The organism is Amycolatopsis sp. NPDC049159, assembly GCF_040648295.1.
In the GTDB taxonomy this organism is placed as follows: domain Bacteria; phylum Actinomycetota; class Actinomycetes; order Mycobacteriales; family Pseudonocardiaceae; genus Amycolatopsis; species Amycolatopsis pretoriensis_A.
The window spans coordinates 1-55,051 of the sequence record NZ_JBEZDL010000012.1 but is presented as its reverse complement, the minus strand read 5'-3'; the positions used below and the strand labels follow the sequence as shown (position 1 = coordinate 55,051).

Below are 55,051 nucleotides of genomic sequence, written 5' to 3'. Positions count from 1 at the left end.
CGGCAGCAGCGGGCCGCGGTCCATCGACTCGTAGACGCCCATCACCGGCGCCACCGCCGTCAGCGCCACCGCGCCGGCCAGCACCGCGCGGCCGTGGAACTGCCGCACCAGCGTCACCAGCGACAGTGCGAGCAGGCCCGGCAGCAGCACGGTGTTCGCGTCCAGCGTCTCCGGGATCGACGCCCCGCTCAGCCGGTGGGTCACCGACGCCAGCAGGTGGTAGGCGTTCGGGTAGAACACCGGCGCCGCGTCGCCGTACCAGTTCACGTGGCCGGTGCCGAACAGGCCGCCGTCGCCGGTGTCGGCGATGTAGCGGACCGCGTTGCCGTGGTAGACCGCGTCGAACCCCTGCGGCAGCGCGCCCAGCGCGCCCATCCCGAGCAATGCGGCGGACAGGCCGGTGGCGGCCGCGACGAGCAGGCACGCCACGACCGCGAAGTGCCCGCTGCGCGCCCACAGGCCGGGCTCGGGCTCCGGCGGCCGGCGCTGCACCGCCAGCTTCCTGATCCCGAACGCGACCGCGGCGAAAACGACGGTGGAAAGCGCGTAGGTCAACGGGTCGAAGGGCAATCCCAGCGCCGCGGTCCAGGGTCCGGTCAGCCCGCCGATCGCGTAGCTCAGCAAGGGCGCCAGCCCGGCCAGGATCCAGCCGCGCAAACCGACGGCGAGACCGATCACCAGTCCCGGGACGGCGATGACGACAATGGCGGTACTGACGGAAAGCACGCGTGAGAGTAAGCCGCCGAAGATCGGGCGGCGGGCGCGGGGTGAGGCCGCTGATCAGCCAATTTCACGACGTTACTTGGACTGTCGTGATCGCCACTCGATCGGGTTATATTGGCGGAGGTAATTTCCTGATTGACTAACGCGCAGTAAGCGATCTTCGGTTTTTTCGGGTGCACGGGACAACTCGGGGAAAACGCGGAGACGACGTGAGGGGGACGGGTGGTCTACGCGGTCGTGGTGGCGTGGCTTGTCCTCGCCGCGATCGTGGTCCTCTCCTGGACCCGCCTCGACGCCGAGCGCGGCTGGCGCGGCACGGTCCTCGCGCTCACCCTCGGGCTCTCGCTGCTGCACCAGCTGCTGTTCGCGACCGTCACCGAGGACGCGCTGGTGTCCTTCCGGTACGCGCAGAACATCGCCGACGGCAACGGCCCCGTCTTCAACCCCGGCGAACGCGTCGAGGGCTACACGAACTTCTTCTGGCTGGTGCTGATCGCCCTGCCGCGCGCGGCGTTCGGCGCGGACGTCCACACCGCCGCCGTCGTGTTCGGGGTCGTCTCGGCGCTCGGCTGCGTGCTGCTCGCGTACTTCCTGGTCAACCGGATCGTCGCCGCGGCCACGCCGGCGGGCACCGAGCCGCGCGCCGCGCTCGGCGTCGCCGCCGCGGTGCTCACGGCGAGCGCGGGCGGCCTGGCCGTCTACGGGCCGTCCGGCTCCGAGGTCCCGCTGTTCGTGCTGATCGTCCTCGCCGTCGGCTACTCGCTCGCCGCTCGCCGCCCGGTCGTGGCCGGGGTGCTGGTCGCGTTCGCCGTGATGACCAGCCCGGAAGGCCTCGTCGTGGCCGTGCTGGCCGGGCTCTGGCTGGCCGGTGCCGCCGCGAAGAAGCAGCACAGCTGGTGGGCGCCGGCCGGCTACCTGCTCGGCGCGCTGGTGTTCCTCATCCCGCGGCTGGCCTGGCGGATGACGTTCTACCAGCACTACCTGCCCGCGCCGCTGGCCGCGAAGCTCGGTGCCGGGTTCGACGCGACGGTCGGCACCGGCTGGCCGTACCTGTCCGGGTTCGCGCTGGCCCACCAGGGCTTCCTGCTGCTCGGGCTGGTCGCCGCGGTCGCGCTCCTGCTGCGGCGCGGCTCGGCCGGCGAGGCGCGGGCCCTGATCTGGCTCCTGTTCGCGACGGCGCTCGCGCTCGCGGCCGCGGCGGTGCTGATCGGCGGGGACCCCGGCCCGTCGTGGCGGCTGCTCGCCCCGGTGCCACCGCTGCTCGCTGTCGCGTCCGTCGCCACCTACGGCGTGCTCACCGCGGACGTCGAGGCCAGGCCGGCGCCGTCGCCGAAGTCGTGGCCCGTCGCGACCCGGCTGGTCCCGGTGACCGCGTGCGGGCTGGCCGGGATCGCGGTACTTGTGTCCGTGTTCAGCCCCGAAATGCTCGACCGCGTGCGCGACTGGCGCGCGAACGGCACCCAGCTCGCCGAGATCGGCGGCTGGCTCGGCGAGTACCTGCCGCCCGGGTCCGTGGTCAGCGGCGCCGCGCCCGGCGCGCTCGCCGAACACGGCAGCCAGCTGCTCATCATCGACGTCCTCGGCCGCACCGACGACCACATCGCCCGCGAAGGGCGCCACGAAGACGGCGTCTCGACCGACTACGACTACGTCGTCAACGGCCGCCGCCCGACCGTCGCCGTGCCGGTCGACGGCGGCTACGCCGACCGCCAGCACTGCGCCATCGACCCGGTCTACGCGGGTCAGTACCAGGTCGCGACGTTCCGCCGCGTCGGCACGCCGTACTGGGTCGCCGTGTACCCGCGCGCCGAACAGGCGAAGTCCGTGGTCGCCGACCTCGACAAGGGCCCGGACTTCCGCTACGTACCCTGTCCTACGTGAAGCTCGAGGCCCCGGAGCGGCGGCTGCCCGCCGAAGCGCGGCTCGGGGCCGGGGTGTTCGGCGCGTCGCTCGCCCTGTTCGTGCTGCGGTTCCTGGTGCCGAGGCCGATCGCGATGTCCAACAACGGCGACGGCGGCCGCGTGCTCTGCGGCGCCGGGATCACCTGGAAGGGCCTGCCCGAGCCGTTCGTCCACCTCGCCTACCCGCCCGCGCCGGGGACGCCGCCGTGCCGGCCGACGTACCTGCTGACGCAGAGCTGGCTCGCGGAGCTGGCCGTCCGGATCGGCCGGCTGACCGGCCTGCACGGGACGCTGAGCCTGGTCGTGCTGGGCCTGCTGAGCAGCGTCATCGCCGCGGCCGCCGTGACCGCGATCGTGCTCGGCCTGCCCTACGCCCGGCGCGTCCGGCTGTTCGTGGCGGCCGCGCTCCTGCTGGTCGTCGCCGACTCGGCGTTCTTCGGGTACTTCGCCGCGATCCTCGGTGAGGGCGCGGCCTTCCTCGGCCTGCTGCTCGCCGTCGGCGGTCTCCTGCTGACCGCGCGCGAAGGCTGGTGGAGCTACGCGGGCATGGCGGTCACGTTCGCCGGCGGCGTCCTGGCGGTCAACGCCAAGGTGCAGACGCTGATCATCCTGCCGATCCTCGCGCTCGCGGTGCTGCTGGTCCGGCCGGGGACGCTGCGCGGGGCCAAGCGGTGGGCGGCCGCCGTGCTCGTCATCGGCGCCGTCGGCGTCGTGACGCTCTCGGCGCAGCGGAGCGTCGAACCCGCGCTCGCCCCCGACGGCACGTACACCGAGTTCCCCGGGGACGATTCGCGCGAGATCAACATGTTCAACTCGATCTTCCTCAACATCGTCGACGGCGAACACGACACCCAGGCCGACCTGGCCGCGCTCGGCCTGCCGCCGTCGTTCGCGCAGTACGCGGGCAACGGCTGGTGGCACCCGCACCCGGCCCGGATCGACCCGCTCTACCCGCGCTACCGCGAGCTGATGAGCCGGCCGAACGTCCTCGGCTACTTCGCGAGCCACCCGGGCCGGACCCTCGAAGTCCTGAACCGGGCCGCGACCGACCAGCTGACCGCCCGGCCGGACTACCTCGGCAGCTTCGACCAGGACGCCGGCTTCGCGCCGCACGCGCAGGAGCACCGGGTGCCGGTCGTGTCGTGGCTGACCGGCCTGCTCGCCCCGCTCGGGCTGTTCGCGCTGGCGCCGATCTGGCTGTTCGTGCTGCTCCGGGCCTGGTTCCACCGACGAAGTCCGCTCGGTGTGGTGCTGGCTTTCCTGCTCGCCGTGTCGCTGACGCAGTTCGGGACCGCGGCGCTGGGCGACGGAATCGAAGGCGTCAAGCACCAGTCGGTCGCGCTGTTCACGCTCCTGCTGGCCGTGGTACTGGCCGTGTGTCCTTCACCGCTGAACAGCCGCGCGTAACCTACGGTCGCGTAACCTGGCGCGATGGCCGACTTCGTGTACCCGCCCGTGATCGCCGCGGCCCGGACGATGTTCCGCGTGCTCGACAACCGCATCCGGGTCGAGGGCGCGGAGCACATCCCGCGCCGCGGCGGCGCGGTCATCGCGTGCAATCACGTCAGCTACCTGGACTTCATCTTCTGCGGCCTCGGCGCGCGCCCGGCCAAGCGGCTGACGCGGTTCATGGCGAAGAAGGAGATCTTCGACAACAAGATCGCCGGGCCGCTGATGCGCGGGATGCACCACATCTCGGTGGACCGCTCCGCCGGTCTCGCCTCCTACCGCGAGGCGCTCGAAAAGCTGCAGGCCGGCGAGGTCGTCGGCGTCTTCCCGGAGGCGACGATCAGCCGGTCGTTCACCGTCAAGGAGATCAAGTCGGGCGCCGTCCGGATGGCCGCGGCGGCGAACGTCCCGGTCGTCCCGATGGCGCTGTGGGGCACCCAGCGGCTCTGGACGAAGGGCCGCCCCAAGGACCTGACCCGGCGGCACGTGCCGGTCTCGATCCTCATCGGCGAGCCGATGCACCCGGCCAAGGGCGACGACTGGGACGTCGTCACGAAGGAGCTGCGCACCCGGATGAGCGCGCTGCTCGAACGGGCCCAGGCCGACTACCCGGACCAGCCCGCGTCCGACGAGGAACGCTGGTGGCTGCCCGCCCACCTGGGCGGCACGGCACCGACCCCGGCCGAAGCGGCCGAGCTCGACCGCCGCTGACACCGGACCCCCGCCAGACGGGTCAGAACCAGCGCTCGAGCACCTGCGCGACGCCGTCTTCGCCGGCCGGGCCGGTGACCTCGTCGGCCACCGCGAGCACCTGCGGGTGCCCGTTCTCCATCGCGACGCCGTGGCCGGCCCAGCGCAGCATCTCGACGTCGTTCGGCATGTCGCCGAACGCGATCACCCGCTCCGGGTCGACGTCCAGGCGGCGCGCGAGGTCGGCCAGCCCGGTCGCCTTCGTGATGCCGTGCGCCGACAGCTCGACCAGGCCGCCGGACGACGAGTACGTGACGTCGACCTCGCGGTCGAACAGCGCGTTCACCGCGTCGGCCATCTCCTCGGACGCCATCCCGCGGTGGCTGACCAGCAGCTTGATCGCCGGGTGCCCGAGCACCTCGGCCCGCGGCGCGGTCCGGCCCTCACCGTCGCCCCACGGGTTGTGGTAGTCCGGCTCGATCACGAAGTTGCGCATGTCGTGGTCGACGGCGCCGGTGGCGACGCGCTCGCTGGCCAGCCGGCAGCCGGGCAGCGCCTTGTCGAGGGCGTGCGCGATGTCGTGCAGCAGCGTGGGCGCGAGCAGGCCGTGCACCTCGAGGATCTCCTCGCGGCCGCAGTCGTAGAGCACGGCGCCGTTCGCGCACACGGCGTAGCCGGTCAGCTCGAGCGGTTTCGCGACCGGGGCGATCCACCGCGGCGGCCGGCCGCTGGCCAGCACGAACGGCACGCCCGCCTCGATCGCCCGCCGGACGGTCGCGATGGTGCGGGCGCTGAGCGTTTCGGAGGGGCCGAGCAGGGTGCCGTCGACGTCGGACGCGATCAACTGGGGTCTCTCCACCCCGCCATTGTCCCTGACACGTTCGGGTGGGGCCCCGCCCGTCCGTGCGACTGTCGGTGGTTACCGCTAGCCTCCGCCTTCCTCCCCACCACCACCCTCAACGGGGAAGCTTCGCTTCACTGTTACTTTCCGAACTGTGCGAGTAGGCATCGTCATTCTTCCGGAAGATCGTTGGTGGGCCGCCGAGCCGAAGTGGCGCGCGGCCGAGGAGTACGGCTTCGACCACGCGTGGACGTACGACCACCTGGGCTGGCGCAACCTGGTCGACGGCCCGTGGTTCGCCGCGGTCCCGACCCTGACCGCGGCGGCGATGGTGACGTCCCGCATCCGGCTCGGCACGTTCGTGGCGTCGCCGGTCGCCCGGCACCCCGTGCCGTTCACCCGCGAACTGATCACCCTCGACGACGTTTCCGACGGCCGGTTCGTCCTCGGCGTCGGCGCGGGCGTCGACCACCTGCACTACGACGGCGCGGTCCTCGGCGCCCCCGAGCTGACCACGAAGCAGCGTGCGGACCGCTTCACCGAGTTCGTCGAAGCGCTCGACGGGCTGCTCATGACCGACAAGTTCGACTTCGACGGCGAGTACTACCGCGCCCGCGAGGCCCGCAACCTGCCGGGCCCGGTCCAGCGCCCCCGCCTCCCGTTCGTGGTGGCGGCGAACGGCCCGCGCACGATGACGCTGGCGGCGCGCTTCGGCGCCGGCTGGGTGACGACGGGCAAGGGCGGCGCGACGGTCGACGAGTGGTGGGCGGGCATCAAGGAACTCACCGAGCTCTTCGACCGGCGCTTGGACGCGGTGGGCCGCGACCGGGCGAGCATCCAGCGGCACCTGAGCCTGGACTCGTCCCCGGTGTTCTCGCTGAGCAGCGCGGAGGCGTTCCGCGACGCGGTGGGCCGCGCGGGCGAGCTGGGCTTCACCGACGTGATCTCGCACTGGCCGCGCTCGTCGACCCCGTACGAGGGCCGCGAGGCCGTGCTGGAACAGGTGGCGAGCGACGTCCTGCCGGAGCTGCACTAGGCCGTCCGGGTGACTTCCGGGTGATCGGGAAACCGATTGCCGCCCCTCAGGCGTCCTTGTTTGCAGACGTCCGAGATCACCCCGGGGGTTCGGGGGCCCTCGTGGCCGCGGCTGGGGGGCCGCGGCCACGAGGGCGTTCTACTTCACGATCCGGTAGATCACGGCACCCGCGTTCCGGTACACCGGCTGCACGAAGTCGTGGCCGTCCAGGTGCTGCAGGCCCCGGGCGATCGGGGTGTCGCGGCGGATCGTGCCGCTGCCCACCAGTACGTAGTGGATGTTCAGCCGCCGGATCGCCGCGCGCGCTTCGGGGTCGGTGTCGTAGTCCGCGAAGTGCTCGGCCAGGTACACCGCGTCCTTGGGCGCAACACCGGCGTCGTAGTGGCCGGCCACCGGGTGCACGCCGGTCAGCGCGTACATCCAGGCCGTGCCGTCGAGCCGGTCGTTGAGCACCTTCTGGTCGGCGGGGATGCCGAGCGTGCCCAGCTTCTCCATCGCCTCGATCTCGTCCGCGCTCACCGGCGGGACCACCTCGCCGGGCAGGCCGTTGTAGTAGAGCAGCGACACCGTCTTGGCGTTGGCCGCCCGGTAGAACCCGCCGGTCAGCACGCCCATCGCGACGACCAGCAGCACCGCCGACGCCAGCCCGACCCGGCCGGTCAGCCACGGCCGCGCCCGCACCCACGCGCGGCTCCCGGCGGCCTTCGCCAGCCACCGCTGGGCTTCGCTCATGCCGTGCGCCGCGAGCAGGCACAGCGGGATCGCGGCCAGCGCCATCAGCCGGAATCGGTCGTTCCACCAGGGCCGCGACAGGCTGATCACCCAGTCCTCGCCGCCGAAGCAGGCGACGACCACGAACAGCGCGGACAGCCCCAACGTCGAAAGCAGCAGCCAGCGCATCCGCCGCAGTGCGGTCAGCGTCAGGACGCCGATCGCGAGGAACACCGTCAGCCAGATCTGGGGGACCGGCAGCACCTGCTTGAACGTCGCCAGCATGGCCAGCGCCTTCCACACCGGCATGTGCGAGCCCCAGGCGTGGTACGGGTACGACCCCGACGTGAAGCCGATCGCGCCGAGGATCATCGGCGCGGCCAGCAGCCCGGCCGCGACCATCACCGGCAGCATCCGCAGGACGTCGCCGCCGACCACCCGCCAGGCCCGCCGTCCCTCGGCGACGCCGTCGACGCGCCGGCCGCGCAGCGCCCGGTACCAGCGCTGCACCACCAGCGGGAACGCGAACAGGATCGCGCCGAACAACGCGCTCGAGTGCGCGGCGAGCAGGCCGGTCGCGCTCAGCGCCAGCACGGCGCCGGTGTCGACGCCCGGCCGCACGACGAACCGCTGCAGCGCGACCACCGCCAGCGGCGTCAGCACGATGCCGAGCGCGAACGGCAGCAGCCCGCTCGACACCGACTCGTACGCCCCGGTCGTCGCGCCGCCCGCGACCAGCGCCGCGCTGCCGGCGAACACCGCGCGGCCGCCGAGCTGGCGCACCAGCGCGACCATGGCCAGCGCGAACAGCCCGGCGATCGGCATCGTCACGGCGTTGAGCGTGACCGGGATCGACGTCCCGGACAGCTGGTAGACCAGCGCCCCGACCAGGTGGTACGCGTTCGGGTAGAAGGAGCCGTCGGGGTACCAGTTGACGGTTCCCATGCCGGTCAGCGAGCCGTCGCCGGTCTCGGCGATGTAGCGGATGCCGTTCGCGTGGAACACGGTGTCCCAGCGCTGGAACACCGCGGTCGTCCCGCCGCGGCCGGAGACCACGACGGCGATCGAGACGGCGGTCGCGATCGCGACGCAGGCGCCGACGGCCAGGTGCGCGCGGCGCGTCCACGGCACCGGCGGCTCCTCCGCGCCCGGCGTCGACCAGCCGCGCGCGGCGAACAGCCGGCGCAGGCCGAAGAGCACGGCGGCGAGCAGCAGGGTGACGGCGGCGACGCTCGGCGGGCCGTAGGGGACGTGCGCGATGGCGAGCCACGGACCGGCGAGGCCGGTGATGGCGTAGCTGAGCAGCGGCGCGAGCCCGGCCAAGGCCCAGCCGCGCAGGCCGGCGGCCCACCCGACGACCCCGCCGGGGACCGCCAGCACGGCCAGGTAGGTGGCCACCGCGGCGAAGTAACTCCAGAAGTCCTCGGGTGCAGGCACTGCTTTCCAGGTGTGTCGTAGGCCGAAATGTGATAGTCGGGTGCGGGCCGGGTCAGCGACCTGCGTACCCTCGACGCCCGTGAGCGCGCACACGAACCCCGCACAGATTACTGAAGCCGATTTCGCAGGCTACGACCTCGTCGTCGTCGGGTCCGGTTTCTTCGGCCTGACCGTCGCCGAACGGGCCGCGGCCGAGCTGGGCAAGAAGGTCCTCATCCTGGAGCGCCGGAGTCACCTCGGCGGCAACGCCTACTCCGAGGCCGAGCCCGAGACCGGGATCGAGGTGCACAAGTACGGCGCGCACCTGTTCCACACCTCGAACAAGCGCGTCTGGGAGTACGTGAACCGGTTCACCGAGTTCACCAACTACCAGCACCGCGTGTTCGCGCGGGTCAAGGACCAGGTCTACTCGTTCCCGATGAACCTGGCCCTGATCAACCAGTTCTTCGGCAAGTCCCACACGCCGGACGAGGCGCGCGAGCTGATCGCCAAGCAGTCGTCCGAGTTCGAGACCGCCTCCGCGCAGAACCTCGAGGAGAAGGCGATCTCGCTGGTCGGCCGTCCCCTCTACGAGGCCTTCATCCGCGGGTACACCGCGAAGCAGTGGGAGAACGACCCCAAGAACCTGGGCGAGAACATCATCACGCGCCTGCCGGTCCGCTACAACTTCGACAACCGGTACTTCAACGACACCTACGAGGGCCTGCCCGTCAACGGGTACACCGCGTGGCTCGAGAAGATGGCCGAGCACGAGAACATCGAGATCCGGCTGAACGTCGACTACTTCGACGTCCGCGAGCACATCCCGGCCGGCACGCCGACCGTCTACACCGGTCCGCTGGACCGCTACTTCGGCTACTCGGCGGGCCGGTTCACCTGGCGCACCGTCGACTTCGAGTCCGAGGTCGCGGAGACCGGCGACTTCCAGGGCACCTCGGTCGTCAACTACAACGACCAGGAAGTGCCCTACACCCGCATCATCGAGTTCCGCCACTTCCACCCGGAGCGGGACTACCCGAAGGACAAGACGGTCATCTTCCGCGAGTACTCGCGCTTCGCGACCGAGGAAGACGAGCCGTACTACCCGATCAACACGCCGGAGAACCGCGAGAAGCTCGAGGCCTACCGCGAGCTGGCCAAGACCGAGGCGCGCGAGCGCAACGTCCTGTTCGGCGGCCGGCTGGGCACCTACAAGTACCTCGACATGCACATGGCCATCGGCTCGGCGCTGTCGGCGTTCGACAACAAGATCGCCCCGCACCTGACCGACGGCGCGCCGCTCGACGGGTCCCTCGATGCTTGAGAAGGGCGCCCCGACGGGCGAGGTCGCTGTCCTTTCGAAGGCGCAGGGCTTTCTGAAGAGTGACGTTTCGGTGAAAGCCGCGCGCGGCATGTCCCACTTCGGTGAGCACGCCATCGGCTGGTTCAGCATCGGCCTGATCGGTGCCGCGGTCGACAAGGAGCGCCGCAAGGACTGGCTGGTCGCGGCGGCGGGTGTCGTCGGCGCGCACGCCGCGTCCATCGCGGTGAAACGCGTGGTCAGGCGCCCGCGACCGGACCACCCGAGCGTCGAGGTACTGGTCGGCACGCCCAGCAAGCTGAGCTTCCCGTCGTCGCACGCGACGTCCACTACGGCGGCGGCGGTGCTCTACTCCGGATTGACCGGGCGTAACCTGGTGCCCGCCCTGGTACCGCCGATGCTCGCCTCGCGGCTCGTGCTCGGCGTTCACTATCCGACAGACGTTTTGGCCGGTGCAGCTCTCGGGGGGCTCGTCGGTGGTCTGATACGACGGAAGCTGAAGAAGAATCCATGAGCGAAACGACCGAGCAGCGCTCCAGTGAAGAAACGGCCGTGACTCCGGAGGCTCCGGAGACCACCGCGTCCCGCGGCCGGTTCGGCCTGGTCGGCGGCGTCATCAAGACGGCGCGGCCGCGCCAGTGGGTGAAGAACGTCCTGGTCTTCGCGGCCCCGTTCTTCGCGTTCTCGAAGTCGACCGACCGCACCGGTCTGCTGATCGACGCGATCATCGCCTTCGTGGCCTTCTCCCTGACGGCGAGCTCGGTCTACCTGATCAACGACGCCATCGACGTCGAGGCCGACCGCGCCCACCCGACCAAGCGCAACCGGCCGATCGCGGCCGGCCTCGTGCCGGTCCCCGTCGCGTACGGGGCCGCGGTCGTGTTCTTCCTGGCCGGCCTCGGCGTGTCGTTCTTCGCCAGCTGGCAGCTGGCGGTCGTGCTGGCCGTCTACGAGGCGGTCCAGCTCGGCTACTGCTTCGGCCTCAAGCACCAGCCGGTGGTCGACCTGGCCATCGTCGGCTCGGGCTTCCTGATGCGCTCGATCGCCGGTGGTGTGGCGGGCGGCATCGCGCTGTCCCAGTGGTTCCTGCTGGTCACGGCGTTCGGCTCGCTGTTCATGGTCGCGGGCAAGCGCTACGCGGAGATCATGCTGTTCGAGCGCACGGGCGCGAAGATCCGCTCGTCGCTGAAGAAGTATTCGGCCAGCTACCTGCGGTTCGTCTGGGCGACGTCGGCGGCGATCCTGATCATGTCGTACTGCCTGTGGGCGTTCGAGATCCGCCAGACCGAGCACAACTCGGTGTGGGCGCTGATCTCGATGGTCCCGTTCGTGGTGGCGGTGCTGCGGTACGCGGTGGACGTCGACGGCGGCATCGCGGGCGAGCCCGAGGAGATCGCGCTCAAGGACCGCATCCTGCAGGTCCTCGGCGCGACCTGGGTGATCACGCTGTTCCTGGCGTTCTACCTGTGACTTCTCATGGCGGATCGACAGGTTCGTTTCAGCTGACGCACAGCTGACCGGCGCACCCTGAGGTGGTGGGGGCGGGCACTGCGCCCGTCCCCGTGACCACAGGAGCGACGATGAACGACCAGCCGCGCGAGGAGAAGGCCCCGCAGGGAGCCGACCAGCCCACCGTCGAGCAGCCGACGACCCCGGCGGCGGCCGACCAGCCCACGACGACGACCCCGGCCGCACCCGGCGAGCCCCCAGCGGCCGAAGGTGGCACGGCGCAGGTCCCGTCCGCCGCTCCGGCGGCCGATGGCGGCACGGCGCAGGTCCCGTCCGCCGCTCCGGCGGCCGATGGCGGCACGGCGCAGGTCCCGCCTGCCGCTCCGGCGTCCGGCCAGCCCGCGACCCCGGCAGCCGGTGGCGGCACCGCACAGGTCCCGTCCGCCGCTCCGGCGGCCGATGGCGGCACGGCGCAGGTCCCGCCCGCTGCTCCGGCGTCCGGCCAGCCCGCGACCCCGGCGGCCGATGGCGGCACAGCGCCGGCCCAGCCCGCCGCCGCAGCCCCGGCGCCCGGCCCGCAAGCCCCCGCTGCCGAGCAGACCGCGGCCGCCGGCCAGCAGGCTCCGCCCGCCGGATCCGCCCAGCAGGCGCCGCCCACCCCTCAGCTCTCCCAGCCCGGTCCCGGCCAGTCCTACGGCGCCTGGGGCCCGCCCCAGGCCGCTCCGCGCCAGTCCGGTGGCTTCCGGCGGTTCGTCGGGCACCGCGCCACGCAGCTCGTCGCGGTCGGCGTGCTCGGGCTGCTGGTCGGCGGCGGCATCGTCGGCGGGATCGCCGCCGCGAGCCACCACGGCCCCCGCGACGGCCGTCCCGGCATCCACCGCCAGTACAACGGCCCCGGCGGCGGCAACCACGACGGCCGCCCGGGCTTCCGCGGCGGCCAAGGCCAAGGCGGCAACCAGGGCGGCAACCAGGGCGGCAACCAAGGCCAGGGCAGCGGCGACGGCATCTGATCATCGGGGAATGTGGCCTGTGCCACCGGCCTCCCACTCAGATCACGGAAGTATCACGGGCGGGGTACGGTATCCCGGATGCGAAGCGCCTCCGCAGAACTCGCCAAGGCCGCCGGTGCGCTGCCGGCGGCCGTGCCCGTCGCCCGTTCGTGGGCTCTCCCGGTGGGCGCCGCCGCGGCTTCGGCCCTCGTGTTCGCCCTGGTCAGCCACCACCTGATCGATGACACCTACATCACGCTGTCCTACGCGAAGAACCTCGCCTTCCACGCGCACTGGGGCCTGATCGAGCAGGGGACGGCGAACACCGCGACGTCCCCGCTGAACGTCCTGGCCCTCGGCGCGGTCACGTTCGTCGTCCGCGACGCCATCCTCGCCGCCGGGATCGTCTTCGTCGTCGCGCAGGTCCTGCTCGTGCTGGGCCTGCGCCGGCTCGGCGAGCGCACCGGGCTGCCGCCCGCCTTCGCGCCGCTGACCTTCGCGTTGCTGCTGGTCAACCCGCTGCTGCTGTCGTCGATCGGGCTGGAGGTCGCGCTCGGCGCCACCGGCGTCGTCTGGGCTCTCGTCCACGCGGGCGAGCGCCACGCGGGACGGCTGGGCGTCGTGATCGGACTGCTCGCGCTCGTCCGGATCGACCTGCTGCTGATCGCGGCGGTGCTGTTCGCCGCCCGCCGCGACTTCTGGGTGGGCATCTGGCGCACGACGTTCTCGGCGCTCGCCGTGATGCTCCCGTGGTTCGGCTTCAGCTGGCTCGTGCTCGGCTCGGCCGTGCCGGACACGCTCGTCATCAAGATCAGCCAGCAGTCGTGGGGACCGTTCAGCTTCACGAACGGCCCGCTGCTCTACTTGCGCAACTTCCCGGCGGCGGCCGCGCTGTCGTTCCTGCCACTGCTGCTCGCCGCGGCGGCCGGGGCCGGCTGGATCGTCCTGTACCGCCGCGGCTCCCGGACCGCCCGCCGGCTGACGCCGTTCGCCGCGCTCGCCGTCGCGGGAGCGCTGCACTACGTCGCGTACAGCCGGCTGGGCGTTCCGCCGTACCACTGGTACTACGCGCCCAGCATCATCGGCGCGACCGTCTTCCTGGCCGCCGTCGCCTCAGCGGTGCCGGAGCACGTGCGCCGCGGGACGTGGACGGCCGCCGCCGCGGTGGTCGCGGCCGGCGTCGCGGTGTACGCGGTGCCGGGCCTGCCGCGCCAGTTCGCGCCCATCGCCAGCAACCACGCGTCGACGACGGAGTACCGCGAGATCGGCCAGGAGCTCGCGGCGATCGCGCACGGCCGCAAGGTGGAGACCGCGGGCGAGGTGGGCGCGCTGGCCTACGCGTGCGACTGCGAGCTCGTCGACGAGTTCTCCGACCGCGGCGCGGTCGACCCGGCGATCACCGAGACGAAGCGCCGCAGCGGCGAGGTCGGGCGGGCGCTGCTGGAAGCCAACTTCCACAACTTCGACCACAGCGTCGCGCCGATCAGCCCGGACCTGGTCCTGGCCACGACCCGCCGCGCGCCCCCGCCGGCCGCGCTGGCGAGCTGGCGGATCGACTCGCCGTGGGTGGGCAGCCAGAACCTGTACCTGGTGCCCGCCCACGCGGTGGCGCTTACGCGTTCACCGTCCGGTTGACGCCCATCCGCTGCCTCGTGAACTTCACCCCGAGCACCACGGCCACGACGGTCAGCGCGGTCTCGAGGAACGGCACGACGTCCACCGGCAGCGTGAACGCCATCACGACGACGGCGCAGGCCAGCAGGACGCACCCGGCGCCCCACCACAGCGTCGCCGAACGCCACCGCTGCCGGAACGCGGAGGAGCGGCCCCACAGCTGTTCGAGCTCGCCGGCGCGCTCGGGCCGGAAGGTGCAGGCGACCCGGAACAGCAGCGGGCGCCGCCCGACGAGCAGGCTCCCCAGCAGCGCCACGCCGAGTGGCAGCGTGATCCACGCGCTGCGGACGAGCAGCAGCCGGGCGTCACCGGAGAACACCGCCACCGCGCAGTTGATCAGCAGCACGGTCAGCACGAACGCGCTGACCGGGTCGATCCGCCGGTGCCGGGCCAGGACGTACCCGGTGCGCAGCACCGGTGGCACCGCACCGACCAGCAGCGCCCACAACGCGTCGACGCCGAAGGAACGCAGGACGTAGTACAGGGCCATCGGGAGCGCGACGTCGCGGAGGAGCATCGTGAGCCCGGCGCGTTTGCTGTTCGTGGTCGTCATGGTGACAGTCTGTTTCGACGACCACGACGGCACATCGGCGTCCGGACCGGGCCCGGATGGAGTTCCGGGTCAACCCCCGGGTGGACGCGCTAGATCGGGAGCTTGCGGAAGATCGGCCGCGGCACGTGCCGCAGCGCCGACATCACCAGGCGGAACTGCGCCGGCGCCCACACGAGGTCCTTGCCCGCCCGCGCGGCCGAGACGGCGGTCTCCGCCACCTGCTCGGCGGTCTGCGCCAGGGGAGCGTCCTTCAGGCCCTCGGTCATCTTCGTCTTGACGTGGCCCGGCCGGACGACCGTCACCTGCACGCCGGACGGCGCCAGCGCCTCGCCCAGACCCAGGTAGAAGCCGTCGAAACCGGCCTTCGTGGAGCCGTAGACGAAGTTGGACCGCCGGACGCGCTCGCCGGCCACCGACGACAGCGCGATCACCGTGCCGTGGCCCTGCGCCTTGAGCTTCTCCGACAGCGCGACGCCGACCGACACCGCGGCTGTGTAGTTCACGGTCGCCAGCTCGACGGCCTTCGCGTGGTCCTGCCAGACCTCTTCCGGGTCGCCGAGCAGGCCGAACGCCACGACGGCCACGTCGATGTCGCCGCCCTCGAACGCCTTGGCCAGCACGCCCGGGTGCGACGCCGTGTCCTTGGCGTCGAAGTCCACAGTGGACACCTCGGCGCCGCGGTCCTTCAGGCGCTGCGCGGCCGCGTCCAGCCGGGGCGACGGGCGCGCGGCCAGCACGACCCGCAGGGGCTTCTCGGCCAGGTACTTCTCGGCGATCGCCAGCGCGATGTCGGAGGTGCCGCCGAGCAGGAGCAGGGATTGGGGGTTGCCCACCGCGTCGATCACAGTTCGAGCCTCCGGCTCATGTCAGAGGCGAAAACGCCTTCGGGGTCAACGGAAGCGCGGATCTTGCGCCATTCTTCGAGCCGCGGGTACATCTTCGCGAACGTCTCGGGCGTGGTGCGCGAGTCCTTCGCGGTGTACAGCCGCCCGCCCAGCTCCAGGACGTCTTCGTCGAGCTCCTGGCAGAAGCGGCCGAGGCCCTGCTTGATCGGGAAGTCGACGCAGACCATCCAGCCCGGGTGCGGGAACGACAGCGGCGCCGCGTTGCCCTCGCCCATCCGCTTGAAGACGTTGAGGAAGGACACGTGCCCCGACTCGGCGATCTTCCGGACGATCTTGCGCAGCGGCTCGTGCGCGTTCAGCGGCGTCGAGAACTGGTACTGCAGGAAACCCTTGGAGCCGTAGGCGCGGTTCCACTCGCCGAACATGTCCAGCGGGTGGTAGAAGGCCGTGAGGTTCTGGATGACGCCGCGGGCTTCCTTCGGCGTCTTCCGGTAGTACAGCTCGCCGATCCCGCCGAAGGTCAGCTTGTTGGCCAGGCCGTTCGGGAAGATGTCCGGCAGGGTCGCCAGCTGCGGGGCGTCGAACTTGAGCGGGTTCGCGCGCAGCTTGGGGGGCAGTTCGTCCAGTTTGGCCAGCGACCCGCGGCCGAAGGCGGCGCGGCCCAGCTTCGAGCCGGTCGAGATCGTGTCGAACCACGCCGACGAGTACGTGTACTTGTCGTCGGAGCCGTTGCTGACCAGCTCGAGCGTCTCGTCGAGGTTGTTCGTGCGCTCGTTGTCCGCGAGGAAGTACGCGGTCTCCGTCTTGGTCATCCGGATCTTCGCCCGGACGATGATCCCGGTCAGGCCGATGCCGGCGACGGTCGCCCAGAACAGCTCGGCTTCCGGGCCCTCCGGCGTCAGCGTGCGGATCCGGCCGTCGGCGGTGATCAGGTCCATCGACACGACGTGGTTGCCGAAGCTGCCCGCGCTGTGGTGGTTCTTGCCGTGGATGTCGTTGGCGATCGCGCCGCCGATCGTCACCTGGCGGGTGCCCGGGAGCACCGGGACCCACAGACCGTGCGGCAGCGCCTCGCGCATCAGCTGGTCGAGGCTGACACCGGCGTCGAGGTCGACCAGCGCGGTGTCCGGGTCGATCGAGTGGATGCGGTTCAGCGCGGTCATGTCGACGACCAGGCCGCCCGCGTTCTGCGCCGGGTCGCCGTAGGAGCGGCCGAGGCCGCGCGCGATGACACCGCGCTCGCCGGCCCGCGTCACGGCGCGGGCGATGGCTTCGACGTCCGCGGTGCTCAGGACGTCGGCGGTGGTCGGGGCCGTCCGCGCCCAGCCCGTGAGCGTGCGTCGCTGTGTCTCGGGTACGTGGGTCACCCGTTCAGTAAACCAGCGGCGCGAAGCGCCTCCGATGAGGGTGGTGGCGGGGGCATGGATGGAGTAGCCACGCCGAAGGACGCCCGGAACGTGACCCTGAAGTGCTCGCTTCTACACTTTGCGCATCAAGGCACAAGCGCCCGCGCGGGTGACCATGACTCAGGCAACGAGGTAAAGCAGTGGTGGCGACCGATCCGCAAGCCGACATCGCAGCTGCTCAGCCGTCCAGTATCGGACTGCTCGGGCAGCTCATTCGCTTCGCCCTGATCGGTGGCTTCTGCGCCCTGGTCGACCTGGGCACGTACACGCTGCTGACCCAGGTGGCAGGCATGGCCACTTCACCGTGGGTCGACGTCGCCCGCGCTATCTCTTTCATCGTGGGCACGACCACGGCGTTCTTCCTGAACCGGAAGTTCACCTTCTCCGGCGGGCGCCGTGACGGGAAGGCGCAGGTCGGCTCGTTCGTCCTGCTCTACACCGTGACGTTCTTCGTCGCGGTCGGGGTGAACCAGCTGATGCTGCAGGTTCTGCCGGAGTCCGCGTGGCAGCACACACTGTGCTGGGCCGTGTCGCAGGCAACCGCCACGGTGATCAATTTCGTGATGCTCAAGTGGGTCGTCTTCCGCGAGCCGTCGACCGAGGAGAACTGAGGAACTCAATGCCCGGTAAAACAGCCACCCCGGCGCCGACCACCCAAGCCGGCGCGGCCGCCGAGACGCGGTTCACCGAGCACACTCCGCAGGGTCGCCTGACGGCGCAGCGCGGGCTCTACGCCGGCCCCGCGCCGATCGTCAGCAAGGACCTGTACGCCGAGCTCGAGTGGGGCTCGGCCGTGCGGGAACGTGCGGCCATCTCGCTCGAGCCCGCCTCCAAGGTGTCGGGCAACACGTACTTCGGCCGGTTCCCGGCCAGCTACTGGCAGCGCTGGACGGACGTGTCCGAGGTCTCCGTCGAGGCCGTCGTGACCGGCACCGGCCTGCTGTCCATGGGCGCGTCCGACGTCGAGGGCGAACCCCGCGTGATCGAGGCCGAGCAGGTCGCCGACGCCAAGCAGGCGAAGGTGACGCTGACCGGCAAGCTCGACAAGTTCTACGACGGCGGCGCGCTCTGGCTCGACCTCGAAACCGAGGGCGGCCAGACGCTGCGCGTCGAGCAGGTCCGCTGGACGGTCGAGGCCCCGGAGAAGATCCGCCCGACCGCGGTGACCATCTGCACGATGAACCGCGCCGACGACTGCCTGAAGAACCTCCAGGCGCTCGCCGCGGACGTCTCCTCGCTGGAGACCCTGGACGCCATCTACGTCGCCGACCAGGGCACCGACCTCGTCGAGTCCCGCGAAGGCTTCGAGCAGGTCGCGAAGGACCTCGCCGACAAGCTGCACTACATCAAGCAGCCGAACCTCGGCGGCGCCGGCGGCTTCACCCGCGGCCTCTTCGAGGTCGCCGGGCACACCGCGACCGAGCACGCGAACGTCCTGTTCATGGACGACGACGTCCTGCTCGAGCCGGACCTGGTGATCCGGATGACGGCGTTCTCGAACCGCGCCGCCAACCCGATCATCGTCGGCGGCCAGATGCTGAACCTGTTCCACCCGAACCAGCTGCACGTCGGCGCCGAGTACGCCCGGCTCAACACCCTCGAGCCCGGCCAGCCGGTCGAGCACTCGCTGTCGACGGCGGACCTGCTCGGCGTGGACGAGGAGACGCTGAAGCCGAACCGCCAGGAGCGCCGCCTCGACGCCGGCTACAACGGCTGGTGGTCGTGCCTGATCCCCTACGAGGTCGTCCAGGCGACCGGCTACCCGCTGCCGTTCTTCTTCCAGTGGGACGACGCCGAGTACTCCTACCGGGCCCGCGCGCACGGCTTCCCGACCGTCACCCTGCCGGGTGCGGGCGTGTGGCACGCGGACTTCCACATGAAGGACTGGGACGAGTGGCACCGGTACTTCAACCTGCGCAACTCGATCATCACCGCCGCGCTGCACTCGCCGTTCAACCTGAACCTGCTCTCGCGGGTGCTGCTCGCGCAGCTGGTGCGCTACCTGCTCGGCATGCAGTACGGCCTGTCGGCCACGCTGATCAAGGCCGTCGAGGACTTCCTCGAGGGCCCGGAGGTCCTGCGTGACGGCGGCGTCGAGGCGATGAAGGAGATCCGCCGGATCCGCGACCAGTACCCGGAGACCAAGCGCCACAAGGCGACCGACGTCCCGGGCATCGCGTCCAACGACATCGGCATCATCAACAGCGCGCCGCGGCCCAGCATGCAGCGCCTGGTGCTGATCAAGCGCGTGCTCGACCGGGTGCTCGGCCGCAGCCGCTTCGGCCTCGGCGCGGTGCCGATCGACGAGGCGAACTGGTGGCACATCGCCCTGTTCGACACGGCGGTCGTGACGGACGCGAACCAGGAAGGCGTCCGCGTCCGGTCCTACGACAAGGTCAAGATGTTCGACCTGGCCAAGCGCGGCGCGAAGGTCGTCCAGCGGCTCCGCAAGGAAGGCGCGGCGGTGCAGGAGCAGTACAAGCGCGCCATGCCCGAGCTGACCTCGCGCGAGAACTGGAAGCGCCTGTACAAGCTCTGAGTCCGCTTACTTCGGCGAAGGCCGTCTCACATTCGTGAGGCGGCCTTCGCCGTTTCAGCCGTGGATGCCGAAGACGGTGTTCTTGCGGGTGAGGTCGTCGACGTACGCGGCGGCCACGTGGGCGAAGTTGATCGCGACTTCGGAGTGGTCCTTGGTGGTCACCGTCTCGACGGCGCCGGTCTTCACGAGCTGGGCGAGCTTGCCCGCCAGCTTCCCGGATTCTTCGGTCGTCAGCGCGAACAGCAGCGGTTGCCCGCCGGTGGCGAGGTGCAGCACGAGTGCGGGTTTCGGGTCGGCCATGCGTCCATCGGACCAGCGGCGATCTTCGCGCGGCAAGCGGGTTCGCTGAGGGCGGAGCACCCGGTGGCGGTACCGTTCCCCGAGATCGGAAGAACCCTCGGGGGGATGGAAGCGATGCCGCACTCGTTCTCGCTGTCGCTGGCAGCGGTGGACATCCTGCTCGAACAGCTCGGGCTGGGCCGCGCGCCGACGCCGTTCGAGGTGCCGCACGTCGGCACGACCGTCGAGCAGCGCGCGATGATCCGCGACGCCGTCGTCCGCGACCTGACCGGCCGCGGGCTGTGGAGCCGCGGCCGCCTCGACCCGGACGCCGAGCTGGCCCTGACGACGTTCGTCCGCGGCACCGTGACCATCACCGCGGCCGCCGAGCTGGGCGACCGCCAGCTGTTCGCGAAGGTCGCCTCCGACGGCCAGTTCGCGGTGCTCGCCAAGCAGGAGGAGAACCTCATCGTCTTCGAGGAGGTCCGCCCGACCGGCATCGTCCCGGCGATCGTCGACCTCCTCCCGCTCACCCCGGCCGCCCCCGGCCAGTCGGTGACCATTTCGAGGCCGGCCCAGCAGCCCCGAACCCAGCGCCGCGACGAGGCGTACGACCCGTTCGCGGGCGTCAGCGCCCCCCGCACCCACAGCGGTGGCAGCGGCCCCCAGGTCCGCATGATCGAGCGCGTCTTCCAGGAACCGAAGAAGCGGGTCGGCCAGTTCACGGCCCAGACCCGCGGCGGCACGTACCCACCCCTCGCCTGGTTCGACACCCCGGCCGGCCGCTGGCTGATGTCGTCGAGGACAGCAGCGGACGGCCAGCGCTGGCTCACGTACGCCCCGGCCGACAACGCCCGCCTGGCCCAGCAGCTGTACGCCCAGCTCGAAGGGCAGTTCTGAGCTTCGGGAACCGCGCGGGTGCCCGGTGCGTCCCAGGGGAAGATCGGTGAACCGAGGTTGCGCTGGGTGCCCGGCTAGTAGACTTCCGGGTGCACACGCACGGGCGAAGCGAATTCGGGGTGGACTGCGATGCAGATAGCCGATGGTGGCGGCGGAGGCAGTGCCTTCCTGTCGGACCTCCTCAACCCCTTCTCCTCGGGCGCCATGAGCGCCGCGGTGCAGGCGGCTACGGCCGAGACGCAGAAGCTGCTAGCCGCGGCCGGCAGTGGCGGTTTCAAGATCTCGCCCGAGGGCGTCAAGCCGATCAAAGACGCGCTGAACGACCTGATCAACGACCTCAACGCCAAGAGCGACTCCATCTACCTGCTCAACCAGTCGCCCCAGCTGGGGAACCACCCGTACGGGCACACCGTCGCGGCGCACGACCACAAGGGTGCCGCGGAGGCCGAGGGGTCTGCGAGCACGGCGATCGAAGAGCTTAAGAAGGTGGCCCAGAAGGCGGGCGAAGCGCTCGACCTCGCCGTCGCCAAGTACAACGAGACCGAGAACTCCGCTTTCGACGCCTTGAAGCCCAAGCACTAGGGAATGATGAAACTCCTCGCCCGGGTCACCCTGCCCCTCGCCGCCGGTGCCTTGCTACTGGCCGGTTGCACGACTGTCCAGCCGGGAACCGCTTCGCCGGCCGGCTCGGAGTCTGCCGCGCCGTCGAGCGAGAACTCGAGCTCGGCCGCCCCGGGTGGTGCTTCCACCGATTCCCTGCAACCGTGCACCTTGCTCACCGCGGCTGATGTCAGCGGCTACGCCTCGTCTTTCGAGCCCGCCACCGAAAAGAAGCTCGGGGGTGCCCGGGTCTGCAGCTACCAGCACAAGATCACCGATCCGAGCGAAGAGGGCATGATTCTCAGCGTCGCCATCCGCGACACCGCTCCGCTCGCCTCGGTCAACGACACGGGCAACGGGGTGCAGGACCTCCAGGTGAACGGCCGCGCGGCGAAGGAGGCGTCGAGCGACGCGCCGCTGGGCTGCACCGTCGCCCTCGGGGTGGGCGACAACGCGCGGGTCGACGTGAACGCGACCGCCCTCAACACCGTCGAAAAGGCCTGTCAGATCGCCAAAGACCTGGCCGAGAAAACCGTCGAGCCGAAACTGCCCAAGGCGTAGGGGGAGTTCAGATGACGACAACAGGAAAGTTTCCGCGGACTCCCGATCTGCCGGTGGAAAAAATCGAGGCCATGCCACCGCAGGAGCGCCACGAGTACCTCATGCACAAGGTGAATGAGGAGGGCTACGGCCCCGACAGCGGGTTGTTCGGCTACATCCAGAGGTTCTTCGCGCAGATCAACGCGAAGAACCAGGAAGAGCAGATCAGCCAAAAGAACATCAAGGCCGCCACCGACGGCCGCAAGGTCGAATACGTCCAGGGGCTGCACGCGCCGAACGCGGACTACAAGGGCAACAAGCACGAGCAGCTCAAGGAGTACCTGGAGAGCAACCTCGACGTCCAGCAGGTCTCCGACGTTTCGACCGCCTACCATGAGGTTCACCAGGTCTTCGACAAGTTCGCCCAGTCGATGAACACGGCCGTCAACGCTTCCAAGGGCACCTGGGAAGGCGGCGCCGCCGAGAACGCTCAGCAGTACTTCACCAGTCTCGGCAAGTGGTCCGATGCCAACTCGCAGAACGCGAAGCTCGCCTCGGAGACCATCTACGACCAGGGGCAGGCCGCGTCGACGGCGAAGAACTCCATGCCGGCGCCCATTCCGTTCAGCTGGAAGGACGAGTTCGGCTCCTGGGCGACCTCGAACCCCTTCAACCTGGCCGACAACGTCGACAAGTCGATCCAGAAACAGAAGGACAGCCAGGCGGCGCACGACCAGGCCGCCGGGGTCATGGCGACCTACGACAAGAACCTCTACGAGGCCGCGTCGAAGCAGCCCGCCTTCGCGCCTCCGCCCAGCTTCAGCACCGGTGGGGGCAGCGACGACCCCAACGGCACCGGGGACAAGAACGGCATCAACACCCCGTCGGGCGTGAACACGCCGGGTGGGCACTCGGTGAACATGCCGGGTGGCAGCACGAACAACTTCACCACCGGCAACATCCCCGGCACCACCGGGACGCCGCAGTTCTCCGGGCCCGGCTCGACCACCGGCGCGGGGCTGCTGCCGGCCGGTACGACCACGCCGTCGGGCTTCACGCCCGGTTCGGTCCCCGGCGGGTCGACGACGAACCCGAACCAGCAGTTCGGGGGCATGCCGCCGATGAGCCCGATGCCGATGGGCGGCGGGATGAACTTCGGCGGGGACGAGGCCTACAACTCCAAGGTCGGCGGCGGCGGTGGCGGCCGCGGGGCCGGTGGCTTCGGGCCCGGTGGCTCGGGGGCCGGCAGCGCGACCGGCGCGGGTGCCGCCTCGGGGGCCGCGCGGCCCGGTGGGATCGGGGCGGCCGAAGCCGCCGCCGGACGCGGCATGGGCGGGCTCGGCTCGGGTGGCGCGGCCGGTCGTGGCGGGATGGGTGCCGGCGGCATGGGCCGTGGGCAGAAGGGCGAGGGTGACGAGGACACCGAGCACTCGCGCCCGACGTACCTGGTCGAGGGTGACCCCGACGAGGTCTTCGGCACCGACCTGCGCACCGCGCCGCCCGTCATCGGCGAATAAGACGACCACACGAAAAAGGGCCCCCGTGAGGGGGCCCTTTTTCGTCGGATGAAGCTTCAGTAGCGGAAGAACTTCTCCGCGCGGCCCTGCCGGACCAGCTTCAGCCACTGCAGGAACGCCTTCGGGTCCCGCTTCACGCCCACGAAGTACAGTCCGAACCGGACGATCTCCAGTGCGCCGATCTTGCGCATCCCCGGCTGGGACAGCAGGTACCCGCGGTTGCGGTAGGTGTAGTACCGCTTGACCTCGTTCTCCGGGTCCTGCGCGTGGAACTTGCCGCCCAGCATCGGCTTGAACTCGTCCGAGCCGTCCGGGTGCAGGTACTTCGTTTTCAGCGACGTGCCGAACGGCAGCCCCGAGCGGGCCAGCCGGCGGTGCAGCTCGACCTCGTCGCCGCGGAAGAACAGGCGCAGGTCCGGCACGCCGACGACGTCCAAAGTGGACGCCCGGAAGAGCGCGCCGTTCATCAGGGAAGCGATGCCGGGCAGGAAGTCCACGCCCAGCTCGGACTGCGACCGCTTCCACGTCAGGCCGCGGCGCAGCGGGAACGCGAGCTTGTCCGGGGCGTCGATGTTGGACACCACCGGCGAAATCTCGGCCAGCCCGCGCTTTTCCGCTTCTTCCAGCAGGATCGCGAGCACGTTCTCGTCGGCCGGGCGCCCGTCGTCGTCGGCCAGCCAGACCCACTCCGCGCCCAGCGAAAGCGCGTGCAGCATGCCCAGCGCGAACCCGCCGGCGCCACCGAGGTTGCGGTGCGACGGCAGGTACGTGCTCGGCAGCGGGTAGTTCTCGACGACTTCGCGGGCCGAATCGTCCGGCCCGTTGTCGACCACGACGAGGTGGTCGACCGGCCGCGTCTGGGCCGCGATGACCTTCAGCGAGTCCGCGAGCAGCTCGCGCCGGTGCCGCGTGACGACCACGCCGACGACCGCGCCGTCGGGCAGCTGCCGGGTCTCGCTGACCATCATTCGCCGCCGTTCGTCGTCGCCACCGGCTCGATGCCGAGGCGCTGCAGCGTTTCCTTGCTCATGTCCGCGAACGGGTCGCGGCCCTTGTACCCGGTGAGGACGTCCCGCAGCGTGCCCTGTTGCTTGAGGTGACCTTCGTCCATCCAGATCGCCGAGTCGCACAGCTCGAACAGGAACTCGTCGGAGTGGCTGGCGAACACCAGGATGCCCGAGCGCTTCACGAGGTCCTTGAGGCGGTCGCGCGCCTTGTTGAGGAACGCCGCGTCGACCGCGCCGATGCCCTCGTCGAGGATCAGGATCTCCGGGTCGATCGACGTGACCACGCCCAGTGCGAGCCGCACGCGCATGCCCGTGGAGTACGTCCGCAGCGGCATCTGCAGGTAGTCGCCGAGCTCGGTGAACTCCGCGATGTCGTCGACCCGCTTCTCCATCTCCTTGGCGGTCATGCCGAGGAAGAGGCCGCGGATGATGATGTTCTCGACGCCGGAGATCTCCGGGTCCATGCCGATGCCGAGGTCGAAGACCGGTGCGATCTTGCCCTTGATCCGCGACGAGCCGCGGGTCGGCTCGTAGATCCCGGCGAGCAGCCGCAGCAGCGTGGACTTGCCGGCGCCGTTGTGGCCGACCAGCCCGACGCGGTCGCCTTCCCGCAGGTTGAGGGTCACGTCGTGCAGGGCTTCGATGATCGGGACCTTGGTGTCGGTGCCGATCTTGCCGCCGACCTTGCCGAGGACCTGCTTCTTCATCGACCGCGTCTTCGCATCGAAGATCGGGAAGTCGACGTACGCGTTGTGAACGTCAATGGAAACCATGTGTCACACCCAATAGGAGACGCGGGCACGGTAATTGCGCATCGCGACGAGCGCGAGCGCCCACCCGACGATGGTGATGGCACCGACCACGATCCAGTTCTCCACGGAGAACTCCTGGCCCAGCAACGGCGCGCGGACCACCTGCATGAAGTGGTAGAGCGGGTTCGCCTTCACGATCGGCAGGATCCATGAAACGCCTTCCCGGGATCCGCCGCTCATCAGCTGGTCCACCGGCCAGACGATCGGCGTGCCGTAGAACAGCAGCTGGATCAGCGAGTTGATCACCTGCGGGATGTCGCGGAAGCGGGTCGAGATGATGCCGAACAGCAGGGTCACCCAGGCGGCGTTGACCGCCAGGAGCAGGAAACCGGGGATGGCCAGCAGGATGTTCCAGCTGAGGCCGGGGTGACAGATGTGGTCGGGGATGCACAGGCCGTTGCCCAGCAGCGAGTACTGCTTGCTGAGGGCGCCGAAGAAGATCACCAGTACGACCACGTAGACGATCATGTTGTGGGCCAGCATCAGCGTCTGCCGCCACACCGTGCGCAGCATGTAGACGCTCAGCGGTGCCGGGAGCTGCTTGATCAGCCCCTCGTTCGTGATGAACGTTTCCATGCCCTCGGACAGGCAGCCGCTGATGAAGCCCCAGATGATGAAGCCGGTGGAGATGTAGGGCAGGAACACCTCGACGGGCAGCTTGAACAGCTGCGAGTAGAGCAGCCCGAGCCCGAGCGCGAGGACCGCCTGGCTGATCGTGATCCAGAAGGGCCCGATCACCGACCGGCGGTACCGCTGCTTGATGTCCTGCCAGCCGAGGTGACCCCACAGCTCGCGGGCGGAGAAACCGGCCTTGATGTCGGCGAAGGCGCGCGCGAACGTCTTGCTGTCCGACGTCGGGGGCACCGGCGTCGCTACGGATGAGTTCGCGGCCTGAACCGTGCTGGTGGCATGCACGTGGACGAGGGTACCGATGGGATGAGCGGCGTCCGGCCCACCCCGCCGCTGTGGTAGAGCCGAGTGGCCGATACGCGGGGGCCGGTGACCTTTGTGCTGGTACTTTCTCGGCTTATGACTGCTGCTCTCGGCGCGGCGAGCCTGATGGTCAACCTGCTCGCGGCGTACGCCGACCGGCCCGACCCGCGTTCGGTGGCCGTCGTCGGCAACCAGCCGCTCCCGCCCGACCCCCAGCGTGCGAAGGCGATCGACGCGTGCGACCTGGTCATCCGGGTCAACGGCTTCGTCGTCGACAAGCCCGGTGAGGAGGTCGTCGGCTCCCGGACGCACGTCGTGGTGTTCAACCGGGCGATCCGGGCCACCCCGTACGTCTTCCAGGACTACCGCAGGCGCCTCTACCTGCTGGTGGAGCCCGGGCGCATGCACTGGGAGCCGGAGGACCTGCCGGGCTGGTGGCCCGCCGACCTCGGCGCGGTCCCGGTGTCGAACCGCGAGGTCGTGCTGCCGCTGTCGGACGCGCTGGGCCTGCCGACGCGCGACGAGCCGACGTGGTCGACCACCGGCACGCTCGCGGCGTGGATCGCGCGGACGTCGTTCCCGACCGCGCAGCTCGTGCTCACCGGGTTCTCGTTCATCGACAACCCGGACCAGACCTCGTGGGAGCACGCCGCCGGCGACTCCTGCATCGTCGGGCCGGAGCACCAGATCGCCGCCGAAGGGCGGCTGCTGGACTCCTGGACCAAGACCGGCGACACCACCCTCCTGCGCTGAACGCGCGTCCCCACCTCCACGTAAGGACCCACCCATGGCTGTGCAGAAACTGGGCAGAGGCTTCGTCGACCGGATCGCCCGGCTGATCGACTTCCGCGTCGACGAACGCACCCGCGCGCTCGCCGACCGCGTCAACAACCTCGAGCACGCGACCGCCGACCACCGGCGCCGGCTCGACAGCGCCGAGCACAACCTCGAGCAGGCCCGTGGCGACCTGCGCTGGGCCCGTGCCGAGCTCGACCGCCTGATCCCGCACGTGGCCGCGCAGGAGGGCCGCCTGGAGACGCTCCGCGAGTCGATTTCGCTCGTGCCCACCGGCGACGCGCCCCAGGTCGCCGAGGCCCGCACGCTGATCGAGGAGATCCAGCGCCAGCACGCCCAGATCCGCGTCCGGCTGGCCGGCATCTCGCGCTACGAGGACCGGCTGCGCCGCCTTGAGGACCGGGTCGAAGAGCCCGTCGCCCAGTAGCTTGCACGCCCGGGAAGCCACCGAAGCGGACGCCGAGCTGCTGCTGGGCTGGCGCAACGACCCGCGCACACGGCGGTCGTCGCGCTCGACGGCCGTGGTGGCCCTGGCCGAGCACCTCGCGTGGCTGCGCGGGGTGCTCGCCGACCCGGCGCGGCTGCTGCTCGTCGTCGAGCACGAAGAGGCGCCGGTCGGCACCGTCCGGTTCGACCGGCGCGACGGCGACGGCTGGGAGGTCAGCATCACGCTGGCGCCCGAGAGCCGGGGCCGCGGGCTGTCCGGCGCGGTGCTCGCCGAGGGGGAGCGGGCCGCCCGCGACCGCCTCGGCGTCCGGACCGTGTTCGCCGCCGTCCACCAGGACAACGCGGCTTCGGGGAAGCTCTTCGAACGCGCCGGGTACGCCGAAGCCGCGCCTGCCGTCAGCGGCTTCCGGCAGCTGCGCAAGACTCTGAGCTGACCCGCAGTCCACCCCGGGGAGGCACCATGCACGACATCCGGTTCGGCGCGCACACGATCGGCCCCGACCACGCGCCGTTCGTCATCGCCGAGATGTCCGGCAACCACAACGGCGACCTGGACCGCGCGCTGTCGATCATCGACGCCATCGCCGAGACCGGCGCGCAGGCGGTCAAGCTGCAGACCTACCGCCCCGACACGATCACCATCGACGTCGACACCCCGGCGTTCCGGATCGGGGACTCGCACTCCCTGTGGGGCGGGGAAAACCTGTACAAACTGTACGAAAAGGCCCACACGCCGTGGGAGTGGCACGCGCCGCTGTTCGAACGCGCCCGCGCCCGTGGCCTGGAAATCTTCTCCAGCCCCTTCGACCCGACGGCGGTCGAGCTGCTGGAGTCCCTGGACGCGCCGGCGTACAAGATCGCGTCGTCGGAGATCGTGGACCTGCCGCTGATCGAGCTGTGCGCGCGCACCGGGAAGCCGCTGGTCATCTCGACCGGGATGGCGAACGTCGCCGAAATCGACGCCGCCGTGCGCACCGCGCGAGAGGCCGGCAACGACCAGCTGATCGTGCTCGGCTGCACGGCGAGCTACCCGGCGTCCCCGCGGGAGAGCAACCTGCGCGGGCTGCCGCTGCTGGCGGGCCTCACGCAGACGCTGGTGGGGCTGTCGGACCACACGCCGGGCATCGGGGCGCCGGTCGCTGCCGTCGCGCTCGGCGCGGTCGCCATCGAGAAGCACGTCACGCTGGCGCGGGCCGACGGCGGCGTCGACTCGGAGTTCTCGCTGGAGCCGGCGGAGCTGGCCGCGCTGGTGACCGAGACGCACCGGGCGTGGGAAGCCCTCGGCGAGCCCGTCCTGGGCCCGCGGGAGAGCGAGAAAGAGGGGCTGCGGCTGCGCCGGTCCCTCTACGTCGTCGAGGACGTCCGCGCCGGGGACGAGGTCACCGCGGCGAACGTCCGGTCGATCCGGCCCGCGGGCGGCCTGGCCCCGGCCGAGATCACCAAGGTCGTGGGGCGCACCTTCCGCGTCGACGCCGCGAAGGGCACGCCCCTGACCTGGGACCTGCTCTAGAAGAACGCGCGCACGGCGTCGACGACGCGGTCGACGTCGGCGTCCGTCAGCGCCGGGAACAGCGGCAGCGAGAGCTCCTGCTCGTAGTACGCCTCGGCGTTCGGGCAGAGCCCCCGCCGGTAGCCGAGGTCCTCGAACACGGGGTGCCAGTACGCCGGGATGTAGTTCACCTGGACGCCGATGCCGGCGCCGCGCAGGTGCTCGAACAGCGCCTTCCGGCGGCCTTCGAGAACCCGCAGCGGGTACAGGTGCCACACCGGGTCGGCGCCGGGGCGGCTCGGCGGCGTCGCCACGCCGTCGACGTCGGCCAGGGCCGCGGAGTACCGGGCGTGGATCTCGGCGCGGCGCTTCTTGAACTCCGCGAGCCGGGTGAGCTGGCTGGACCCGAGCGCGCAGAGGACGTCCGGCAGGCGGTAGTTCAGCCCGAACTCGTGGACTTCCTGGTGCCAGCCGCCCTCGTCCGGGTAGCGCTGCTCGGCGCGGTCGCGGACCAGGCCGTGGTTGCGGAACTTCCGCGCCCGGTCCAGCAGCGCCGCGTCGGTCGTGACGACGGCGCCGCCTTCGGCCGTGGTGAGGTTCTTGGTCGGGAAGAACGAGAACGTCGTCAGGTCGGCGATCGAGCCCACCGGACGGCCCTGCCAGGCCCCGCCGACCGAGTGCGCCGCGTCTTCCAGGAGCAGCGCGCCCGCGTCGTGGGCGAGTGCGCCGAGCGCGTCCAGCTCGGCCGGGTGGCCGGCGTAGTCGACGGCGGCGACGACCTTCGTGCGCTCGGTCACCGCGGCTCGCGCCGCCTCGACGTCGAGGTTCCCGGTGTCCGGTTCGACGTCGGCGAAGACCACCTTCGCGCCGTGCAGCGCGGCCGTCGCGGCGGTGGCGATGAACGTCATCGGGCTCGTGACGACCTCGTCGCCCGGCTTGATCGCGGCGGCCGCGTAGGCCACGTGCAGGGCCGCGGTCCCCGACGTCACGGCGACCGCGGGCGCCCCGCCGGTGTGCGCCGCGAGGTCGTTCTCGAACTGCTGGACCGCGGGCCCGGTGGTCAGCCAGTCGCCGCGCAGGACGTCGACGACGGCTTGGATGTCCTCGTCGCTGATGGACTGGCGGCCGTAGGGGAGGAACTCCGCCGACGTGCTCTTTCCCGCGGAGGCGGCATCAGACTCAGCCATGCTGTTCGACCAGGTCGCGCAGCTCTTCGGGGTTCAGCCAGAGGTCGTTGGTGTCCGAGCGGTAGGCGAAGCCCTCCGGCATCGGCGTCCCGCCTTCCGGCTCCTGGTAGCCCCAGCCCGCGAGGTGCGGCTGCACGACGTAGCGGTCCTCGAGCTTGACCGTCCGGCGCGCGTCGTCGGGGGCGATCATCTCCTCGTGCAGCTTCTCGCCCGGGCGGATGCCGACCTCGTGCATCTCGCTGCCCGGCGCGATCGCCTGGGCCAGGTCGACCAGCCGCATGCTCGGGATCCGCGGCACGTACAGCTCGCCGCCGTGCATCTGGTCGAAGGAGTCGACGACGAACCGCACGGCCTGGGGGAGCGTGATCCAGAAGCGGGTCATCTCCTTGTGCGTGATCGGCAGCGACTCGCCCTTTTCGGCCAGCTTCCGGAAGAACGGGATGACGCTGCCGCGCGAGCCCATCACGTTGCCGTAGCGGACCACGGAGAAGCGCGTCACGTGCGCGGCCGCGTAGTGGTTGCCGCTGATGAACATCCGGTCGGCGCACAGCTTCGTGGCGCCGTAGAGGTTGATCGGGCTGGACGCCTTGTCGGTCGAGAGCGCGACGACCTTCTTGACGCCGGTGTCGATCGCGGCCTCGATCACGTTCTGCGAGCCCACGACGTTGGTCTGGACGAATTCGAACGGGTTGTACTCACCGGTGTCGACCTGCTTGAGCGCGGCGGCGTGCACGACGTAGTCGACGCCGTGCATGGCGCGCTCGAGCCGGCGGCGGTCGCGGATGTCGCCGATGAACCAGCGCAGCCGCGGGTCGTCGTCGAACAACTGCCGGGCCTCGTACTGCTTCAGCTCGTCGCGGGAGAGCACGACCAGCCGGCTCGGGTTCAGTTCGGCGAGGGCGTGCGCGATGAACGCCTTGCCGAAGGAACCGGTCCCGCCGGTGAGCAGGATGCTGGAGCCATCCAGCTCGGACATCGTTGACCTCCGCGTTTCGGTGACTGTGGCCGTCGGCCATCATGTCACCCATGCGTGAAGCGCCCGTGGTCAACGCCGTCATCCAGGCCCGGTCGAGCTCGACCCGGCTGCCCGGCAAGGTGCTGCGCCCGCTGGCCGGCCGCAGCGTGCTGGGCTGGGTTGTCCGGGCCGCGGCGGCCGCTCCCGGCGTCGACCAGGTGGTGGTCGCGACCTCCTCGGACGCCTCCGACGACGACGTCGCCGCCGAAGCCGCCCGCTGCGGTGCCCATGTCGTGCGGGGCCCGCTCGACGACGTTCTCGAGCGGTTCGCCGTCGCGCTGCGCGAGCACCCCGCGGACGCCGTGATCAGGCTCACCGCGGACTGCCCGCTGCTGGACCCGGTGCTGATCGGCCAGCTCGCGACGCTGTGGCGCGCCCAGCCGTCGCTCGACTACGTCAGCACGACGCTGGTCCGGACGCTGCCGCGCGGCTTCGACGCCGAGCTGGTGCGGGCGTCCGTGCTCCTGGAGCAGGTCGCTACCGCTTCCGGCGCGGACCGCGAACACGTGACTTCGGGCATCTACTCGCGGCCGACGCGGTATTCGTGCGCCGGGGTCGTGGTGAGCCCGGCCGCCGACGACCTGCGCGTGACGCTCGACACCGCCGAGGACTGGGAGCTGCTGTCCGCTTTGGTGGCGTCGCTGGGTGACGGCGTCGGGGACTGGCGGACGGTGGTCGCGCTGCTGCGTTCGCGGCCGGACCTGGTGGCGCTGAACGCGCACGTCGAGCAGAAGAAGGTCGGTTCGTGAGGCTGCTGCTGCGCGCGGACGCGTCGGCGTCGATCGGCGCCGGCCACATCGCACGGATGGTCGCCTACGCCGAGCGGGCGGTGGCGCGGGGCTTTTCGGTCGCCTTCGCGGGCCGGGCCGACAACGCCGAATGGCTCGCCTCGCGCTTCGACGAGCTGGGCGTCCCGCGGGTGGCGTTCGACGCGACCGGGTTCGACGCGGTCGTCGTCGACCACTACGGCCTCGGCGACGTGCGGCCCGAGGTCAACGCGGCCGGCGCCCTGCTGGTGTCGATCGAGGACGACGTCTTCGGCCGCCGTCCCGCCGACATCGTCGTGGACTCGAGCTTCGCGCCTTCGCCCCGGCCCGACGACGGCTCGGACGTCCTGCTGCGCGGCATCGAGTACGCGCCGCTCCGGGACGTCGTGCGGGAGACGCGCCGGGCGCCTTCCGGGCCGCCGCTGCACGTCACGGTGGTCCTGGGCGGCGGCGCGGAGTGGTCCGCGACGGTCGGGTTGCTGCTTCGCGCGCTTCGCGACACCGAGCTGCCGTTCGTGGCGGACGCCTTGGTGCGCGGAGAGCCTTCGCTGCCTTCGCTGCTCCCCGGGCAGTCGATCCGGGTGTCCCCGCCGAGCCCGGCGCTGCTGGACATCCTGGCGACGACCGACGTCGCGGTGAGCGCGTCCGGGGTGACGTTCGTGGAGCTGTGCTGCCTCGGCGTCCCGACGGCGGCGGTCCGGCTGGTGGACAACCAGGAGCCGGGCTACCGGGCGGCGCTCGAACTGGGCCTGGCGGCCGGGCTCGGCCCGGCGGAGTCCCTCGCTTCGCGGCTGCCCGCGGTGACGGAGGTGGTGCGCTCGCTGCTTTCGGACGACTCGCTCCGCCGCTCGCTGTCGGCCACGGCGTCGTCCACAGTGGACGGCCTCGGCGTCGACCGGGTGCTGGATTCGGTGGAATCGCGGACCGGTTCTGTCCGCGGTGCTTCCTACCGTTGAGGCATGACGATCACCCCGTTCCGCATCGACGTCCCCCAGGCCGCCCTCGACGACCTCCGCAACCGCCTGGCGAACACCCGCTGGCCCGACCAGCCCGCCGACACCGGCTGGCGGCTCGGGGCGCCGGTGGACTACGTGCGCGAGCTGGCGGAGTACTGGCGGACGGGCTTCGACTGGCGGGCGCAGGAGGCGCGGCTGAACGCGTTCCCGCAGTTCACGACGACGATCGACGGGACGAACGTGCACTTCCTGCACGTGGTGTCCCCGGAGCCGTCGGCGACGCCGGTGCTGCTGACGCACGGCTGGCCGGGCTCGATCGTGGAGTTCCTGGATGTGATCGGGCCGCTGACGGACCCGCGCGCGTACGGCGGCGACCCGGCGGACGCGCTGACGGTGGTGGTCCCGTCGATCCCGGGCTACGGCTTCTCGGGCCCGACCCCGACCCCGGACTGGGGTCCGGACCGCGTGGCGAGGGCGTTCGCTTCGCTGATGACGTCCCTGGGTTACGAGCGCTTCGCCGCCCACGGCGGCGACTGGGGCGCGATCATCTCGCGCGAGCTGGCGGTCCAGTTCCCTTCGCGCCTGCTCGGCATCCACGTGACGATGCTGGCGTCGGCGGTGGTCCGGACTCCGGCCGATCTGGAGGGCCTGGCGGATCAGGCGCTGGGGCGGCGCTCGCTGGAGAAGGGCCAGACGTTCTCGATGTCGGGCACGGGCTACGCGATGATCCAGGCGACGAAGCCGCAGACCCTGGCGTACGGCCTGCACGACTCCCCGGCGGGCCAGCTGGCGTGGATCGCGGAGAAGTTCCGCTCCTTTTCGAACACGACGGCGGACTTGATCGACCGCGACGACCTGCTGGCTGATGTGTCGATTTATTGGTTCACGGAGACGGCGAACTCGTCGGCCCGGCTGTACGCGGCTTTGACGGGTGGCTGGGGAGCCCCGCCGCCGGCGAACACGGTCCCGACGGCGGTGGCGGTGTTCCCGGACGACATCGGGCTGCCGATCCGGGAATTGGCGGAGCGAACGGACAAGATCGTCCGCTGGACGGAGTTCCCGAGTGGGGGGCACTTCGCGGCGTTGGAGGAACCGGACGCGCTGATCGGCGACTTGCGGACGTTCTTGCGCTCACTGCGCTGACTCCGGGCCCCGCTGCCGCCGGCTGTGCGGGTCGCGAATGACCCATTCGCGGCTTCGCGCCTGCCGCCCGGCCTCGGCCCCGCGGGGGTCGCCCGCGGGGATCGCCGCATTCGGGCGCGACCTCTTCATGGCCGGCTTGATGAAGTGAACGACTCGTTCAGCTCGTCCGACGACCTGAACGAGTCGTTCACGCGATCCGAACCCCGTAGCTGCCGGTGACGACCACCGCGAATGACTCATTCACGGCTCCGGACGTCCCGAATGACCCATTGACGACGTCGCCTGCGCTGTCCGCCCTCGGCCCCGCCCGGGTTTGCCCGCATTCGGGCGCAGCGGCCATGACTGCGGTCCTCGATCAGCCCCGCGGCTGCTGGCCGCCCCAGGAACCCACGACCGAGCCCCCGCCCTCCCAGGGGGGCGTGCCCATGTCCAGTCTATCGGCGCCCCGGACAAAAACCGGCTCCGAGCGAGTTGTCCACAGGGGTTGTCCACAGGCCCTCCGGTCTGTGGACAACCCCGCGACAAACCTCAGAGGTACTGACCGGTCCCCGAGATCCCCGGCCCATGACCCTCGTGCCCCGGCCCGCCCGCAGCCGAAGGCCCCGCCGGCAACCCGCGCCGCATCTGCTCCAGCTGTACCCGGGCCGCCATCTGCTGGGCGAACAGCGCGGTCTGTATCCCGCTGAACAACCCCTCGAGCCACCCCACCAGCTGCGCCTGCGCGATCCGCAGCTCGGCGTCCGAAGGCGTCTGGTCGTCCGTGAACGGCCGCACCAACCGCTCCAGCTCGTCCTGGAGCTCCGGCGCCAGCGACGCCGCCAGTTCCTTCACCGACGTCTCGTGGATCTCGCGCACCCGGTTGCGGGACGCGTCGTCCAGCGGGGCCGCGCGGACCTCCTCGAGGAGCTGCTTGATCATCGTGCCGATCCGCATCACCTTCGCCGGCTCTTCGATGAGCTCGCCCACGGCCTCGGCGTGCTCCGCGCCTTCCAGCGGTGAGCCGTCCGAGCCCACGACCACCACGTGGGGTGAAGATTCCTGGTCAGCGTCACCGGCTGTGAAGTTCGGCTCGGTCATGTGCTCCATCCTGGCTTGCGTTCGACACGCTCCGCGACACCCGCGGGGTGTCCGTCTCCGAGCGTAGCCGCTCCGGGGGTTCGCGGTGGCTCTCCACCCAACCCCGGGCGCACGGCGAAACCGCACGTCCGTACGGTGTCCCCATGGCGTTCGACGTCGCTCGTATCCGTGGGCTCTTTCCCGCGCTGGGTGACGGCTGGATTCACTTCGACGGCGCCGCCGGAATGCTGGTACCGGAACAGGTCGCTTCGGCGGTTTCCACGGCGATGCGCGCCCCGGTGTCGGGGCCGGGCGGAGCGTTTCCGGCCTCACAACGCGCGGAAAGCATCGTGACCGCGGCCCGCCGGGCCGTGGCCGACCTGGTCGGGGCCGACCCGGCCGCCGTCGTGCTCGGACCCAGCGCACCGGTGATGCTGCGCCGGCTCTGCGACTCGCTCGCCGAGCGCTGGACGATCGGCGACGAAGTCGTCGTGTCGAGGCTCGACGAACAAGCCAACCTCGCGCCGTGGCAGCGCGCCGCGAAGCGCGTCGGCGCCGTCGTGCGCTGGGGCGAGATCGACATCGAGACGTGCGAACTCCCCGCGTGGCAGTACGAGCAGCTCGTGTCGGCGCGCACCAAGGCCGTCGCGGTCACGCTCGCGTCCGGGTCCGTCGGGACGCGGCCGGACGTGCCGACGATCATCGAGTTCGCCAAGCGGGTCGGCGCGCTCGTCGTCGTCGACGCCACCTACGCCGCACCGTTCCTGCCGCTGGACATCAACGCGCTCGGCGCCGACGTCATGGTCGTCTCCGCGCAGGCGTGGGGCGGCCCGTCGGTGGGCGCGCTCGTCTTCCGCGACCCCGAACTGATCGAGCGGATCGCGTCCGTCTCGCTCGACCCGACGGCGCGCGGCGCCGCCCGGCTCGAGCTCGGCCCGCACGCGTACCCGCTGCTGGCCGGGCTGATCGCGTCGATCGACTACCTCGCGGGCCTCGACGACGCCGCGTCCGGCTCGCGCCGCGAACGGCTGGTCACCTCGCTCGGCTCCGCGAAGTCGTACCACGCCGGGCTGCTCGCCCAGCTGTCCACGGAACTGCTTTCGCTGCGGCACATCATGGTCATCGGCAACGCCATGCGCCGCATCCCCGCGCTCGCCTTCGCCGTCGCCGGCAAGAAGGCGCCCGAGGTCGCCGAGTACCTGGCCTCGCAGGGGTTGTGCGCCTTCGCCGACGACGGCGCGGCCGGTGTCTTCGCGTCACTCGGCGTCGGGGAAGTGGGCGGCGCCGTGCGGATCGGGCTCGCCCACTACTCCAACGTCTTCGAGATCAACCAGCTCGTGCGCGTGCTGGAAGAACTCCGCTAGGACTTCGCCGCCAGCAGGATCTTCCCGAACACGCTGCCCTCTTCCAAGGCGCGGTGCGCGGACGCGGCTTCGGCCATCGGCACGACCTGGCCGACGATCGGCTTCACCGCACCCTCGGAAACCAGCGGCCACAGCCGTTCACGGACGTCGGCGACGATCGCCGCCTTCTGGTCCAGCGGGCGGAACCGCAGGCCGGCCGCGAACACCGAAGCCCGCTTGCCGAGCAGCGTGCCGACGTTCAGCTCGCCCTTGACCCCGCCCTGCATGCCGATGACCACCAGGCGGCCGTCGGCGGCCAGCGCGTCGACGTTGCGCTTGAGGTAGGACGCGCCCATGTTGTCGAGGATGACGTCCGCGCCGCCGGTCTCCTTGTGGAGCACCTCGACGAAGTCGTCTTCCTTGTAGTTGATCGTGATGTCGGCGCCGAGCTGGCGGCAGCGCTCGAGCCGCTCGGCCGAACCCGCGGTGACGGCGACGGTCGCGCCCAGCGCCTTGCCGACCTGGATGGCGTGCGTGCCGATGCCGCCGGCGCCGCCGTGGACCAGGAACGTTTCGCCCTCGCGGAGCTTCGCGTGTATGACGACGTTCGCCCACACCGTGCAGGCCACCTCGGGCAACGCGGCCGCGGTGAGCAGGTCGATCTCGCCCGGCACCGGCAGCAGCTGCCCCGCCGGGACGACGGCCTTCTCCGCGTAACCGCCCCCGGAGAGCAGGGCGCAGACCTCGTCGCCGACGTTCCAGCCGGTCACGCCTTCGCCTAGTTCCGCGATCGTGCCCGAGCACTCGAGGCCGAGGGTTTCGCTGGCGCCGGGCGGCGGCGGGTAGTGGCCCTGGCGCTGCAGCAGGTCGGCGCGGTTCACCGCGCTCGCGGCCACGTCCAGCAGCACCTCGCCGGGGCCGGGACGCGGGTCCGCGACCTCCGCCCACTCGAGAACGTCCGGGTCACCTGGTTCACGGATGGTGATCGCGTACATGTGTCGACTGTATACCGGTCGCCGAACTTCCCGCCGAATGACGCATTGACGTACTACTCATTCGGAACAAAGGTGAGCAACCATGTCACTCTTCCGAAAGAGATTCGTCCCGCCGATGGCCCTGGCCGCCGGCGCGACACTGGTGCTCGGCCTCACCCCGGCCGCCGCCGCGAACACGGTCCCCGAAGGTCCCGCTCTCGCCAAGCAGCTCGTCAAGAAGGTCGACGTCAACGGTGTCAACCGGCACCTGATCGCCCTTCAGCGCATCGCCGACACCAACGGCGGCACGCGGGCGGCGAGCACCGACGGCCACAAGAAGTCCGCCGAGTACATCGCCACCAAGCTCGAGGCGGCCGGCTTCCAGGTGACCCGCCAGGAGTTCCCGTTCACCTACTCGGAGACCCTGGCCGAGAAGCTGACCGCGGGCGGCGCCGACGTCCCGGTCATCGCCATGGAGTACACCGTCTCGACGCCCGTCGGCGGCATCACCGCGCCGCTCGCCGTGATCGCGGTCGACGACACCAGCGGCTGCGAGGCCACCGACTACCCCGCCGACGTCGCGGGCAAGATCGCGCTGATCAAGCGCGGTGGCTGCTCGTTCGCGCAGAAGCAGCAGACCGCCGCCGCGGCGGGCGCGATCGGCGCGATCGTCTACAACAACACCGACGGCGCCCTGAACGGGACGCTCGGTGGCCCGGAGAACGCGAAGATCCCGACTGGGGGCGTGACGGCCGCCGCGGGCGCGCAGCTGGCGACGCTCGCCGGGCAGCCGGTGACCCTGGAGCTGCGGGCCTTCCAGGAGGCGCGGACCAGCTACAACGTCATCGCCGAGACCAAGACCGGCCGCAAGGACAACGTCGTGATGCTGGGGTCGCACCTCGACAGCGTCCCGGCCGGCCCGGGCATCAACGACAACGGCTCCGGCTCGGCGGCCCTGCTCGAGACGGCGCTGCAGCTGGGGAGCAGCCCGAAGGTCAGCAACGGCGTCCGCTTCGGCTTCTGGAGCGCGGAGGAGTTCGGCCTGATCGGCTCGACCTACTACGTCGACCAGCTGACGTTCGAGCAGCAGCTGGACATCGCGCTGTACCTGAACTTCGACATGATCGGCTCGCCGAACGCCGGCTACTTCGCCTACGACGGTGACAACTCCGACGGCGTCGGCGCGGGTGCCGGCCCGTACGGCTCGGCGCAGATCGAGAAGACCTTCGTCGACTTCATGCAGGCCGCGCGGGGCGTGTCCCTCGAGGGCACCGACTTCACCGGCCGCTCGGACTACGGCGAGTTCATCGCCGTCGGCATCCCGGCCGGCGGCCTGGACACCGGCGCCGAGGTGCTGAAGACCCCGGCGCAGGCGGCGAAGTGGGGCGGCACGGCCGGCATCGCGTTCGACCCGTGCTACCACCAGGCGTGCGACAACCTGGGCAACATCGACCGGGTCGCGCTGGACCGCAACGCGGACGGCCTCGCCTGGGCCCTCGGCGTCTACGCGACGAGCACCGAGAGCATCAACGGCGTGCAGCCGGGCAAGAGCAAGACGGCCAAGCAGAAGGCCGCCGACCGCGGTGCGCAGCGGAACTTCTCCGCCCGCGCCGTCGCCGGCGACCCGCACGCGCTGACCGCGTAAGACACGACGAAGGGGCCGTCCCAGCGCGGGACGGCCCCTTCGTCGTGTCCTAGCCCAGGTTGTTGGTGCCGAACGTGTCGCAGCGGGCGGGTTCGCCGGTCTGGAAGCCGGTGGTGAACCACTTCTTGCGCTGCGCCGACGTGCCGTGGGTGAACTTCGAGCGGTCGACCTGGCCGCCGCCGAGCTTCTCCTGGATGTAGTCGTCGCCGATGCGGGACGCGGTGTCCAGCGCGGAGGCGACGTCGTCCTGGGTGACGTCGGTGATCAGCGGCTTGCCGCTCTCGGTCGGCGTCGTCGAGGCGTGGTTGGCCCAGACGCCGGCGTAGCAGTCGGCCTGCAGCTCGAGCCGCACCGAACCGGACGTCGGGCCGGTGCCGGTGCCCTTCTTCGACGTCCCGAGCAGGTTCTGCACGTGGTGGCCGTACTCGTGGGCCAGCACGTACGCCTCGGTGAAGAGGCCGCCCTGCGCGCCGAAGCGCGTCTTGAGCTCGTCGAAGAACGACAGGTCGATGTAGACGTCGGAGTCGGCCGGGCAGTAGAACGGGCCGGTGTCGGAGGTGGCGCTGCCGCAGCCGGTGCGCACGCCGCCGTTGAAGAACTTGGTGGGCGCCTTCTGGTAGGTCGAGCCGGAACGCGCGAACTGCTGCGTCCAGTAGTCCTGGACGGAGTTGACGATCGCGACGATGGCGCAATCGTGGTTCTTGTTCGCGTCCGCGCCCGTCTTGCACTCGCTGGACAGCTTCGTGTTGTCGACCTGCTGGCCGGACCCGACGCTGCCGAGCCCGCCGCTCAAGCCGCTCCCGCTGCCGCCGCCGAGGCTGACCCCGCCGAGCTGGGAGAGCACGAAGTAGATGATCAGGCCCACCACGCCGAGCCCGCCACCGCCCAGCGCCACCCGGCCGCCGATCCCGCCGCCGCCACCACCGCCGCTACCGCGCAGGTCCTGGACTTCGGAAGCGTCCAAGCCAGCGTCGTCGTCGAACCTCACCCGCAGATATTAACGAGCCCGGGCGCGGTCGTCGCGCTGACGGCCGCACCCGGGCGTTGTACCGAGATTTCTGTTCGTCGAGCGGTTGGCCGCATCCGGGCCGGCGTTCAGGCGCTGCCGTCACGACTTCCGAGGCCGTGACCGGAAACAGGCCCGATCGACGCCGAATGCTGAACGCACCGTAGAAGCCCGCGCTCGTGCTGCTCGCAATCGCGACCGGCCCGGTGGAACTCCGTTCCGATCGCGGGGACGCAACAAGCGGTCAACCGCGAGGATCACCCGTCACGCAACCACCTGACCTCTCCTGGCGGGGCACCGGGCCGGCACGTCGCCGTCGCCGTGCCGCATACCTGGCCAACCGTCCGCCGACAAGCAGAATGCGCCTTTCCGGGCCGAGTCTCAACCTTTTCGTAACCCCACCTTCGGGCGATGTTTCAGTGGTGTGTTCACCGGCCGACGGATCGGACTCGGACCGCGCGGTCGCTTGATCAGCGTTCTACGCTGCCTTATGACCGAGGAGCGACCTGTGCGGTGGTTGGACGATGCCGAGATGGCGGCGTGGCGCTCCTACATCGTCGCGACACTGCGGTTGCGGCAGCGCCTGCACCGCGAACTGACCGAGCGCCACGAGGTGTCGCTGACCGACTACGAGGTGCTCGTCTGCCTCGAAACCCAGGCCGGGCACCGGATGCGCATGTCCGAACTGGCGTCGGTGATGGGGTCGACGAAGAGCAGGCTCTCCCACCAGGTCGGCCGGCTCGAGGACATCGGCCTGGTCCGCCGGGCCCGCGACCCCGAGGACAAGCGCGGCGTCATCACGGAGCTGACCGAGGACGGCATGGCCCTGCTGAAGACGGCCGCGCCGACGCACGTGGAAGGCGTCCGCGAGCACTTGATCGACCTGCTGAGCCCGCACGAGCAGGCGACGATCGCGGGGGCGTTCGAGCGCGTGCTGGAGCACCTCTCGGAAACCGGAAGCTGAACCCGGGCGCGGCCGGCGCCCGGGTTCGCTCAGTGCGGTAGCGGTGGGATTCGAACCCACGGAGAGGTTGCCCCCTCGCATGTTTTCAAGACATGTTCCTTCGGCCGCTCGGACACGCTACCCCTGCCCACGAGGGTAGCCGACGGAGTCACCCGGCCCGCCGGGGCAACCGCGCCGGCGCTTGAATTGGGGATGCTGGTGACGGGGCTCGTGGTGCTGGGCTTCCTCGACTAGGTCCAGTTCAGCGTGAGCGACGCGCCTTGGGCACGGCCCGCTTCGGCGGCCGGGGTCCGCGTCGCCGGGTCCAGCGGGTTCTCGCCGATCGCCGCGATCGAGGCCTCGTCCGGGGTGATCAGCGTGACCTCCGCGCCCGCCGCGCGCAGGTCGTCGAGCACCGTGAGCAGCGGTTTCTCCATCGGCAGCGGGGCGTCCACGCCCAGCGGCGAAACGACCGTGACGCGCGTGTGGCCCGTCGCGTAGTCGGCGTTCTCGGCGGACCGGACGCCGCCGTCGACGTAGCGGCGGCCGTCGATCGTCACCGCGGGCCAGACGCCCGGGACCGCGCAGCTCGCCGCCACCGCGTCGACCAGGGAGACGCCGGACGCGCGGTCGAAGCGGCGGGGTTCGCCGGTTTCCGCGTCCACCGCCACGATCACCAGGCGCTGTTCCGGCCACTCGTGCGACGGCAGCCGCGCCTCGATCACCGTGCGGCGGTCCGCCTCCGGCACCGTTTCGGCCGACAGGGCCAGCCGCCCGACCGCGCGCCGGATTTCGGCCGGGTCCGTCGAGCCGGTGACGGCGCCGCCGAAGTCGGCGGCGAACTTCTCGAAGTCGATGTCGGCCGGGATCTCCGGGGTCTGGCGCGCCGGATCGGCCTGGCGGGCGAACAGCTCGGCCAGCGGCAGCCCGCTGGTCACCTGCGCGGCGACCGCCGAACCCGCCGACGTCCCGACGATCAGGTCGGCCCCCGTGAGGTCCTGCCCGTGCTCGGCGAGCCCCGCCAGCACCCCCGTCGTCCACGCGATCCCGGCGACCCCGCCGCCACCCAGCACCAAAGCCTGTCCACCCATGCCGACACCCTATCGGCGCCGGATCAGGGCTGTCGCAAGGCTTTCGCGGCGATCCGCGCCTGGACTTCGGGACGGCGCAGCGGCGGCACGGTCGCCGGCGGCTGACGGCGTTCGGGCAGCTGCTCCAGCAGGCGCGTGGTGATCGCGGTGATCTCGGCGACCGCGGCTTCGAACGGCTCGCGCGTGGCGTCCGAAAGCGACTGCACGCCGGTCACCTTGCGGACGTACTGGCGGGCCGCGGCCTCGATCTCCTCGCCGGTCGCGGCCGGCTGGAGCCCCCGGAGGGTGGTGATGTTTCGGCACATGCCGCTCAGGGTACGACTCTTCGGGCGCTTCGATCACACGGTCGGTTAGGCCTGGGCCCACGTCGTTGACGCCCGAACCGCCGTTTGGGCAAGGTCGGAGCAGTGCCCCTCAGACCCTTCCGCTCCGCCCGCCCCGAACCCCCGGTCCTCGAAGCCGAGCGGCCGGAAACCCCGATCCCGGAACAGGCGTGGCCCCGCGTGCGGGCCGACGAGCTGGTCACCCTCGTGGCGCACGTCTTCGCCGCCCACGGTTTCCCCGAAGCGCGAGCGCGCATCGCGGCCGAGGCCCTCTGCCACGGCGACCTGACCGGCTCGCCGGACACCGGCGTCGCCGACCTGACCCGCGTCCACCTGCCGCTGCTGGAAAACGGGCTGGTCGTGCCGCACGCCCAGCCGCTGATGATCGCCGACCGCGGGGCCGCCGCGCTGATCGACTACCGCCGCGCGTCCGGGCTCTGGGCCGTCGGCGACGCGATGGACCGCGCGGTCACCCGGGCCGGGCGCTTCGGCGTCGGACTGGTTTCACTGCGCGGGATCGGGCCGTTCGGCCGGGCCGGGCACCACGCCGCGCGGGCGCTGCCGCACGCGATGATCGGGCTGGTGCTCGCCGCGGGCGGCGAGCCGGACCAGCCGATGAACCCGCTCGGCATGGCCGCGCCGGGCGGGGCGTACCCCGAATTCGTCTTCGACATGGACAAGCCTGGTTCCGAAGCAGCCGGGCTGACGCTGCTGGTCGAGGTGCTCGCCGGGGTGCTCTCCGGCGTCGCCGACCACGAGCACGACACCGGCCTGCTGGTCATGGCCATCGCGCCGACGACCCTGCGCAGCGCGGACGGCTTCTACCGCGCGGCGAGCGCGTTGTTCGGCAGCATGCTCGGCTGGGACGGCGGCGCGCCGATCCGCTACCCGGGCTGGCGCGAGGCCCAGCACCTGGAGCAGTGCCGCGCGCTCGGCGTCCCGCTCGCCGGTCCGGTCCGCCGCGAGCTGGACGCCCTCGCCGCTTCGCTCGGCCTCCCGCCCCTCACCAGCGTCGGCTGACCCCGGGCGCCCCGATGCGTCAGCCGCCTCGGGGCGCCCGGGGGGCTCAGTGGACCAGGATGACCTTGCCGCGGGCCGGGCCCACCGCCACGACGTCGCCATCGGTCAGCTGGCGGCCGCGGCGGGTCTCCACCTCGCCGTTGACCGTGACCTCTTCGGCGTCGATCAGGTCCTTGGCGTGCGAGCCGTCCTCGGCGAGGCCGGCCAGCTTGAGGAACTGGCCGAGCCGGATCGGTTCTCCGGTGATGGGTACGTCGACGGGATCGCTCATACCCGCATCATGCCCGGGCGGTCGTCTGCCGGTAGAGGGCCTGGACGTCCGTGTCGAAGTAGCTCGAATACGACGTGTCGGGGTCGTCGCCGCCGTACTCGAACCCGCCGATGACGCCGATGACCGTGCCGAGCCGGGTCTTCGGGTCCTGGGCGGTGACCCACGGGCCGCCGCTGGTGCCGGTGGGGAAGCCCGCGCAGGCCACCTTCAGCTGGTAGGTGTCCTGCTGGCTGGTGGTGTTCTGGCAGACGGCGGGCACCTCGGTGTCGTCCGGGTAGCCGGTGAGCGTGATGGCGTGCTCGAATCCGGTGCCGGTGGCGAGGGTGTTGGCGCCGACCAGGCTTTCCAGCGTCCGCGTCGCGCCCGCCTGGTGCGCGGTCGCGAAGCCGACGTCGAGGTCCGGGTCCGACGACTCGCTCCACCCCCTCGCGACGAGCTCGTCGGCCACCGTCCAGAAGCCGAACGGCGCGACGCCGTCGTGGTAGCCGGGCGCGAACGTGACGCCGGTGAGGTAGCCGCCGCCCTCGCCGTCGTGGATGCAGTGGGCCGCGGTCAGCAGCACGTCGCCCTGGTCGCTGTGCACGACGCTCGCGGTGCAGTAGTGCATGCCCTCGACGAACAGCGCGCCGACCGCGGGGCTCGACACCGCGGGCAGGTCGGGCGTCGACGCCGGCGCGGCCTCGACGGTGCCGGACGTCGTGGCGTCCGCGGACCGCGGCTGGTGGTCCACGAAGATCACGAACGCCGCGCCGAGCAGCAGGATCGCGGCCACGCTGAGCAAGACGGCCGTCCGCCGCACCCGCATCGCCTCCTGTCTCGTCCCGGCGCTCCGACCAGATCACCATAAGGCGTCGCACCGACACAATCAGCGCACCCACAGCAACCTCACAGCCGCTAGTATCCGTAACTCACGAGTAACACCCAGGGAGGGACCATGAAGCGGTTCGGGGACAAGGTCGTGGTGATCACCGGAGCGGGCTCGGGGATCGGCCGTGCGCTGGCGCTGGAGTTCTCCCGCCGAGGCGCGCGCCTCGCGCTTTCCGACGTCAACGCCGGCAACGTGGCCGAGACGGCGAAGCTGGCCGGCGACAACGCCCGCGCGTACACCCTCGACGTCGCCGACCGGGCCGCCGTGCTCGCCCACGCCGAAGAGGTCGTCAGCGACTTCGGCGGGGCGAACGTCATCGTGAACAACGCGGGTGTGGCGCTCGGCGCGACCGTCGAGGAAATGTCCTTCGAGGACTACGACTGGCTGATGGGCGTCAACCTCGGCGGTGTCGTGAACGGCACGAAGGCGTTCCTGCCGCACCTGATCGCTTCCGGCGAGGGGCACGTCGTCAACGTTTCCAGCGTGTTCGGGTTCGTCGGCGTGCCGACGCAGAGCGCGTACAACGCGGCGAAGTTCGCGGTCCGCGGGTTCACCGAAGCCCTGCGCGAAGAAATGCTGATCGCGCGGCACCCGGTCGCGGTCAGCTGCGTGCACCCCGGCGGGATCAAGACCAACATCGTGCGCAACGCGCGCAGCGACGCCGGCGACCAGGAAAAGGCCGCGCGGGGCTTCGAGCGGATCGCCCACACCACCCCGGAGAAGGCGGCGGAGACCATCCTCCGCGGCGTGGAACGGAAGTCCGCGCGGATCCTCATCGGACCGGACGCCTACGTCATCGACGCCATCCCGCGCGTCCTCGGCTCGGCGTACCAGCGTCCCCTGGCGGTGCTGGCGCGGCTGGGCTTGAAGCAGATGGAATGACGTTCACTCATTGGGGTTGCGTTTCTGACAGCGTCGTCCGAAATGGTCCAGAATGCGTGGGGTCCGCGAGCCCCCCGCACCGGAGGTCCCGATGCTTCGCACCGCACCGCGCAGTGCGACCCGTCCGTCCAGCGACCGCACCGCCGTCGAACTGCTGGACCGCACCGGAATCGTCGCGGCGAGCCTGCCCCGGCGCCGCCGCACCGACGACGACGTCACCGCGAGCGAGCCGATCTACACCCGGCCGCCGGTGTGCGACCAGGACCTGCGGCCGAAGTCCGTGGTGATCCGGCGCCGCGCCCGCACGTGGCTGGGCAGCGGCGCCGCGGTGCTGCTCGTCGCCGTCGGCTGGCTGGGCGGCGGGATGCTTTCCGGTGGCCTGTTCGGTCCGAACCCGGCCGACGTGGCCCAGCTCGACCCGCGCCCGGCCGTCGCCGAAGCGCCCGCGCCGCAGCCGCAGCCGCAGGCCCCGCAGGCGCCGGTGGCCACCCCGGCCCCGAAGACGGTCTTCGTGCCGGCGCCGGCCAAGCCCGACCGGAAACGCGTTCAGGCGCAGGCGAAACCGCAGCCGAAGAAGTCCGCGCCGGAAGAGGACGAAGCCCGCGTCGACCTGCCTTCGCCGACGCCGACGGCCAACCTGGTCCAGTCCTGGGTCGGCGTGGCGGAGAGCATGGCTCAGCAGTACCGCTTCGACATGACGACCCGTCGCTGACTCAGGCGCCGCTCCAGCGGTACTCGTGCTCCGGGCGCCCGGTGGCGCCGTAGCGCAGCCGCATCTGGACCGTTCCCGACTCCGCCAGCGCGGTCAGGTACCGCTGCGCCGTCGCCCGCGCCATCCCCAGCTCGCCGGCGACTTCCGCGGCCGACAGCGGACGGCCCGCCCGCCGCAGCTGCTCCGAAACCAGCCGGGACGTCGCCGTCGACTGGCCCTTCGGCGCGGACGTCCGGTCCTGGTCGTGCAGCACCCGGTACGCGCGGTCGACGTCGTCCTGCGCGAAGGACCGGTCCTCGGCGAGCAGGCCGCGGAAGCGCGCGTAGGACGTCAGCCGTTCCGCGAGCTGGCGGGTGGTGAACGGCTTGATCAGGTAGTTCAGCGCCCCGGCCCGGATCGCCGCGGCCACCGACGCGCTGTCGGTCGCCGCGGACAGCACGATCGTGTCCGTCTGCAGCTCCGGGAGCACGGCGAGGCCGGACTCGTCGGGCAGGTAGACGTCGAGCAGGACGAGGTCCGGCGAGAGCTCGCGGACGCGGGCGCGCGCTTCGGCGGCGGTGTGCGCGGTGCCGACGACCGCGAAGCCGTCGACCTCTTCGACGAACCCGGCGTGCACGCCGGCGACCCGGAAGTCGTCGTCGACGATGAGCGTGCGGATCATCTGTCCTCCGTCAGCGTTCCGGGCAGCTTGGCGACGAACAGGGCACCCGACTCGCCCGCGCCGGGGTCGGCCAGCCAGACGTCGCCGCCGTGGGCGCGCGCGGCCTGCCGGGCCAGCGCGAGGCCGAGTCCGTGGCCGGGCGCGATCTTCGTCGAGACGCCTTCGTCGAACAACGTGCGCCGCAGGTCGGCAGGCACGCCGGGGCCACTGTCCACAACGGACACGTGCAGCGTGCCGCCTTCGGCCAGCAGGCTGATCTCCACCGTCGCCGGCCGGCGCGGGCCCATCCGGGCGGCGTGCAGCGCGTTGTCGACGAGGTTGCCGATCACGGTGTTCGCGGCGATCGGGTCGGTCACCGCCGTGGGCACCCAGGTGTCGTCGGCGAGCTTGAGCGTGAGGCCCTTTTCCTGCGCCTGCTCGGTTTTCGCGACCAGCAGCGCCTGCAGGTACGGGTCGGCGACGGCGTCACCCAGCTCGCTCGGCCGGGCCGACGGCGAATTCGTCAGCGTCTGCAGGTATTCGACGGCCTCGGTGTGGTGGCCGAGCTGGAGCAGCCCGTAGAGCGTGTGCAGCCGGTTCGCGAACTCGTGCCGCTGGGCGCGCAGGCCGTCGGACAGCGCGCGGATGCCGTCGAGCTCGCGGGTGAGCGCGTCGAGGTCGGTGCGGTCGCGGAAGGTCAGCACCGTGCCGATGTCCCGCTCGTCGAGCCGCACCGCCCGGCTGTTGATGACGAGCACCCGGTTCCCGGCCACCGCCAGGAGGTTGTCGACCGGCAGCCCTTCGGCGACGGCCTTGTGCACGCGCGGGCTGAGCTCGAGTTCCGCCAGCGCCGCGCCGATCGGGAGCTCGGTGCCGAGCAGGCGTTCGGCCTCGTCGTTGCGCACCGAGACGCGGTTCGCCTCGTCGACGGCGAGCACGCCTTCGCCGATCCCGTGCAGCACGGCTTCGCGTTCGTAGAGCAGCTCGGTGAGTTCGTGCGGTTCGAGCCCGTGCGTGACGCGCCGCAGGCGCCGGTTGAGCAGCGCGGACGCGCCCGCGCCGAGCAGCAGCGCGCCGCCGGCGAACACGAGCGTGATCGCGAGGAGCTTGTTGAAGTCGCCGGTCGGATCGGCCACGTCGAAGCCGACGCTGACCTCGCCGACCACGCGTTGCCCTTGCCGGATGGGGGTTTTGCTGCGGACGGACAGTCCGAGGGTTCCGCTCGCCACGGTGTTGACGTCGTCGAACCCCGCGAGCGCCCGGTCGGCGGGGGTGCTCACCCGCCTCCCGATCTCGCTCGGCGTCGGGTGCGCCAGCCGGATGCTGTTGTCGTCGGTGATCACGACGAACAACGCGTCGGTCCGCTCCCGCACGGCCAGCGCGCGTTCCTGGAGTGCGCCACCGGGGATCTTCGCCGCGGTGTCGGCCACGACGACCGGATCCACCGCCACCGACTTCGCGATGGCCAGCGCTCGCTCGCTGTACTGCTCGGTCAGCGTGCGCGAGAGGAGCACGCTGACCAGCGCGACGCCGATCCCGACGACGAGGAGCACCACGCCGATCTGCAGCAGCAGCACCTGCCTGCTGAACCGCATCCGCGGGAAGAGCGCCCACTTTGGCATGGCTGGGAACATACCCCCAGGTCACGGCAGTGCGCTAAACGAGCAAAACATTCAGAACGCGCAGCACGCGCGGAGAACGTCGACAAGCTTCACCTCGAAGCAACGGCTGCTTAACGTCCCTTCCCAACGTGAGCCCCACCACGTGACGAAGGAGTCACCTCCCCATGGTTCCCCCACTGATCGAACTCACCGGAGCCACGAAACGGTTCCCGAGCGGGTCCGGGTCCGTGCACACGGCCGTCCGCGATCTGACCATGACCGTGCAGCCCGGCGAGTTCGTCGCCGTGGTCGGCCCGACGGGCTGCGGCAAGTCGACGACGCTCTCGCTGGTCTCCGGGCTGCAGCCGCCGTCCGCCGGCCGGGTGCGGGTGAACGGCGAGGACGTGAAGTCGATCCCGGACGGGGTCGGCTACATGTTCCAGACCGACGCCGTGATGCCGTGGCGGTCGGTGCTGGAGAACGTCGCTTCCGGCCCGCGCTTCCGCGGTGCGCCGAAGGCGGAGGCCCGGGCGCAGGCCGTCGACTGGATCGCCCGCGTCGGGCTCGCGGGCTTCGAGAAGTACTACCCGCACCAGCTTTCCGGCGGCATGCGCAAGCGCGTCGCGCTGGCCCAGACGCTGGTCACCAAGCCGAAGATCCTGCTGATGGACGAGCCGTTCTCGGCGCTGGACGTGCAGACGCGGGCGCTGATGCAGGACGAGCTGCTGCGCCTGTGGTCGGGTTCGGGGGCCGCGGTGATCTTCGTGACGCACGACCTCGACGAGGCCATCGCGCTGGCGGACAAGGTCGTCGTGCTGACGACGTCGCCGGCCACCGTGAAGGACGTCTTCGAAATCCCGCTGGAGCGGCCGCGGAAGGTCGAGGAGCTGCGGCTCACCGAAGAGTTCCGCAAGCTCTACGCCGACATCTGGGAATCACTGCGCAGCGAGGTCGACAAGGCCCGTGAGAAGGGAGCGAGCAATGTCGCTTGAGACCCCCGCGGCCCCGTCCGCGCCCCTCCCGGTACTCGAGACCGAGCAGGACATCCTCGCCCGCGCCAAGCAGGCGTCGGCGAAGCGCAAGCGCAACATCTGGCTGCTGCGCCTGGCGATCGTCGTCGTCTGGCTGGGCAGCTGGGAGCTGACCGCCACGTACTGGATCGACCCGTTCTTCTACTCGAAGCCGTCGAAGATCTGGGAACGGCTGGTCGAGTGGTTCTCGGCGGGCACCGACTTCGGCTCGATCTGGTACCAGATCCTGGTGACCGTCGAGGAGGCCGCGATCGGCTTCGTCATCGGCGCCATCTTCGGTGTCGTGTTCGGCGTGATCCTCGGCCGCAGCTCCTACCTCGCGCAGGTGCTGGCGCCGTTCATCAAGGCCGCCAACGCGTTGCCGCGCATCGTGCTCGCCGCGTTGTTCGTGATCTGGTTCGGGCTCGGCCTGTCGTCGAAGGTCGCGACTGTCGTCGTGCTCGTGTTCTTCGCGGTGTTCTTCAACGCCTTCACCGGCGCCCGTGAGGTGGACCGCAACCTGATCGACAACGCCCGCATCCTCGGCGCGACGCGCGGTCAGGTGCTCAAGTCGATCGTGCTGCCGAGCGCGACGTCGTGGATCCTGTCGTCGCTGCACGTCGCCTTCGGGTTCGCGCTGATCGGCGCGGTCGTCGGTGAGTACACCGGCGCGAAGGCCGGCATGGGCTTCCTGATCGCCAACGCGCAGGGCACGTTCGACACGGCCGGCGTGTACGCCGGGATGCTGATCATCACCGTGGTGGCGCTGCTCGCGGAGTGGGGTATCAGCTCGCTGGAGGGCAGGCTGCTGCGCTGGCGCCCGCCGTCCGCCGCCGATGCCGCGCACGGGGTGGTCTGACATGCGCCTGAAGCGGGCAGTTGCCGTGGCGGCCGCGCTCACGGTCACCCTGGCCGGGGTCACGGCGTGTCGCGACTCGCGGGAGATCTCTCTCGGTACCACCGGCCAGCCGCACATCAAGATCATGATCGGCGGCATCTCGAAGGTCATCTACCTGCCGGGTCAGCTCGCCCAGCAGATCGGCGCGTACCAGCGGCAGGGGCTCGACGTCGAGCTGTTCGACCAGCCCTCGGGCGCGAACGCCGAGACGTCGCTGCTGGCCGGCGAGGTGCAGGGGGTGGTCGGGTTCTACGACCACACGATCGACCTGCAGGCCAAGGAGCAGTGCATCCAGAGCGTCGTGCAGTTCGCGAACGTGCCGGGCGAGGCCGAGATGGTCGCGACCGGCAAGGCGGGTGACATCAAGTCCGGCAAGGACTTCAAGGGCCGCAACCTCGGCGTCACGTCGCTGGGCTCGTCGACGGACTTCCTGACGAAGGCGCTGGCCGCGCGCGGCGGCGTCAGCTCGAAGGACTACACGCCGGTCAAGGTCGGCGCCGGGCAGACGTTCATCTCGGCGATGAACCAGGGTTCGATCGACGCCGGCATGACCACCGACCCGACGATCGCGCAGCTGACGAACACCGGTCAGGCCAAGGTGCTCTACGAGATGCGCACGGTCGAAGGCACGAAAGCCGCTTTGGGTGGTTTGTACCCGGCGAGTTCGCTGTACATGGGCTGTGAAATCGTGAAGCGCTATCCGGACATCGTGCAGAAACTGGCCAACGCGTACGTCGAGACCCTGAAGTGGATTTCGACGCACACACCGGAACAAGTCGCCGAAACCATGCCGCCGTCGTTCGCCGGCGGGGACAAGGCGCTGTACGTGAAGTCGCTCAAAGACAGCTTGCCGATGTTCACGAAGGACGGCCGGATGGACCCCGCGGGCGCGCAGAACGTGCTGAAGGTGCTGGGCGAGTCGTCGAGCAACGTCAAGCCGAAGAAGGACAAGATCGACCTTTCGCAGACGTACACGACGAAGTTCGTGGACGCCGCGCACGCGGCGGCACAGCAGTAGGAGCCCGCTCACCTGACCGGGCGGTTGGTGAGCGATATCGACCCGTAAAGGCCTCTTTCCCCCGCGGAGGCCTTTACGGGTCTTTTTCGGGCAATGGGAAGACCATGCGAAAGTAGCTACCTTCTTTTTCGTGCGGCTCCAACACTTGGGGAACGGTTTTCCCGGTCCCCATCGGTGAACGGAGTCCCCGCATGTCCAGAATCCTTTCGTCGCGCGCTGTCCGAGTTCTCGCCGCGGTCGCGGCCGCCGCTGCCGGCCTCGCCGTCTCCGGCACCGCGCACGCCGCGGTCGAGTACGGTTCGCACTTCCACGGCCACCAGTTCTCCGGCGGCAACTGGGGCGGCTACGTCAGCTTCGGCAGCTTCACCACGGCGACGGCGAGCTGGACCGAGCCGACCGTGACGTGCCGGTCGAGCAACGACCTCTTCGCGCCCTGGGTCGGCATCGACGGCGACGGATCGTCCACAGTGGAACAGACCGGCGTCGAGACGGACTGCTCCAGCGGGCACCCGGTGTATTCGGCCTGGTACGAGATGTACCCGGCGGCCCCGGTGTACTACAACGTGTCGGTCGGCGCGGGCGACCACATCACCGCGACGGTGACCCGCACGGCCACCAACACCTACCGCCTGGACCTGTCCGACACGACCAAGGGCTGGACCAAGACGACGACGAAGTCCCTGACGTCGAAGCACGCCTCGGCGGAGGCGATCATCGAGTCCCCGACCGACTCCTACCCGACGATCTCCGGCGGCATCAAGTTCACCGGCGTCAAGTTCAACGGCACGAACCTGGCCTCGACCAGCCCGTCCGCGCTGAACGCCGACGACCGCGGCACGAACACGTGGATCCCGGGCGCGATCGGCTCGGACGGGCAGAGCTTCACGATCTCGCGCCACTGAGGGTCGTGACGCCCCCGGGACCACCGGGGGCGTCAGGTCTTCGGTAGCCGCACGGTGACCTTTGTGCTCACCTCGGCTCTTACGTCCACTTCGATCGCGTAGCCATCCCCGTAGAGGCGCCCGAGCCGCCGTCGCAGCGCAGGCAAGTCCGAGACACCCAGGTAGCCGCCGATCCGGCGCGTCTCCCACCACGGTCGCTCCGCGTCGAACCGCGGGACGTCTTCGTAGTCCAGCCGGGGATCTTCGTGCTCGACACTGAGCACGATGTCCATATCGGCGTCCGCGACGACGATCGTCACTCGCGGGCCAGGCGCGTGCTCCACGGCCCGCTCGACCAGCGGCTGCAGGCAGAGGAACGGCACCTTGAGCGGCAGTACGTCGGGGTCGATGTCCATCACCGCGGTCAGCTGGTCGCCGAGCTGGATGCGCGCCAAGACGAGGTACTGGTCGACGCACCGCACTTCCTCGGCCAGCTCCGTGAACTCCCCGTACAGCCGGGACCGGTAGCGCAGGAAGTCGGCGAACTCGCGCAGCAGGTCGGCCGTCCGCTCGGGGTCCGTCGTCGTCAGCGCTCCCACAGCGGCGAGCGACTGCGAAACGAACATCGCCGGGGTCGGGCTTGGGAGCGGGAACGGGGGCAGTTCGTGTTCAGGGGCTTCGGACCGCTCCCATTCGCCGATGCTCAGCTGGTCGGAGATCCAGCCCGCCACCGCTCGCAACACTTCGTTCCGGTCAGCAGACCGGTTCGCCGAGTAAATGATCAGGGCCGCCCGGGTTTCGTCGTTCACCTTCAGCGGCAGGGTCATCGCGTATCGCACCGGACAGGACTGTTCGTCGCAGAAGACCGCCTGGGAATCCGGCTTTGCCACCCCGGTCGCCAGTGCCTTCGCGGCGAGCGCCGGGGCGCCGTCGATGTGCTCGCGGGCCACCTCGCCGTCCCAGTCGACGGCACCTGCTGAACCGACGACGACCACGGCGGGCACGTCCAGCAGCATGCGCAGCCGGGCGGCGTTTTCGGCGTCTAGGCCGCGGCGGAATTCTCGGATCACCGCGAGAACAGCGAAGATCTGCTGCTGGACAGGTTCGGGAACGGCGCGGCGGTACCGAGCGGCCGAGGCCTGCCAGTTGCGTAGCAGGCAGAGAGCCGTCACGAGCCAGAAGAATGCCGCGACTCCCGCGAAGTCCGGCACGTCAGTGGAATTCCGGCCGCCGTCGCGAACGGACCAGTGCGTTGCGCGCCTCACGGAGGTACTCGGGGCTGACGTCCAAACCGCGGCCCGCGGCTTGGACGGTCATCCCGTGGTCGGTCAACCGTACGTTTTCGACGTGCTCGGCGGCCACCCAGTGTCGCTCGTCGACCCGGACGAACCCGGCCGCGGCCCAGTCAGCGGTCAGCACCGAAACCGGAACCCGCACCGAGAACTCGCCTTCGGCGGTGGTGAGCCGGGCGTGGTCGCCGTCGAGCTCGGCCAGGCACACATCGGAGAGCCGGAGGAACGCTTCGACGCCGGCGCGTTCCACGGGGATCAGCGGATCCACAGGTGGTTCTCTCTCGTGCGGCGATGCGCGGTCGAGCAGCTTACGCACGGTGTCGGCGAGGCGGTCCGTGCGTACCGGTTTGAGCAGGTAGTCGACGGCTTCGAGCTCGAAGGCCTCCAGCGCGTGTTCGTCCCACGCGGTGACGAACACCAGCCCGGGCGGCACGGCGAACCGGGAGATCATCCGGGCCAGGTCGAGGCCGTTCAGGCCAGGCATCTCGATGTCCAGGAACACCGCGTCCAGCGGTTCTTTCTGACGCAGGACCTCGTGGATGTACCGCGTTGCGGTGAGTGCGTCCGAGACCCCGTCGACCTTGCCGACCCGCGGGTGCAAGCGCAGCAGGTGGACGATCTCTTCCAGCGCGGGAGCTTCGTCGTCCACCGCCAGGACGGTCAGCCGGCCCGGCCTCGGACTCGACGTCGCCTCACCGCCGGTGAACACCTGCGAGTTGACGTAGACGTGCCCCCCTACGTCACCCATCTGAACGGCGGTCGCGAGGTCGCCCTCCACCTGGTTGACCACGTCGTCGTTCTGCTCGGTCATGCGTCCCTCGGTCGGTCCCAGGTTCAAGGTTCAAGGTTCGCCGAGGTTCGGGTGGCGGTCAATTGTCAGGAAGTGGACAGCTACTTCAGGTTGTTGATCGCCCACGCGACCACCATCACCGCGAGGATCAGCGAGATGACCGCCTGCAGCATCATCGTCAGCTTCGCCCAGATGCGCAGCGGCATGACGTCCGTCGGGCTGAAGGCGGCCGCGTTGGTGAACGAGAAGTACAGGTAGTCCAAATAGGACGGTTCCCAGTCCTGGTGCGCCAGGTCCGGGTCGGCCATCTGCGGGAACTGCAGGTCGGGGAACTCCGCCCGGCCTGCGGCCCGCCGGCCCGGGCCGCCGCGGTCGAACTCCCAGTACCAGAGGGAGAAGGCGACGATGTTCGTCCAGTAGACGATGCCGCCGGTGACCAGCACGGCGCCGGCGTGGTCGCCGATCGTGCCGGCCGCGATGCGGTAGACGAGGGTCACCGCGGAGCCGGCGTTCACCGCCGTCACGGCGGCGACCAGCAGCAGCGAGATGACCCGCTCGACCGCGCTGAACTGCGACATCCGGCCCGGGTTGACCAGCAGCAGCGCCACCACGAGCAGCGCGGACACGGCGGGCAGCAGCCACTGCGGGTGCAGCGCCATGTCGTCGGGCAGGGCGACCTGCAGCACGAGCGTGGCCACGACGACGCCCATCGCGGGCCAGCGGGTCTCGCCGGACGTCCGCCGGCGCCACGCGGGAAGTGCCTCTTCTGTCACCGGCTCACGCTAGGCCTTCCCCGCACTTTCACGTGAAAGTGACGCCCCCAGGTCGGCACTTTCACGTGAAAGTGAGGCCTAGGG

General features: G+C 70.6%; 56 protein-coding genes and 1 tRNA gene (1 of these 57 cut by a window edge). 32 read left to right on the top strand and 25 right to left on the bottom strand.

The features are described from left to right. Positions 1-726, bottom strand: partial view of a DUF6541 family protein gene (locus tag AB0B33_RS22705; protein ID WP_360774952.1) — the 5' portion only. The gene continues 1,161 nt to the left of window position 1, outside the view; only the first 726 of its 1,887 coding nucleotides appear in the window; the start codon lies at positions 724-726; its stop codon lies off the left edge, out of view. 219 nt (positions 727-945) lie between these two features. Between AB0B33_RS22705 and AB0B33_RS22700 the strand changes: the two genes are divergently transcribed. The 3 genes from AB0B33_RS22700 to AB0B33_RS22690 are packed head-to-tail and all read left to right on the top strand — an operon-like array spanning position 946 to position 4,784. Beyond that, a complete protein-coding gene (locus AB0B33_RS22700) occupies positions 946-2,604 on the top strand; it encodes a hypothetical protein (RefSeq protein ID WP_360774949.1) in 1,659 nt (552 codons plus the stop codon). After that, entirely contained in the window at positions 2,601-4,031 is a 1,431-nt protein-coding gene (locus AB0B33_RS22695) for a hypothetical protein (protein ID WP_360774946.1), read from the top strand. Before AB0B33_RS22700 ends, AB0B33_RS22695 begins: the two co-directional genes overlap by 4 nt. A gap of 24 nt (positions 4,032-4,055) precedes the next feature. Continuing rightward, complete coding sequence (locus AB0B33_RS22690; protein WP_247015867.1) at positions 4,056-4,784, top strand: lysophospholipid acyltransferase family protein; 729 nt, start codon at positions 4,056-4,058, stop codon at positions 4,782-4,784. A 22-nt stretch (positions 4,785-4,806) separates the two neighbouring features. Here AB0B33_RS22690 and AB0B33_RS22685 read toward each other — a convergent pair whose 3' ends face one another. After that, positions 4,807-5,607: an HAD family hydrolase gene (locus AB0B33_RS22685; protein WP_247025408.1), complete on the bottom strand. Its 801-nt coding sequence runs from the start codon at positions 5,605-5,607 to the stop codon at positions 4,807-4,809. Between the two features lie 151 nt (positions 5,608-5,758). Between AB0B33_RS22685 and AB0B33_RS22680 the strand changes: the two genes are divergently transcribed. Then, complete coding sequence (locus AB0B33_RS22680; RefSeq protein WP_360774943.1) at positions 5,759-6,640, top strand: LLM class flavin-dependent oxidoreductase; 882 nt, start codon at positions 5,759-5,761, stop codon at positions 6,638-6,640. Positions 6,641-6,778: 138 nt separating this feature from the next. Here AB0B33_RS22680 and AB0B33_RS22675 read toward each other — a convergent pair whose 3' ends face one another. Beyond that, positions 6,779-8,788: a DUF6541 family protein gene (locus tag AB0B33_RS22675; RefSeq protein ID WP_360774941.1), complete on the bottom strand. Its 2,010-nt coding sequence runs from the start codon at positions 8,786-8,788 to the stop codon at positions 6,779-6,781. Positions 8,789-8,867: 79 nt separating this feature from the next. Between AB0B33_RS22675 and glf the strand changes: the two genes are divergently transcribed. From glf to AB0B33_RS22650, 5 genes are all read left to right on the top strand, one after another. Further along, positions 8,868-10,091, top strand: coding sequence for a UDP-galactopyranose mutase (gene glf / locus AB0B33_RS22670; RefSeq protein WP_360774938.1), 1,224 nt, complete (start codon positions 8,868-8,870; stop codon positions 10,089-10,091). After that, entirely contained in the window at positions 10,084-10,602 is a 519-nt protein-coding gene (locus AB0B33_RS22665) for a phosphatase PAP2 family protein (RefSeq protein ID WP_360774935.1), read from the top strand. Before glf ends, AB0B33_RS22665 begins: the two co-directional genes overlap by 8 nt. After that, entirely contained in the window at positions 10,599-11,558 is a 960-nt protein-coding gene (locus AB0B33_RS22660) for a decaprenyl-phosphate phosphoribosyltransferase (RefSeq protein WP_360774933.1), read from the top strand. The genes AB0B33_RS22665 and AB0B33_RS22660 overlap by 4 nt, the downstream gene beginning before the upstream one ends. A gap of 110 nt (positions 11,559-11,668) precedes the next feature. Beyond that, positions 11,669-12,547 (top strand): hypothetical protein, encoded by an 879-nt coding sequence (locus AB0B33_RS22655; RefSeq protein ID WP_360774930.1) that lies wholly within the window; start codon positions 11,669-11,671, stop codon positions 12,545-12,547. Positions 12,548-12,625: 78 nt separating this feature from the next. Beyond that, positions 12,626-14,161, top strand: a complete 1,536-nt coding sequence (locus AB0B33_RS22650) for a hypothetical protein (RefSeq protein WP_360774927.1) — start codon at positions 12,626-12,628, stop codon at positions 14,159-14,161. Here the strand turns inward: AB0B33_RS22650 and AB0B33_RS22645 are convergent. The 3 genes from AB0B33_RS22645 to AB0B33_RS22635 form a co-directional block, all read right to left on the bottom strand. Beyond that, entirely contained in the window at positions 14,139-14,753 is a 615-nt protein-coding gene (locus AB0B33_RS22645) for a VC0807 family protein (RefSeq protein WP_247015850.1), read from the bottom strand. The genes AB0B33_RS22650 and AB0B33_RS22645 overlap by 23 nt on opposite strands. An 89-nt stretch (positions 14,754-14,842) precedes the next feature. Beyond that, a complete protein-coding gene (locus tag AB0B33_RS22640; protein WP_247015848.1) occupies positions 14,843-15,598 on the bottom strand; it encodes a decaprenylphospho-beta-D-erythro-pentofuranosid-2-ulose 2-reductase in 756 nt (251 codons plus the stop codon). Further along, on the bottom strand, positions 15,595-16,965 hold the full coding sequence (locus AB0B33_RS22635) for an FAD-binding oxidoreductase (protein WP_360774923.1): 1,371 nt from the start codon (positions 16,963-16,965) through the stop codon (positions 15,595-15,597). The genes AB0B33_RS22640 and AB0B33_RS22635 overlap by 4 nt, the downstream gene beginning before the upstream one ends. Before the next feature lie 179 nt (positions 16,966-17,144). Between AB0B33_RS22635 and AB0B33_RS22630 the strand changes: the two genes are divergently transcribed. Then, a complete protein-coding gene (locus AB0B33_RS22630; RefSeq protein WP_169735160.1) occupies positions 17,145-17,615 on the top strand; it encodes a GtrA family protein in 471 nt (156 codons plus the stop codon). A gap of 8 nt (positions 17,616-17,623) precedes the next feature. Further along, a complete protein-coding gene (locus AB0B33_RS22625) occupies positions 17,624-19,543 on the top strand; it encodes a glycosyltransferase (RefSeq protein ID WP_247015842.1) in 1,920 nt (639 codons plus the stop codon). A 54-nt stretch (positions 19,544-19,597) separates the two neighbouring features. On the opposite strand, the gene AB0B33_RS22620 is transcribed toward AB0B33_RS22625, so the two are convergent. Continuing rightward, positions 19,598-19,843, bottom strand: coding sequence for a hypothetical protein (locus AB0B33_RS22620; RefSeq protein ID WP_247015840.1), 246 nt, complete (start codon positions 19,841-19,843; stop codon positions 19,598-19,600). 114 nt (positions 19,844-19,957) lie between these two features. Here AB0B33_RS22620 and AB0B33_RS22615 point away from each other — a divergent pair, with 114 nt between their 5' ends. From AB0B33_RS22615 to AB0B33_RS22600, 4 genes are all read left to right on the top strand, one after another. Next, on the top strand, positions 19,958-20,722 hold the full coding sequence (locus tag AB0B33_RS22615; protein ID WP_360775456.1) for an ESX secretion-associated protein EspG: 765 nt from the start codon (positions 19,958-19,960) through the stop codon (positions 20,720-20,722). 129 nt (positions 20,723-20,851) lie between these two features. Further along, entirely contained in the window at positions 20,852-21,304 is a 453-nt protein-coding gene (locus AB0B33_RS22610; RefSeq protein WP_360774919.1) for a hypothetical protein, read from the top strand. Positions 21,305-21,307: 3 nt separating this feature from the next. Further along, on the top strand, positions 21,308-21,883 hold the full coding sequence (locus tag AB0B33_RS22605) for a DUF3558 domain-containing protein (protein WP_360774916.1): 576 nt from the start codon (positions 21,308-21,310) through the stop codon (positions 21,881-21,883). Between the two features lie 11 nt (positions 21,884-21,894). Then, positions 21,895-23,379, top strand: coding sequence for a hypothetical protein (locus tag AB0B33_RS22600; RefSeq protein WP_360774913.1), 1,485 nt, complete (start codon positions 21,895-21,897; stop codon positions 23,377-23,379). A gap of 56 nt (positions 23,380-23,435) precedes the next feature. On the opposite strand, the gene AB0B33_RS22595 is transcribed toward AB0B33_RS22600, so the two are convergent. The 3 genes from AB0B33_RS22595 to AB0B33_RS22585 are packed head-to-tail and all read right to left on the bottom strand — an operon-like array spanning position 23,436 to position 26,113. Beyond that, on the bottom strand, positions 23,436-24,344 hold the full coding sequence (locus AB0B33_RS22595) for a glycosyltransferase family 2 protein (RefSeq protein WP_247025404.1): 909 nt from the start codon (positions 24,342-24,344) through the stop codon (positions 23,436-23,438). Further along, a complete protein-coding gene (locus tag AB0B33_RS22590) occupies positions 24,344-25,159 on the bottom strand; it encodes an ABC transporter ATP-binding protein (RefSeq protein ID WP_360774910.1) in 816 nt (271 codons plus the stop codon). The genes AB0B33_RS22595 and AB0B33_RS22590 overlap by 1 nt, the downstream gene beginning before the upstream one ends. A gap of 3 nt (positions 25,160-25,162) precedes the next feature. Further along, entirely contained in the window at positions 25,163-26,113 is a 951-nt protein-coding gene (locus AB0B33_RS22585; protein ID WP_360774907.1) for an ABC transporter permease, read from the bottom strand. A gap of 144 nt (positions 26,114-26,257) precedes the next feature. On the opposite strand from AB0B33_RS22585, the gene AB0B33_RS22580 reads away from it, so the two are divergent. The 4 genes from AB0B33_RS22580 to pseI are packed head-to-tail and all read left to right on the top strand — an operon-like array spanning position 26,258 to position 28,883. After that, positions 26,258-26,884: a glycosyltransferase family 29 protein gene (locus AB0B33_RS22580; protein ID WP_247025402.1), complete on the top strand. Its 627-nt coding sequence runs from the start codon at positions 26,258-26,260 to the stop codon at positions 26,882-26,884. A 34-nt stretch (positions 26,885-26,918) separates the two neighbouring features. Beyond that, positions 26,919-27,353: a hypothetical protein gene (locus AB0B33_RS22575; protein ID WP_247015829.1), complete on the top strand. Its 435-nt coding sequence runs from the start codon at positions 26,919-26,921 to the stop codon at positions 27,351-27,353. 1 nt (position 27,354) lies between these two features. Further along, on the top strand, positions 27,355-27,807 hold the full coding sequence (locus AB0B33_RS22570) for a GNAT family N-acetyltransferase (protein WP_360774904.1): 453 nt from the start codon (positions 27,355-27,357) through the stop codon (positions 27,805-27,807). A gap of 26 nt (positions 27,808-27,833) precedes the next feature. Further along, a complete protein-coding gene (gene pseI / locus AB0B33_RS22565) occupies positions 27,834-28,883 on the top strand; it encodes a pseudaminic acid synthase (RefSeq protein ID WP_360774901.1) in 1,050 nt (349 codons plus the stop codon). Here the strand turns inward: pseI and pseC are convergent. Further along, on the bottom strand, positions 28,880-30,049 hold the full coding sequence (pseC, locus tag AB0B33_RS22560) for a UDP-4-amino-4,6-dideoxy-N-acetyl-beta-L-altrosamine transaminase (protein ID WP_360774898.1): 1,170 nt from the start codon (positions 30,047-30,049) through the stop codon (positions 28,880-28,882). The genes pseI and pseC overlap by 4 nt on opposite strands. Beyond that, positions 30,042-31,025: a UDP-N-acetylglucosamine 4,6-dehydratase (inverting) gene (gene pseB / locus AB0B33_RS22555; RefSeq protein WP_247015821.1), complete on the bottom strand. Its 984-nt coding sequence runs from the start codon at positions 31,023-31,025 to the stop codon at positions 30,042-30,044. Before pseB ends, pseC begins: the two co-directional genes overlap by 8 nt. Positions 31,026-31,066: 41 nt before the next feature. Here pseB and AB0B33_RS22550 point away from each other — a divergent pair, with 41 nt between their 5' ends. Genes AB0B33_RS22550 through AB0B33_RS22540 form a run of 3 tightly spaced genes read left to right on the top strand, consistent with a single transcriptional unit; the run spans position 31,067 to position 33,930 of the window. Then, positions 31,067-31,813, top strand: coding sequence for a glycosyltransferase family protein (locus AB0B33_RS22550; protein WP_360774894.1), 747 nt, complete (start codon positions 31,067-31,069; stop codon positions 31,811-31,813). Beyond that, positions 31,810-32,787, top strand: a complete 978-nt coding sequence (locus AB0B33_RS22545; RefSeq protein ID WP_360774891.1) for a spore coat protein — start codon at positions 31,810-31,812, stop codon at positions 32,785-32,787. The genes AB0B33_RS22550 and AB0B33_RS22545 overlap by 4 nt, the downstream gene beginning before the upstream one ends. Positions 32,788-32,790: 3 nt before the next feature. After that, the gene (locus AB0B33_RS22540; protein ID WP_360774888.1) at positions 32,791-33,930 is read left to right on the top strand and encodes an epoxide hydrolase family protein; all 1,140 of its coding nucleotides are present in this window, start codon (positions 32,791-32,793) and stop codon (positions 33,928-33,930) included. 528 nt (positions 33,931-34,458) lie between these two features. On the opposite strand, the gene AB0B33_RS22535 is transcribed toward AB0B33_RS22540, so the two are convergent. Further along, positions 34,459-35,016, bottom strand: a complete 558-nt coding sequence (locus AB0B33_RS22535; protein WP_247015813.1) for a bacterial proteasome activator family protein — start codon at positions 35,014-35,016, stop codon at positions 34,459-34,461. Positions 35,017-35,150: 134 nt separating this feature from the next. On the opposite strand from AB0B33_RS22535, the gene AB0B33_RS22530 reads away from it, so the two are divergent. Further along, positions 35,151-36,350, top strand: coding sequence for a cysteine desulfurase-like protein (locus AB0B33_RS22530; protein ID WP_247015811.1), 1,200 nt, complete (start codon positions 35,151-35,153; stop codon positions 36,348-36,350). Here AB0B33_RS22530 and AB0B33_RS22525 read toward each other — a convergent pair. After that, positions 36,347-37,324, bottom strand: coding sequence for an NAD(P)H-quinone oxidoreductase (locus AB0B33_RS22525; RefSeq protein ID WP_360774884.1), 978 nt, complete (start codon positions 37,322-37,324; stop codon positions 36,347-36,349). The genes AB0B33_RS22530 and AB0B33_RS22525 overlap by 4 nt on opposite strands. A gap of 82 nt (positions 37,325-37,406) precedes the next feature. Here AB0B33_RS22525 and AB0B33_RS22520 point away from each other — a divergent pair, with 82 nt between their 5' ends. After that, positions 37,407-38,948 carry a M28 family metallopeptidase gene (locus tag AB0B33_RS22520; RefSeq protein ID WP_360774881.1) on the top strand — a complete coding sequence of 514 codons (1,542 nt, stop codon included), beginning with the start codon at positions 37,407-37,409 and terminating at the stop codon, positions 38,946-38,948. Between the two features lie 49 nt (positions 38,949-38,997). Here the strand turns inward: AB0B33_RS22520 and AB0B33_RS22515 are convergent, their stop codons facing one another. Then, complete coding sequence (locus AB0B33_RS22515; protein ID WP_247015805.1) at positions 38,998-39,936, bottom strand: neutral zinc metallopeptidase; 939 nt, start codon at positions 39,934-39,936, stop codon at positions 38,998-39,000. Between the two features lie 508 nt (positions 39,937-40,444). On the opposite strand from AB0B33_RS22515, the gene AB0B33_RS22510 reads away from it, so the two are divergent. Further along, positions 40,445-40,918, top strand: coding sequence for a MarR family transcriptional regulator (locus tag AB0B33_RS22510; protein WP_360774877.1), 474 nt, complete (start codon positions 40,445-40,447; stop codon positions 40,916-40,918). A gap of 35 nt (positions 40,919-40,953) precedes the next feature. Here the strand turns inward: AB0B33_RS22510 and AB0B33_RS22505 are convergent. From AB0B33_RS22505 to AB0B33_RS22495, 3 genes are all read right to left on the bottom strand, one after another. Then, positions 40,954-41,040, bottom strand: a tRNA-Ser gene (locus tag AB0B33_RS22505). A 108-nt stretch (positions 41,041-41,148) separates the two neighbouring features. After that, the gene (locus AB0B33_RS22500; protein WP_360774874.1) at positions 41,149-41,988 is read right to left on the bottom strand and encodes a patatin-like phospholipase family protein; all 840 of its coding nucleotides are present in this window, start codon (positions 41,986-41,988) and stop codon (positions 41,149-41,151) included. A gap of 23 nt (positions 41,989-42,011) precedes the next feature. Further along, the gene (locus tag AB0B33_RS22495; protein WP_247015799.1) at positions 42,012-42,293 is read right to left on the bottom strand and encodes a DUF2277 domain-containing protein; all 282 of its coding nucleotides are present in this window, start codon (positions 42,291-42,293) and stop codon (positions 42,012-42,014) included. A gap of 102 nt (positions 42,294-42,395) precedes the next feature. Between AB0B33_RS22495 and AB0B33_RS22490 the strand changes: the two genes are divergently transcribed. Beyond that, positions 42,396-43,331 (top strand): Ldh family oxidoreductase, encoded by a 936-nt coding sequence (locus tag AB0B33_RS22490; protein WP_360774870.1) that lies wholly within the window; start codon positions 42,396-42,398, stop codon positions 43,329-43,331. A 46-nt stretch (positions 43,332-43,377) separates the two neighbouring features. Here AB0B33_RS22490 and AB0B33_RS22485 read toward each other — a convergent pair whose 3' ends face one another. Both AB0B33_RS22485 and AB0B33_RS22480 read right to left on the bottom strand, forming a co-directional pair. Beyond that, the gene (locus AB0B33_RS22485; RefSeq protein WP_360774867.1) at positions 43,378-43,602 is read right to left on the bottom strand and encodes an RNA-binding S4 domain-containing protein; all 225 of its coding nucleotides are present in this window, start codon (positions 43,600-43,602) and stop codon (positions 43,378-43,380) included. A 7-nt stretch (positions 43,603-43,609) separates the two neighbouring features. Next, on the bottom strand, positions 43,610-44,407 hold the full coding sequence (locus AB0B33_RS22480; protein WP_360774864.1) for a trypsin-like serine protease: 798 nt from the start codon (positions 44,405-44,407) through the stop codon (positions 43,610-43,612). A 129-nt stretch (positions 44,408-44,536) separates the two neighbouring features. On the opposite strand from AB0B33_RS22480, the gene AB0B33_RS22475 reads away from it, so the two are divergent. Then, entirely contained in the window at positions 44,537-45,352 is an 816-nt protein-coding gene (locus AB0B33_RS22475; protein WP_360774861.1) for an SDR family NAD(P)-dependent oxidoreductase, read from the top strand. A 91-nt stretch (positions 45,353-45,443) separates the two neighbouring features. Beyond that, a complete protein-coding gene (locus tag AB0B33_RS22470) occupies positions 45,444-46,064 on the top strand; it encodes a hypothetical protein (RefSeq protein ID WP_360774858.1) in 621 nt (206 codons plus the stop codon). Between the two features lies 1 nt (position 46,065). Here the strand turns inward: AB0B33_RS22470 and AB0B33_RS22465 are convergent, their stop codons facing one another. Continuing rightward, a complete protein-coding gene (locus AB0B33_RS22465; RefSeq protein ID WP_247015786.1) occupies positions 46,066-46,725 on the bottom strand; it encodes a response regulator in 660 nt (219 codons plus the stop codon). Further along, complete coding sequence (locus tag AB0B33_RS22460; RefSeq protein WP_247025400.1) at positions 46,722-48,299, bottom strand: sensor histidine kinase; 1,578 nt, start codon at positions 48,297-48,299, stop codon at positions 46,722-46,724. Before AB0B33_RS22460 ends, AB0B33_RS22465 begins: the two co-directional genes overlap by 4 nt. 191 nt (positions 48,300-48,490) lie before the next feature. Here AB0B33_RS22460 and AB0B33_RS22455 point away from each other — a divergent pair, with 191 nt between their 5' ends. From AB0B33_RS22455 to AB0B33_RS22440, 4 genes are all read left to right on the top strand, one after another. Beyond that, positions 48,491-49,297, top strand: a complete 807-nt coding sequence (locus tag AB0B33_RS22455) for an ABC transporter ATP-binding protein (protein ID WP_247015784.1) — start codon at positions 48,491-48,493, stop codon at positions 49,295-49,297. After that, positions 49,287-50,174, top strand: coding sequence for an ABC transporter permease (locus tag AB0B33_RS22450; RefSeq protein ID WP_360774854.1), 888 nt, complete (start codon positions 49,287-49,289; stop codon positions 50,172-50,174). Before AB0B33_RS22455 ends, AB0B33_RS22450 begins: the two co-directional genes overlap by 11 nt. A 1-nt stretch (position 50,175) precedes the next feature. Then, positions 50,176-51,231 carry an ABC transporter substrate-binding protein gene (locus tag AB0B33_RS22445; protein ID WP_360774851.1) on the top strand — a complete coding sequence of 352 codons (1,056 nt, stop codon included), beginning with the start codon at positions 50,176-50,178 and terminating at the stop codon, positions 51,229-51,231. Between the two features lie 191 nt (positions 51,232-51,422). Next, complete coding sequence (locus AB0B33_RS22440; protein ID WP_360774849.1) at positions 51,423-52,133, top strand: G1 family glutamic endopeptidase; 711 nt, start codon at positions 51,423-51,425, stop codon at positions 52,131-52,133. Positions 52,134-52,165: 32 nt separating this feature from the next. On the opposite strand, the gene AB0B33_RS22435 is transcribed toward AB0B33_RS22440, so the two are convergent. The 3 genes from AB0B33_RS22435 to AB0B33_RS22425 all read right to left on the bottom strand — a co-directional run bounded on the left by AB0B33_RS22435 (position 52,166) and on the right by AB0B33_RS22425 (position 54,904). Further along, the gene (locus AB0B33_RS22435) at positions 52,166-53,182 is read right to left on the bottom strand and encodes a histidine kinase (protein WP_360774846.1); all 1,017 of its coding nucleotides are present in this window, start codon (positions 53,180-53,182) and stop codon (positions 52,166-52,168) included. A 142-nt stretch (positions 53,183-53,324) separates the two neighbouring features. Beyond that, on the bottom strand, positions 53,325-54,215 hold the full coding sequence (locus tag AB0B33_RS22430) for a response regulator transcription factor (RefSeq protein WP_360774843.1): 891 nt from the start codon (positions 54,213-54,215) through the stop codon (positions 53,325-53,327). An 80-nt stretch (positions 54,216-54,295) separates the two neighbouring features. Next, positions 54,296-54,904, bottom strand: coding sequence for a DUF1345 domain-containing protein (locus AB0B33_RS22425; RefSeq protein WP_247025398.1), 609 nt, complete (start codon positions 54,902-54,904; stop codon positions 54,296-54,298). Positions 54,905-55,051: the final 147 nt, after the last annotated feature.

Bases quoted from the DNA above. Each gene is read 5' to 3' on its own strand.
- AB0B33_RS22625 (WP_247015842.1), top strand. From the start codon at position 17,624: ATGCCCGGTAAAACAGCCACCCCGGCGCCGACCACCCAAGCCGGCGCG.
- AB0B33_RS22525 (WP_360774884.1), bottom strand. From the start codon at position 37,324: ATGTACGCGATCACCATCCGTGAACCAGGTGACCCGGACGTTCTCGAG.
- AB0B33_RS22610 (WP_360774919.1), top strand. From the start codon at position 20,852: ATGCAGATAGCCGATGGTGGCGGCGGAGGCAGTGCCTTCCTGTCGGAC.
- AB0B33_RS22600 (WP_360774913.1), top strand. From the start codon at position 21,895: ATGACGACAACAGGAAAGTTTCCGCGGACTCCCGATCTGCCGGTGGAA.
- AB0B33_RS22615 (WP_360775456.1), top strand. From the start codon at position 19,958: ATGCCGCACTCGTTCTCGCTGTCGCTGGCAGCGGTGGACATCCTGCTC.
- AB0B33_RS22455 (WP_247015784.1), top strand. From the start codon at position 48,491: ATGGTTCCCCCACTGATCGAACTCACCGGAGCCACGAAACGGTTCCCG.
- AB0B33_RS22425 (WP_247025398.1), bottom strand. From the start codon at position 54,904: ATGGGCGTCGTCGTGGCCACGCTCGTGCTGCAGGTCGCCCTGCCCGAC.
- AB0B33_RS22580 (WP_247025402.1), top strand. From the start codon at position 26,258: ATGGTCAACCTGCTCGCGGCGTACGCCGACCGGCCCGACCCGCGTTCG.
- AB0B33_RS22450 (WP_360774854.1), top strand. From the start codon at position 49,287: ATGTCGCTTGAGACCCCCGCGGCCCCGTCCGCGCCCCTCCCGGTACTC.
- AB0B33_RS22510 (WP_360774877.1), top strand. From the start codon at position 40,445: ATGACCGAGGAGCGACCTGTGCGGTGGTTGGACGATGCCGAGATGGCG.
- AB0B33_RS22475 (WP_360774861.1), top strand. From the start codon at position 44,537: ATGAAGCGGTTCGGGGACAAGGTCGTGGTGATCACCGGAGCGGGCTCG.
- AB0B33_RS22590 (WP_360774910.1), bottom strand. From the start codon at position 25,159: ATGGTTTCCATTGACGTTCACAACGCGTACGTCGACTTCCCGATCTTC.
- AB0B33_RS22530 (WP_247015811.1), top strand. From the start codon at position 35,151: ATGGCGTTCGACGTCGCTCGTATCCGTGGGCTCTTTCCCGCGCTGGGT.
- AB0B33_RS22465 (WP_247015786.1), bottom strand. From the start codon at position 46,725: ATGATCCGCACGCTCATCGTCGACGACGACTTCCGGGTCGCCGGCGTG.
- AB0B33_RS22495 (WP_247015799.1), bottom strand. From the start codon at position 42,293: ATGTGCCGAAACATCACCACCCTCCGGGGGCTCCAGCCGGCCGCGACC.
- AB0B33_RS22645 (WP_247015850.1), bottom strand. From the start codon at position 14,753: ATGACGACCACGAACAGCAAACGCGCCGGGCTCACGATGCTCCTCCGC.
- AB0B33_RS22655 (WP_360774930.1), top strand. From the start codon at position 11,669: ATGAACGACCAGCCGCGCGAGGAGAAGGCCCCGCAGGGAGCCGACCAG.
- AB0B33_RS22470 (WP_360774858.1), top strand. From the start codon at position 45,444: ATGCTTCGCACCGCACCGCGCAGTGCGACCCGTCCGTCCAGCGACCGC.
- AB0B33_RS22535 (WP_247015813.1), bottom strand. From the start codon at position 35,016: ATGGAGCACATGACCGAGCCGAACTTCACAGCCGGTGACGCTGACCAG.
- AB0B33_RS22445 (WP_360774851.1), top strand. From the start codon at position 50,176: ATGCGCCTGAAGCGGGCAGTTGCCGTGGCGGCCGCGCTCACGGTCACC.
- AB0B33_RS22660 (WP_360774933.1), top strand. From the start codon at position 10,599: ATGAGCGAAACGACCGAGCAGCGCTCCAGTGAAGAAACGGCCGTGACT.
- AB0B33_RS22540 (WP_360774888.1), top strand. From the start codon at position 32,791: ATGACGATCACCCCGTTCCGCATCGACGTCCCCCAGGCCGCCCTCGAC.
- AB0B33_RS22575 (WP_247015829.1), top strand. From the start codon at position 26,919: ATGGCTGTGCAGAAACTGGGCAGAGGCTTCGTCGACCGGATCGCCCGG.
- AB0B33_RS22440 (WP_360774849.1), top strand. From the start codon at position 51,423: ATGTCCAGAATCCTTTCGTCGCGCGCTGTCCGAGTTCTCGCCGCGGTC.
- AB0B33_RS22550 (WP_360774894.1), top strand. From the start codon at position 31,067: ATGTCACCCATGCGTGAAGCGCCCGTGGTCAACGCCGTCATCCAGGCC.
- pseB (WP_247015821.1), bottom strand. From the start codon at position 31,025: ATGTCCGAGCTGGATGGCTCCAGCATCCTGCTCACCGGCGGGACCGGT.
- AB0B33_RS22620 (WP_247015840.1), bottom strand. From the start codon at position 19,843: ATGGCCGACCCGAAACCCGCACTCGTGCTGCACCTCGCCACCGGCGGG.
- AB0B33_RS22500 (WP_360774874.1), bottom strand. From the start codon at position 41,988: ATGGGTGGACAGGCTTTGGTGCTGGGTGGCGGCGGGGTCGCCGGGATC.
- AB0B33_RS22650 (WP_360774927.1), top strand. From the start codon at position 12,626: ATGCGAAGCGCCTCCGCAGAACTCGCCAAGGCCGCCGGTGCGCTGCCG.
- AB0B33_RS22460 (WP_247025400.1), bottom strand. From the start codon at position 48,299: ATGCGGTTCAGCAGGCAGGTGCTGCTGCTGCAGATCGGCGTGGTGCTC.
- AB0B33_RS22480 (WP_360774864.1), bottom strand. From the start codon at position 44,407: ATGCGGGTGCGGCGGACGGCCGTCTTGCTCAGCGTGGCCGCGATCCTG.
- AB0B33_RS22605 (WP_360774916.1), top strand. From the start codon at position 21,308: ATGATGAAACTCCTCGCCCGGGTCACCCTGCCCCTCGCCGCCGGTGCC.
- pseC (WP_360774898.1), bottom strand. From the start codon at position 30,049: ATGGCTGAGTCTGATGCCGCCTCCGCGGGAAAGAGCACGTCGGCGGAG.
- AB0B33_RS22665 (WP_360774935.1), top strand. From the start codon at position 10,084: ATGCTTGAGAAGGGCGCCCCGACGGGCGAGGTCGCTGTCCTTTCGAAG.
- AB0B33_RS22520 (WP_360774881.1), top strand. From the start codon at position 37,407: ATGTCACTCTTCCGAAAGAGATTCGTCCCGCCGATGGCCCTGGCCGCC.
- AB0B33_RS22595 (WP_247025404.1), bottom strand. From the start codon at position 24,344: ATGGTCAGCGAGACCCGGCAGCTGCCCGACGGCGCGGTCGTCGGCGTG.
- AB0B33_RS22485 (WP_360774867.1), bottom strand. From the start codon at position 43,602: ATGAGCGATCCCGTCGACGTACCCATCACCGGAGAACCGATCCGGCTC.
- AB0B33_RS22430 (WP_360774843.1), bottom strand. From the start codon at position 54,215: ATGACCGAGCAGAACGACGACGTGGTCAACCAGGTGGAGGGCGACCTC.
- AB0B33_RS22690 (WP_247015867.1), top strand. From the start codon at position 4,056: ATGGCCGACTTCGTGTACCCGCCCGTGATCGCCGCGGCCCGGACGATG.
- pseI (WP_360774901.1), top strand. From the start codon at position 27,834: ATGCACGACATCCGGTTCGGCGCGCACACGATCGGCCCCGACCACGCG.